The organism is Streptomyces sp. NBC_01190 (genome assembly GCF_045039895.1).
Lineage (GTDB): Bacteria > Actinomycetota > Actinomycetes > Streptomycetales > Streptomycetaceae > Actinacidiphila.
This window is the reverse complement of the sequence record NZ_CP108580.1, coordinates 4,695,261-4,752,931: the sequence shown is the minus strand read 5'-3', so window position 1 is coordinate 4,752,931 and position 57,671 is coordinate 4,695,261. Positions and strand designations below refer to the sequence as shown.

The window sequence follows — 57,671 nt, the reverse complement described above, 5'->3', positions numbered from 1 at the left end:
GGCCGTACAAGATCGGCAATCCGGCCGGTCCAAGTCGGGATTCCGCCAGAGGCGGGTGGAAGCTGGGGTTCCCCAAAGCTGCCTGTGATGCTCCTGTTGCCAGCAAAAAACGGATCCAACAGGAGGCCATTCCGTGCGTTTTGTTCGGCTGATCGGTACGACCGCGGCGGTTGTCGGTGCCCGGACCGCCGGTGCTTCGAGCGCCACAGCAGCGCCTGTTGCGACCTCTTCGTCCACACCCGGCCACCTGACAAAGCAAGCGGCTCCGGGGGCTGAGGAGCGGCCTTCGAAGAGCCACACCGTGATCACCACATACCGGGGAAAGACGATCAACCTCGCAGACGGCTGGCAGGGCGCCCAGGCGTGCACCGAGGTGCCCAGCGGAAAGATCTACTGCGACGCCGGCGCCCGACTCCAGTGGTCCACGTCCGGAACCAAGCAACTCGACGACTGGGACTTCCGAGACACCGCCAGCTCCGCCTGCGTCAACCGGGTGACCGGCGGCGCCGGGGTCTACGATGACCGGACCCTCCTGCCGGATCCCTCTTTGTCCCTGGGCAACCTCTTTTGCTACGACCTCGCCCAGGACGGCTATCCGACCGGCGGCAACTGGAACGACAAAGCGGACTACATAGAACTCTGACGCACCCTCGGGCCCGGCCTCAACGCGGGTGGTGATCCAGTGCTGTGCATCCCGGCCCGGCCTCCATGAGCTGAGTGCGTGCACGCAGCCGGGGCACCCAGTTGAACTCTCGGAATCGTTCGCGTTCCTTCCGCACGCGCGAGCCGGCGCGCCTTGATTCCGCCTGCCCTCCTGCCCGTCACCACCACCTGGCACCAGGTGACAGAAGCATGTCGCCGCGCGCGATGCCACGTGCGGCCGTCCTCTCAGTATCTCGACAGATCAGAGGAGAATCGGTTGATACCCGGGCGTAGAAAAGCTTCCGTGGCGGCGATTGCCGTGACAGCGGCGCTCGCGGGACTCATACAGACCTCACCAGCGAACGCGCGTCCCCAACCACCGGCCGCCACAGCCACCGGACGCGCCGGAAGCGCCGGGCAGCCCACGGGCGGGGTGACGGATCCGGACACCAGACTCGGCAAGGGGTGGCGGACGGCGGGCGACCGTGCCGTCACCTCCGCCGCCGACAGTGACGGCCTGCACCTGCTCGTCGCGGACAGCAAGAACGCCTACGCGTGGAAGACCGCCGCGGTGCTGGCCGAGCCGGGTATGCCGGCGGACACCTGGATCGGCAACAAGTGCGCCGTCGACGCCTCGCACGCGGCGGTCGTCTACGCGCCACGGACGTTCACCAACCAGCAGGACCTGATGCTGGGCGGCGCGTTCACCGCGATCGTCGACCTCGACACCGGCTCCGTCACCAAACTGCCGTTCACCGCCTCGCTCGCCTACTTCGACCCGACGTGCAACCCGGCCACACACACCGCCGCGTTCACGGCCTACCGGGACGACAAAACACACCTGGTCACCGTCGATACCTCCGGTCGCACCGTGGCCGACACCACGGCTGTCGGTCAGGTGACCTCGGCGGTGCCGGTCGCCGACGGTACGGTCGCCGCTCTCGGCCACCGCCTGGTGCACATCGACCGCAGCGGCACCGCAAAGTCCCTGACCACGACGGACAGCGTGCCGTACGAGATCCGCCCCGCTGGCAAGGACACAGCCGGCCGCGACACCTTCGCGTTCCTGGACCACCGGGACGACACCACCGCGCACGCCAAGGTCTGGGCGCCGGCCAGCGGCAACAGCACCGGCACCGGCACCGGCACCGGCACCGGCAAGGTCACAACCGTTGCCACCGCCCCGCTGACCGACATGTCCCTCCAACAGGCCGGCACCGGTGACGTGTTCCTGGCCGGACACCCGAAGAGGACGCCGAAGACCCGCGGCACCGCCATCACCCCCCTCAACGCCCCCGCCGACAGCGACATCTCCAGCCGCGGGCGCCTGGCCGTCGACCCCGTCGTCTCCCCCGGCGTCCGGGCCGGCATCGACAGCATCGCCGGCGCCGCCACCAGCGCCCCGGCCACCACCGAGCCCGCCCCCGTGAACCAGGCCGCCGCCGGATCACAGGCACTGACCGTCACCGCCACCGCGACCGCGAGCGGCGCGAGCACCACCCAGACGGTCGCCCCGCCGGACACCGCCGCCGGCGCCACACTGTCCCCCGCGCTCGCCGGCACCCCCAGCAGCAAGCCCCGGACCGCAACCGCGCTGACCGCCGACCACGACCCCGTGGACACCGACCGCTGGTGCTCCGTCCCCCGCAACGACACGGCCGAACAGGCCCTGCAGCCCACCCCCAACCAGGTCGAGTGGGCCGTCGACATGGCCGTGCGCGGCGACCTCACCTCCGGCTGGATCACCCAGGGCGGCTGGCGCGCCCAGACCGGCCTGGGCACCATCAACCCCCAGGGCCTCTTCCCCAAACCGACCCTGACCGGCGGCGGCAGCATCCCCGCACAGGTCGAACTCGGCATCCTCGCCCAGGAATCCAACCTCTGGCAGGCCGAATCCGGCGCGATCCCCGGCCAGATGGGCAACCCACTCGCCGCCACCGCCGGGTTCTACGGCCACACCGGAACCGCCCCCGCCGACTACTGGAAAATCGACTGGACCCACTCCGACTGCGGCTACGGCGTCGGCCAGATCACCGACGGCATGCGCCTGGCCGGACACGAGAAACCCGGCGAGACCAGCCTCTCCCCCACCATCCAGAAGGCCGTCGCACTCGACTACACCGTCAACGTGGCCGCCTCCCTGAAGATCCTCGCCGACAAGTGGACCGAGGTCCACACCACCGGCCAGACCGTCACCGTCAACAACGACGACGCCTCCAAGCCCGAGAACTGGTTCACCGCCGTGTGGAACTACAACCTCGGCTTCAACAAACCCGCCGGCGCCCCCGGCGTCTCCTGGGGCCTGGGCTGGTACAACAACCCCGCCAACCCCATCTACCCCGCCTCCCGACTGGCGTTCATGGACACCAGCCTCGACCCCGGCGCCAACCACGACGCCGCCCACCCCCAGGACTGGCCCTACGAGGAAAAGGTGATGGGCTGGGCCGCCTGGTCCATCGACACCGGCCACTCCTACGCCACCACCGGCCGCCAGGACTGGCCCGGCGAGTCCGGCTTCTCCTCCGCCGGATTCCAACCCTCCTGGTGGCTCACCACCCAGATGCGCAGCGACATCAAACCCCCGCTGAACACCTTCTGCAACACCCTCAATGCCTGCGACGTCAACAACCCGCCCCCCTGCGAAACCGACCACATCGACGGCTGCGACCAACTCCACTGGTGGAACGCCGAGAACACGTCCTGGAAGGTCAACTGCGCCGACTCCTGCGGCCACGAGAGCATCAAATACCTCACCCTGCGCGCCGAACCAGGCCGCGGCACCCGCCTCCAGTACGGCACCCCCGACTGCACCCCGGCGCCCTGGGCCTCGGCAGTCGTGGTGGACTCCGTTCCGGACGGCACCCAGACCTGGAGCGACTGCGGCACCTCCACCTCCCAAGGCACCTTCCAGTTCACCTTCAACCCCGACAGCAACGGCCAATACGAGGCCAAAGGCGACCTGCACCAGATCGGCGGCGGCTACCAGGGCCACTTCTGGTACGCCCACGACCGCAACGCCACCGCCCTCGGCGGCGACACCGGACCCATGACCATCCTCGGCGACTGGAAACTCGGCTCATCCGTGCCCAAGGGCCAGGCCATGGTCTACGCCCACATCCCCGACACCGGGGCACAGACCACCGAGGCCACTTACCAGATCGTCACTCCCTTCGGCTCGGTCAACAAGACGATCTCCCAGGGGGCCAACGAATCCGACAAGTGGGTGTCACTGGGCGCCTACCGCTTCAACAACCAGCCCCCCGAGGTGAAACTCTCCAACTCAAACAGCGTCGGGACCGGCGACAACGACATCGCGTGGGACGCTGTCGCCTTCGTACCCGGCGACTACAGCGGCATGCCTGAGGTGGACTTCCCGGCGGAGAACCCGGACGCGCCGGCCCCCGACATCATGGCCGCGCAGACCCCCGCAGCGGCTTCTCCGCCCACGAACGTCGGAGCGCTTGTCTCCGCCGCCGCGTCCGCGACCGCCACACGCAACAGCCGTACGGTCGCACCACGGCCGTAAGGCTGCTGGACAACGACGGCTGCTGCGTCAAAACCGGCTACGAGGGGTGTGACCCGGCGACCGTCTGCTCATTCTGAGCACCGGGCGGGCGGCCCGGCGGGATCCTCGCGGACCCGCCGGGCCGCCCCTTTTCACGTCCGCTCGGACACGGTCCACTGAAGCATCCGCTCCTCGTGCACGAAAGCGACCAGGTGCAGAGCGGTCACCGGAGAGCCGCTCTCCACCCCGTCGCACAGCTCCCGCACCATCGCTTCCTGGCTCGGCCAGAGCACCGAATACGCGGGGGCACCGAAGTTCGTCTCGCCGATCTCGCCGAAGTGCGGGCCGGGGCGGTGGTCGACGAACAGCATGTCCCCGGAGAAGGAGCCCGCAAACGGAACCCACATGTGATGGGCGATGACTCCGCTCACCGCCTCCCCGTCACCGGCATCGATGGCGCGCTGCTCCATCGCCGCGAGAATCAGCTGGTTCTCCAGGATGCCCGCAGTGTCAAGGAGGGAGTAGTTCAGCAGAAAACCCCCCGGCTCGGTGCTGGCGCGCTGGACGGCGACACCGTCGTGTCGCGATAGCAGACGCCTCAGATCCGGGTGCAGCGGAAACTCCAGATCCTGCTCCAGTCGGCGAATATCGGCCGCCGAAGCCCCCGCGCTCAGAGCGGTGTGGTCGCCCGGCGCATGTGCCGCCAACCAGGTCTCGAAACGCTGCCACAACTCCGAAAGATCGTTGCTGGTCACGAAAACGTCCGTCGCTCGAAGGTACCCCGGCCTCGACCCGCGGCATTTCGGCACACGGCAGGACTGCCAGCGGGCCAGTCGATCCTACGAGACGTGCCCCGTCGGCCCCGGTCAACGGACGAAGTCGGGCGGCGTGGTCACCTTCTTGATGCGCCACACCTGTTTGACCAGCTACGACGAGCCGGAGCGGGCGGCCGGCGCGTCGACCTCCGGTATCGCCGCGCGCGCTCCGGACCGCTCCGCGCAATCGGCCGCTACGGTGAGCACGGCGGAAAGGCCCTGGGGCGCTTCGCCGGTCAGCAGCGGCGCGACGGCCGCCGCGAAAACCGCCCACACCGTGCCGTACGCGCCGGTGCGCACCGTCTCCCGCAGCGCGGCCGCCACCGACAGCAGCTTCAGCCGGCGCAGCTCGGCGATTCCTGGCCGAGCCGCTTCGTATCGAGTTGCCCGCGAGCGGCCAGGCCGAGCAGCGCGTCCACGGCGGAGAGCTGGTCCTCGGAGCGCCGTGCGCCGAGTCCGTACGCCAGGAGGAGGTGGGTCGCCGGGCCGGCCGGGTTGCCGGGCTCGGCCAGGGCCGACAGCACGGGCGCGCCCTCGCCGGCCTGGTCGAACTCGGCCATCGCCGAGAAGGACGCCGGGATCCGCGCGGCGATGATCTGCCGCTGCCGGGGCAGCAGCGCCAAGGCGTGCGGTGAACACTCCCCGCCGCTTTGCACGTGCACGTCCGACCGATGGGGGCGTGGGCACCGCGGCCGGGTGGTGCGGCGCAGCAGCTCGGTACGCGCTCATCGGGACTCCACGGTGGTCGTGGCGGAGGCGTCCGCCGGAGTGCGGGGCGGGGCACCGCAGCGGTCAGCGCGAGGTCGAGCCGCTTGTCCATACGGATAACTGACCGACCCGGTCGTCACACAGCTACGACGGACGCCGGCTGCTCAGCCCGCCCATCTCCCCTGGGACCAGCCTGCTGGTCGAGCCCTGCTGATCCCCATCATGGCCAGGAAGCACTGGCCGTAGGGCTCGACGTCCTTCACCTGGGTGGCCCGACTGCGTTTGATCCCGGTCAGCTTCGCGTTCCTCTCGATCAGGCGGTTCTCACTCCGGATCGGCCGCGAGCCGCGTCCCCAACTCCCCAACGCTCAACCCGAAGGTGACACAGAAGTACCACTCCGAGTCAGCAAGCCATCTCACACCGCTGTCCATCGCCCTACCCTGCCTGATGGGTGTCCGCGCCTGCCCGACGTCCGAGCCAGGACCGCCCATGTCTGGTGGCCTCAACTACGAGTGTGTCCCGAGGTAGAAACCTCCCCGACCCTAGGTGGGCCAAGCGTCGCCGAACAGATGGGCCATCGCAAGCAATCACCCCGCCTACTCCACCCGGATCGCGCCCAGCAGCCATATGTTGCCGACCCGCGAGGCCGCATCGGCGACCCCATACAGGCCGACGCATTCCCAGCACCACGCGCGTTGGCACATCCCCACAACTCAGTAGGCCGTACAGACCGTCGTCGGCTCCCCCTTCAGGCACCCACCTGCACGCATGCTGCACTGATGGCCACCGCTCGGCCACCGGCACGACGAACGCACACCCCAGAGCTGAGGCCGAGACCGACAAAGAAGCAGGTCAAAGCACCTCTTGCACAAGATCCCTCACAGGACCGAAACCTTCGACCTCCGCACTGCGATGCGCAAACCACACGTGCCCGATTCGCCCGAATCCCAAGGTCACCCGAAACACAAAACCCCAGGTCAAAGGCTTGACCTAGGGTTGACCGTGGAGCCCCCTGTCGGATTCGAACCGACGACCCCCGCTTTACAAGCGCGACAGAGATCCTGATCCCGAGTGACGAGCCGTGCCGCGTGGTGCTGTCCCTGCTGGTCAGCGCTACGCGGCAGATTGCGGCGTCCGGCTCGGGATACCCCATCCGGGGCCGTCCGCTCACGCAATGCTCACGCGAACCCTTCCCGAAGCCGGCTCTACGGCATTCCGCCGGCAATCTCCTGTCCGGCGGAAACCGCAACGACGTCACGCACTCATGCACTGAGCAAGGCGTGGGTAGCCAAACGCGGAATGCGGCAGTTCGTGCGTCGCCGAACGAGCGTGGGGCTGCCAGAACCCTGGCGAATCATTCGGTGCGGAGGAGTGCCGGGTCGGGCCTGCGGTCGGTGACGGCCCAGGCAGGTGGGGTGGCTACAGCGATGCCGCACAGGGCGACCACGGCCATGACGGCGACCGCACCGATGTGGGCTCCGACATGACCCGTGGTGATCCGGTCGAAGGCGCTGTTGAGGAGGACATCGCTGACAGCGGCGAGGGCGCCGACCATGATCATGGGGATGGCGAGATACCAGAGTTGGGCCCGACGCAGGGTCGATGTATCCGCGCCCGCGACCACCAGTGCGGCCGTGACGCGTCGGCGGCTGACGGCGGCGTCGTATCCGGTGATGGCCAAAGTGGACAGCAGGAGGAGGGCCACGGCTGCGGCCGCCGCCCAGGTCACGGCCCGGTACGGGGCGATGTTGTCGGCGGATTGGGCGAGTTGAAGGGAGGTGCTGTCGATGACGGCGGCGGGATCGGCGGCCAGGACGCGTGAGCGGACGGCGGATTCGGTCGTGGCGGCACCGTCGGTGAACACGAGGAGTTCGGGTGGGGGTGGTGCGGCCGTCGCGGCGCCCACGAGGGTACCGGGAGGGATCAGCAGGTCCGCGTTGAAGGCGCCAGCTCCCGCGATCTCGGGAAGGCGCAGGACCGCGGAGGGCGCGGTGACCTGGATACGGGGTGCCCCTGGTGAGGGGTCGGTGGCATAGGAGAGTTCCACGTGCTGACCGGGCTGGACACGTGTGCCCGTACCGGGCCAGTCGATCCGCGCAGGCTGGCCGGACGGCGGGCAGGAAGTGAGGTCACGGCCCCAGATCGCCTGGAGTTCGGCGCAGTCGGCGACCAGCGCGGACACGAAGTCGGGGGCGGTCCCCGGAGCCGCGGGAGCGGCTTGGTAGAGCTGTAGGGCTACGGCTGCCCGTACCCCGGGGATGGCGGTGTAGTCGGCTGCCGTGACAGCGGCGGTGGGGTGGTCGATCACCACGGCGCGCCCGGCCGGCGTGGCTGACGCCTTGGCCAGGTAGTCGGTCGCCGAGTGGTCGAAGACGGAAAGGAGCAGGCCCGCGGTTGCCAGGGCCACCATGCCCAGGGCCAAGGAGGACGCCGCGCGCGTGGTGTCGTCCTGGCCTCGGTGCAGCCGGGTGGCGGCCAGTTGGACGGCCAGGCGCTCACTGCGTCCGGCAGCGCGTCCGGTCCAGGATCGAACGAGGGCGGGCAGCGCCAGGGGGACGCCGACCAGGCACAGAAGGACGGCCAGGTAGAGCAGCGCCAGCAGGAGGGTCTGATCCCCTCCCGCATGCGCCGGTTGGTGGATGATCAGCCCGACCAGTCCCAGGACACCGGCTGTCAGCGGAAGGACACGGCGCAGGCGTGCTGGCGGGCGATCCGCGGAGCGCCGCTCCACGTACGGGGAGTCGACGGCCCGCGAAGCGGCCCGCCGGGCCACCCACACGCCGAACGCCGGAAGCAGGACGGTGGCCGCCCACCCGAAGGGACCGGGCCAGGCGTCCGCGGTGAAGAACCGGTATCCGCCCACGGGCCAGCGGGCGGCCAGCGGCATCAGGGAGGCGAACAGAGCCCATCCCACGACGTCTCCCAGCAGGCAGATCAGCAACACCTCGCCCGCCAGGATGGCGGTGGCCTGTCGCCGGGACGCGCCGGACAACCGCATGGCGGCCAGACGCCGGTGGCGGCGTTGCGCGGAGACACGCACACAGGACGTCACGAGCAGAGAGAGCGGGATGAGGAGCAACGCGGTGATCGCCGCGGTGGCCTTGACGGCACCGGTGAGGGAGTGACCTGCCTCGATCCGTGCCACCGGGTCGGCACCGAAACCGTCCGCCCGGACCACTCCGGTTCGGCCCTGGAGGGAAGAGGTTCCGACCCAGGCCATCAGCTCGCCGGGGTCCAACAGCCCCGGGGCTGCGATCAGCGATGTCCGCCCCTGGCAGTAGCGCTGGCGCAGTGTGTCCGACCCCGGTTCGGCCAGCAGGTGGCGCAACGCGGGCGAGACCACGCACCGGCCCGCACCGGGAAGAGACGCCAGACCCGGGGGTGCCGTGCGGCGTGGAGACGGCACGGCGGAGTCGTCGACCAGGACACGGGTGATGACGTGGCCATCCCACAGATCGCTGTCCTGACGCAGGAGCAGGTGGGAACCGGCAGCACGGGTATCGAGCCTGGTGGGGGTCCGGTCGACCGACCGGTCTACCCTGGCTGCTACGACCTGCGAGGCAGCGCAGGCCGACAGGATCGCCAGCAGCGCGATCGCGACCCCCACCGTGGCAAGGGCGGCCCGCAATCGCCCTCCCCGCGTTTCTGTCGCCGCCAGGCGTAAACCGAACAGCACGTTCCTCATCGGGCCGCCTCCGGTGACACGACGCGTCCGTCGATCACCTGCACGACTCGGTCGGCCAGGTCCGCGACTCTGGAGTCGTGGGTGACCAGCACCACCGACGCGCCCCTGTTCCGCGCCAGCGAACCGAGCGCGGCGAGCACCGTCTCACCACTGTGCGTGTCCAGCGCCCCCGTCGGCTCGTCCGCGAACACCACCGAAGGCGAGTGCACCAACGCCCGTGCCACCGCGGCCCGCTGCGCCTGGCCCCCGGACACCTGGCCCGGAAGCCTGCCCGCCAACTCCCCGATGCCCAGTTCCACCAGGACCGCCTCGGATCGCCGGCGCGCCTCCCGACGGGAGACGCCGGCGAAACGCAGCGGCAGTGACACATTCTCCAGAAGGCTCAATTCGGGCACGAGTTCGCCGAATTGGAAGACAAACCCGAATCGGCTGCGGCGCAACTCGCTCAGTTCGTCGTCCGTAGCGGTATCGACCCGCATGTCGCCCAAAGTGATCCGACCCGCCGACGGGCGCGTTATACCGGCCAGACAGTGCAGGAGTGTCGACTTGCCCGAGCCGCTCCGCCCGACGACCGCGACGATCTCCCCGCTGCCAACAGACAGCGACGCGTCGTCGAGGGCGACGTGCTCGCCGTAAATGACACGCAGCGATTCCGCTTTGAGCAAGGCCGACCTCCATGTACGTGCTGAACCGCGCCGGTCGACGGAAAGTCCGCCCAGGCGGCACCGAACTGACCTCGAACGCCGCCATGAGAGACGCTACCCGCACCCCGCAAGAGGGTGCGGCACCCGCCTGAACGGGTACCGCACCCCTGGCTGCTTAGCCCTTGGTCGGCCAGACTACGGGATTACCCAGTGATACGTGGACGAGCAGTTGTCCGGCTCCAGTTGCACGTCGCGGCATACCTTGAAGTACAGGTCTCCGAACGAACCGTCGCCGTTCTGACGGGCGTCGACCACACTCTTGGTAGTGCCCGACCCGCCGCTGTTGCGCAGGGTCACGTGGCCGAAGCCGTCCTGCCACCATTCAACGTAGACCGAGTGGCTGTCCCCCGAAGTGTCGGACAGCGAGCAGTTGATCTGCGCGTGGTCGTCGTGGATGAGGACCGCCCACGTGGTGAAGTAGCAGCTCGCCGAAGCACCGGTGGTACTGCGCGTGACGGTCGATGATGTGGCCGCGCTGGCGCTGGTCGTCGACAACACAAGGGCGCCAGCGACGGCCCCCAGCGTTGTGACAATCTTCCCTAGCATGTGAACCCCCGGAAAAACACAGCGGGAAAACCCGCCGATCGATGAATCGAACATGAACGTCGAGCTCGAATATCCTTGCAAGCTCAAATCATATCCGGCAAGTAACATCCACGTGACAAAGACCACGCTATATTTTCGGCCATATCATCGACCCAACCCGCCGTGGCTCTGCCGCAATGCTATGTCGACACTCAGGACAATTCACCTATACAGCTACAAGCGAATCCATTCCGTACTCCAACTGGATTCCTCGCATCCGTTTTTCCTTCAATAAAGCAAATATCAATCACCAAACAGGGCGAACGTGCCGATAATCAGACACGGCAGCCTCCCGTGCCAGGACTGTCCGATCAACGGTTCGCCGCGGCGTCTGCAGTTCGTGATCAAGCGTCGGCGGGCATCTCCTGCACGGGTCCCGCTGACTACGAACCCGACATCGCGCCGCTGTGCGCCTCCGCCGCTGAAAAGAGATCACCGCTGCCGCATGACCCCGAGCTACAGCCGCCCTGTCGGAACGTGTCTGAGCTCAGCGTCCCAAACACCGCATGCGGTCCTCCGGACCGAACGGAAGCCTGGCCCGGGTCTACGCCGCCAGCCCCTTGCGGGTCGCGACCTCTCGGGCGCGGTGTTCGAGAGTGCGGACGGAGGGGGATTTGCGGTGGGGGCGGATGCGGGTGCGCATGGTGTCGAAGTGCTCTGAAGTGACCCCTCGGGTCCCGACACTTCCGTTTTATGCCGCGAGGTCCAGTCGTTGATGGCAGCGGAGCCTTGCCTGGTACGGCGTGATGTAGCCGATCGTCGAGTGGATCCGCTCCCTGTTGTAATGTTCCGCGATCCACCGGAAAACGTCCTGCCGAGCCATCGCCCTGCTCTCCCAGACTGTCGTGCCGATCTGCGCTTTCAGGACCGCGAAGAAGCTCTCCGCGGCGGCGTTGTCGAAACATGAGCCGGTCCGGCCGGTGCTCTGCCTCATGTCCAACTCCGTCAACAACTCACGGAATTGATGAGACGTGTATTGAGAGCCACGGTCCGAGTGGAAGATCCCGTTGCCGGCCGTATGCCCGCCCGCATGGGCCATCCGGATGGGCCATCCGGATGGCGTCCGCGACCAGCTCACTACGCATGTGATCGGCCATCGACCAGCCCACGACCTCCCGCGTGCACAGATCGATCACGGTCGCCAGATACAGCCAGCCCTCCGAAGTCGGCAGACAGGTGATGTCTCCGACGAATTTCAGGCCCGGCAGCGGCGCGGTGAAGTCCCGCTGGATGAGGTCCGGTGCTGGAGGCGCTGTGCGATCCTGCTTCGTCAGCGACCGCGATTTTCGTCGTGTTATCCCGGCGATCTCACGCTCGCGCATGATCCGCGCGACGCGTTTGCGGTTCACGACGCGCCCAAGACTGCGTAGCTTCTCGGTGATCCGCCGGGCGCCATAGGCACCCCGCGAATCAGTGTGGATCTCCCGGATGCGGCGGACCAGATCCTCTTCCTCGTCGGCCTTCTCCTGCCGCGCCTCCTTGTTCTGGTGCCATGTGTAGTAGCCGGAGCGGTCCCAGCCGAGGACATCGCACACCCGCTTCACCCTGTGGGCGTTCCGGTGCTCATCGACGAAACGGAAGCGGATCACCGTGTCGTCTCCCGCGCGAAATAGGCGGCGGCTTTCCGGAGGATCTCGTTGTCCTCCTTCAGCCGGGCGTTCTCCCGCCGCAAGCGCTTGAGCTCTTCCTTCTCATCAGGGGTCATGCCGGACTCATCCCCACCATCCGCCGCTCGGACCCGAGCTTTGTCATCGCGGACCCAGTTGCGCAGGGTCTCCAGATGGATACCCAAGCTGTGGGCGATGTCGGTGAGGGTCCGGTCCTTCGAGGAGCGCACCAGATCCACCGCGTCCCGCTTGAACTCTTCGGGGTAGTTCTTCCGCTTTGCCACCTTGGATCACTTCCCCTGGATGACCAATCATCCAGTGCCCAGGTGTCGGAATTTCGGGGGTCACTCCAGACTCCGCCAGCACCACCTGGCCGTAGTAGCCCTCGTACTCGGGCTTCAGCGATCCGCGCATCAGGCTCTCGACCCGCGCCACGAGCTTGTCGTACCGCCGCTTCGCCAACTCGTCCGTGCCCGCCATCCCAGCCGCCTCTCCTCCACCGCACCCACGCGATGTGTGCCGAATGGTGTGCCGGACACCTTGAGCCCGGCACACCATTACCCAGGAGACAGCTACTGACCTGCGCAAACGTGGAGCCCCCTGTCGGGTTCGAACCGACGACCTACGCTTTACAAGACCGTGAGCGATCGTCGGGCAGGGTAAGTGGCTGCGCTGCCTGATGATGTTTCGATTGATCAGAAGAACTGCGTCGGGTTGACCGGTGCCCTCCGTTCGTTCGGCAGGTCCCGAGCCGCGGGCCTCCCCCGATTGGCGATCCCAGTGGAGAAGCTGGTACTCCAGCCGGAGAACTGATCTTCGTGTGTGCCGGGCCGGCTCGTAGACGGTCATGGCGCTTCCCCGCGCCTACCCACTCCGCCAGCAACGTTCCGCGGTCCAGCGGCCGGCCGCCGTCCTGGGACCGATCATTCTTCATAGCGGGCACGGCGCGACGACTACGATGTAGCGTGTCCGCTCGCGGCACGCTGGGGGAAGAGGTCTGCGATGGCGCACGACGACGCAGTGGCGACAGCATGGCGATTACATGCCTCGCTCGCCGACTGGACCGGCCGGATCGACGCCAAGGCGTCATTCGCCCTGACCATCGAATCGGCTGTACTCGCGGGGGTGGGCGCCTCGGCCGGTACGGACCACGGTTTCGGAGGGATCTCCGGCTGGTGGGCACAGGGCGCCCTCTGGATCGGCGCGGGATTGCTGGTGCTTGCCGTGTTCGCGGCCGTCTCGGTGGTACTACCCAGGGAGGGAGTACGGCAGATCGGCCCCCCGGGGCTTGACGAGTACTTCTTCTACGGGCATTTACGCCTCTGGACGCCTCAGGACCTGGCCGATCGCCTGGCCCACGCGGATCCGCTGCCCGCGCTGACCGGCCAGCTCGTCGCCATGAGCGACATCGCCTGGATCAAACACCGCAGGATAAGGCAATCACTGGTCCTGGCAATGGTCGCTGTGGCCCTGCTCACTCTGACTGTCGTGACCGGCTGAACATGGCACCTTACGAAGATCGGGCTTCGCAGGACTTCCGGCGGCCCGCTGGAGAGACCTTCTGGTCCCTCCTGGACGACACCGCCCGGGATCGCCTCACCAAAGCGGGCCACACGCGCACGTATCCCGTGAGGACGCACCTGCTGAGGCAGGACGAACCCTCCGACCATGTCCTTGTCCTGCGCAGCGGCTGTGTGAAGGTATATGCGGAGACCGGCACCGGTTACCAGGTCGTGCTGGCGCTGCGCAACGACGGCGACCTGCTCGGCGAGCAGGCGGGCCTGGACCGGCGGCCGCGTTCGGCATCGATCTACGCGCTGATGGAGGTCGAGGCGCTGGTCGTCCCCGCCAGCCGATTCAGCGCCCTGCTGCGGTCCCTGCCCTCGCTGTCGTACGGAGTGCAGCAGGTACTGTCGCGGCGATTGCGCGAGGCCGACCTGCAGCGGGCCGCGATCGGCTCGGTGCCGGTCGAGGCGCGTCTGGCCGCCCTGGTACTCGATCTCGGCGAGCGCTACGGCAGGCGTACCGCCGAGGGCGGTGTGCGGATCGAGCTACCGTTGTCCCAGGACGACCTGGCCGGGCTGGTGGTCAGCTCGCGGCGTACGATCAGCCGGATCCTGGAGGAGTGGCGCCGGAAGAAGCTGCTCACCACCGGCCGCCAGGCTATGGAGCTGGCCGGGCTGCACGCGCTGCGCCACCGCGCCGACGCCCCCGGCTCGGTGCCGGGCCAGGTCGCGCGGCCGGGAGAGGCCGACCTGCCGGGCCAGAGCAGCCGACCTGCACCTCGCTCGTCACATCGGGATTAGCGTCGGCGCCTCACACATCGTTCCAAGAGTAACGAGCCAGTCCGTAACGGTCGGCGATGCCGTTCCACTCTCCGACAAACGTCTTCTTGGCCGCAGTGGCCCGGCCACTCGCATCGGCGGCGTCCTTGAACTCCGATGCGTCCCCAGTGCTGTCGGGTGAACAACCTCCCGCGCCCAGGTTCTCGGCCCACCGCTTGTAGGCGTCGTCGGCCGCACCCGACGCGGACCAAGCGGTCCGCAGATCGGCGACGGCCTGTTCGCCGCCGGTCAGGCTGCTGACGTCCAGGGTGTTCAGTCGGCCTAGCAGACCGCGGCGGGCGGTCGCGGCCTGGGAGAAGACGTCAGCGTCGTCCGCCAGCCCGTCGCACTGCTGTACGGACGCGACCGCGTCGCCGACTCCGCTGCGCGTGCCCACGTTCTCTTGCAACAGCGCGTCGACCGCGGCGGCTTGGTCCCGGGCCGTGGAGCCAGTGCCGTCCGACGGTGTCTGCCCGTCGCTGTCCGATCCACCCGTCCCGGCGGAAGCGGCCTCGCTGCGCGAGGTCAGCGAACCACTGTTGGAGCCGGAACCGGCGAGGTGCACGCCGAAGCCGACGAGGATCAGGAGGAGGAACAGCGCCACGATCCCGGCTCGTCCGGCACCCGAAGTCGAACGTGCCGCTTGCGGCGGCATGGGCCGCTGACCCATCCAGGGAGGTCCCACGACCTGCGGCATGTACTGCGTTCGCGGTGCGGGCAACACCTGGGACCGGTGCGGAGCCTGCGCGTAGGGCGGCGGTGTCCGCACAGCCGTGGCCGCCTGCGGCGCCCGCGCGGGGACGGTCGGCGCAGGGACGGTCGGCGCAGGCGTCGGCGCTTTGCGCGGCGGCCGACCCCGTTGCGGCTCGGCGATCGCCCGCTCCAGCGCCCCGACCCAGTCCCGCATGGTGGGCCGTTCCTTGAGGTCTGCCGAGAGGCCCCACCCGGCCAGCATCGCCAACTCGTTCGAAACAAGGTCCAGCTGTTCCGTGTCGGTGCCCTCCTGTTCGCCCAGGAACATCCGGATCGCCAGCAGCGTGAACTTGTACCGGTCGCTCTCCGAGGTCGCCTGCCGCTCGCCGTCCGGCACCCTCCAGCCGACTGTCTCCGCCTGGTCCAGCACACTGCGTCCCCGCAGCCGCATGGCGTCGCAGTCGATGAAGAAGCAGGCCGGGCGCGGGGTGAGGGTGAACAGCAGATTATTGGCGGACAGGTCGCCGACCGCCACGTCCAGCGCGTGCAGCCGGTCGAGCAGATCCGCCAAGTCCTTGAGCAGCAGCAGACGCTGCCGGTCGCTGATCGTGACGCCGATCCGCTCGACGTACTGCCGTTCGTTCAACAGGTACTGGAAACCGGCGACCCTCGGTTGGCCCGGAGCAATGGCGAGTTCCAGCATGAAGTCGTCCGGCACCTGGCGCATCAGGAATCCGCGCGGCCGTCCCGACTCTTCGACGATCGCCGCGGGCCACGCGCTGCGCTCGGCCAGCCAGCGGCCCACGGGCGGGTCGAGCGACGGGATGAAGTCGACCATCGCTTCCAGCACCGCGAAGTCCGCTTCCCGCAGCGAGGCGGCCGAGTACTCCTTGTAGGCGATCGGCCACTCCTTATTGATCTTCCGCTCCTTGATCGCCCACACCTCCCCCTGGCCGCCCTTGCCAAGGTGCCGCTCCTTGACCAGTAAACGCAGGTCGATGCGCGGGACTCGGCCGGTCACCGGCGAGGCTCCCGCAGCAGGTGCCTCGGCCAGATGGCGAGCAGCGTGCGGTCGTCGTCGAATGTCTCCCGGGAGAAGTCCAGCAGGTGGGCAAGGCCGCGGGAGGGCAGGGGGGCACGAAGGTGCCGGTGGAACAGCTCTCCGACGGCGCCTGTTCCGTCACCCAACGCGTCCCCGAAGCCGTCGGTGCCAACGAGGAGCACAGAGGCGGGCCCGAGCAGCGTCTGCTGGACCGGGAGGGGCGACGGCACCCGGGGCAGCGGGGTCACCGCCGAGGACAGCACATCGGTTCCGTACGAGTCCTTCGTCGCCAGCAGACGCTGGTAGCGGCCACTACTCCTGTCGAGTAACCAAGCTCCGGAGTCCCCCACTTGGACAAGGCTGACCTCGGGCACCCCGAGGGCGTCCACTCGGACGACGCCGGTCACCAGGGTCGTCGCGTACTTGCGCTCGGCCTCTTCGCTGTAGGCCCCTTCGGGTTCCCGCCCTGCGGCGGCCCGGGCGACGAGCTGCCAGGCAGCCGTCCGCACCACATGGGGCCAGTCCACGGCGGGGACGCCTGAATCGAGCTGCCGCAGCAGGTTGTTGACGGCGCCGCGGCACGCCAGCGCGGAACCGATCGAAGACTGCTCGGCCGAGGAGACGCCGTCGGCGACGGCGAACACTACGCTCTGGGTGGGCTGGTGCACCGCGACCGCCACGTCGTCCTCGCGCGGCCGGCCCTCGTAGCGGTGGGAGTAACCGCGGACGGACGCCAACCGTACCGTCACCATGTCGGTGGACCAGCCGTCATGGACGGTGTCCGGGCGGTACGACGGCGTCGCGGGCGGCTTCGGCTCGAAGTCGTATCCGGGCTCACCGACGGTGATCACCGACCAGTCCGGTCCCGGATACGGCTCCCGCCGCGGTGCGGCGGGGGAGGCGCGGGGCAGCCCCGCGGACGGCGATGACGCGGCCGGGTTTGCGTTCCCGGACTGTGCGCCGGGCGGCCTTGCGGACGGCGGGCGGAATATCGGCACACCGGGCTGTTCGAAGTCCCCGCGCCATCCGTCCGACCGCTCGTACTCGTCGATCCCGACGTCCTCGCCCGCCCGTCCGGCGGAGTGCGGACGGTCCATGTCAGACCTCATCGATCGCCATGTGGAAACCCTCGGGCTTCGTGACGATCAGCTCGGCGTTGCCGTTCGCCAGGCTGCGACCGGACTCCACCATGCTCTTGGTGAGGGCCATGAAGAAGGACGAGATGGCTTTGCCGAGGTCGGCGCCGGGCACCGACACCAGGGCGAACTCCTCCTCGGTTGCGACTTCCAGCATCATCGTGGGGTCGGCCTGGCCAATGCCGCAGGCGACGACGTTCGGCGCCGCGGGCGTCACGGCCCGATCGGTCAACTGCCGGTGCGGGGTCTTCCAGTCCTCATCGAGGTTAGGCTGGCCGTCGCTGAGAAAGAAGACGGCCGGGCGGTGCACCTTGTACCCCTCGGACTTCAGCCGGTTGATGTCGTGCGGCAGGCGGTTCAGCAGCGCGGTGAACGCCGCCTCGTAACTGGTGCTCCCCCGGGTAATCAGCTCGGGAAGCCGGTTCTCCAGGCGCAGGTCGGCCAGTTCCACCCGGATCACGACGTCGTCGGAGAAGCCCAGCACGGAAAAGCGCACCTTGGCCGCGGCCATCGGTTCGCCCAGCAGGGTGTTGTGCAACGACCGAAGGCCCTGGTTGAGCTCGCCGAGGTGTTCGGTCATCGATCCGGACTCGTCGGCGAGGACGTAGACGGGCAGCAGAGAGCCGCGGTTCTGGGACACTGCGATGATCCTTTTTGTTGGAGGCTGCTTGGCTGTGCGGTGGTCGGGCTGCTGTGGTTCAGTCCGCGGTGGCGGCGGGCAGCAACCCCTTCGGACATTCGGCGATCAGGTCCGGACGCCCGGCGAGCACGCCGCGGCCCAGATGCAGCACGGTGTTCTGCAGCAAGGCGGAGAACAGGGCCGCCTGGTCCGCGGCAGGCACGGCGGGTGCGGTGACGAAGGCGAGTTCCGGGCTGGAGGCGACGCGCAGCACGCCGCGCGCCTCGGCCGTGCCCAGACCGCAGACGACGACGGTGGGAGCGTAACGGTTCTCCGCGAGGCTCTGCCGGGCCTCCGGCCACCTCGCGTTGTCCTGTGGCGGGGCGGTGGTCACCAGAAACACCACGGGGCGGTGTACCCGGCCGCCATCGTGCTTGAGCCGGTCGACATCGCCCGGCAACAGGTCGAGCAGCCCGTCGAAGGCAGCGGACAGGTGCAGATCGCCGCCGGCCGAGAGATGGGGCACGTCGGTGCCCCAGTCGACCTGGGTCAGCGGCAGCCGCATGTCCGGGCGTTCGGCGAAGCCGATCACGGACAGCCGTAGCCCCGCGGCCACGTCGGGGCTTTGGGTCAACGCGGTGTGCAGCGACCGCAGCGCGTCGTTGAACCCCGCGGTGAAGGGCGCGGCTGACTGCGAGGCATCGAGCACTACGTAGACCGGCATCGTCGCTCCGGCAGCCCCCGAGGCCGCGCCCGCCGATGACCCTTGCGCCGGGCCCGCGGGCACGGTGGCGCCTCCCCACATCACCGGGGCGGTCGGTGCGGGCCTCACAGCGGCCGCCGGTGGCAGCCCGATCTGCGGGCCGTAGGACGGAAGCGCGCCGACCGCTTGGCCGCCGAGGGCCGACATCAGGTCCGGAGCGCGGAGCAAGTCCTTCTCGACCATGAACTTGAACATCTGGTCGCTGCGCTGGGTGCCCAGTTCCCAATGCGCGGCCTGAGTGGACTCCCACTCCAGGCGCAGCTGCAACGCGCGCTCGGTGTCCTCCGGATGCTTGACCAGGTGCTGCTGGATCAGCCCCTCGATGTCCCAGCGCATCCCGGCCAAGGCGGCACCGCGACGCTTGTCGCGCTCCAGTTCGCCAGCAAGCCTGAGATCCTCGATGGCCTCGTCCGACGAGACCTCCGCCACCCGCTTGTCGTGCTCCCGCTGCCCCAGAGCCCGGTCCCGGCGGGCCCGGGCCAGGGCCTTGATGTACTGCCTGGCGTCCTCGTCCGGCTCGATGTGCACCCGGCACAGGTAGATGGTCAGGCCCTCGGGGAGCCGGACCGGCTGCTGCAGCGCCTTGTTGACCTCCTCCTCGGCCCGGTCCGCTTCGTCGATCGCGAAGCGGCGAGCAGTGGTACGGATGAGGTGGATGACGTGTCCGTACACAATGGGCAGCGCGTCGGGGATGCTGCGGCGCACCACCTGCTCCGGATCGTGGACCCGGAAGCCGATGTCCACCGTGGCCTCAAAGCGGTGCGCCTGGTCGCTGCACGGCAGTGGGGTGCTGCGGACCGCCGCCTGACGCCGGTGGTCGCCGACATCAACCGCGAGCCGGGTACCGGCCTTGCCCAGGACCCTCGCCCAGAACGTTGGGGTGGCGCTCGTGCCGACGGTGAGCTTGCCGTCGGCAGCGATGTGAACGATCGCCACATTGCGGTGCCGCTCCCACCACTCCTTGTGCTGGTCGTTCGGCACCGAGTCCACGCTGGCGATCAGTGGCAGCGTCGGCGTCATGTCATTCCTTCTCTCGGTCGAGCAGTCTGTTCACGGCCCATGCGGTGAGGGGCAGCGGGGCGAGTTCGTGACGGTCGGTCCACTCGGCGACGTATCGACGGATGATGTGACCGGAGCGAGCGTCGCCGTGCGCGATGGCTCCCACCAGGTTCAGGAAGGTGTTCCGCAGCCGACTGTCCACTTCGGCGAGCGCCGCCCAGGTCCGCAGCGCCTGCTGAGCCTGCAGGTGGAAGAACGGTTGCCCCAGCGCCTCACGCCACAGCAGCGGCAGAAGATCACGCACCTCGGACTGGACCTCGCTCAGGAAGAGCAGCGCGGGCCATCCGTCGAAGCCCTCGGTTTCCGGCTGCGCACCGTCTACGACCAGGGCAGTCGCCACGATCAGAAAGGCCAGCAGGCAGGTGGGCCGGGTCTCCGGCGGCGTCAGGCCGGATCGCAGCGCGCCCAGCACCAGCGGCGCCAACGCGTAGTCATCCGCGAGCAGATCGGCGTAGCCGTCGCCGATCGCCACCGCGACCTTGACGCTGTCCACCGCCGACAGCCGGGCCAGCCGGGCGATATTCTGCCGAGGGTCCGCGGATACCGACGTCAGCCCGTACACCCGCGCGGCCGTGGCCTGTCCGAGCGGCCGGCGCCGGTCTGCGAACCATTCGGCGACCAACTCCTCTATGTGCGGACGTAGTTCGGGGTCGCGGCTGCCGGTCGCCAGCGCGTAGCCGACCGCTTCACGGAACCGCTGATCCTGGTGGAACGCCCAGCCGGCCAACGCCCGCCGGTTCAGGTACGGAAACGCCGCCGGCAGCAGCCCGCCGAGGGCCACTGCCGCGTACACACGTACTTCGTCCGAGCGGTCCGTCACCAACTCGCCCAGCCAGCCGAGCAGTAGATCCTGGATCGGGTATTCCGACCAGGCGTGCGCGATCACCTGCCGGGGGTAGTCCGGGTCCTGGTACTCCAGACAGGACCACGCACCGGGTGCGTCTACCCGGCGGGCGCGCAACCGGGCCAGCAGCTTCCGCATGGGCAGAGCCAGCGGGTCATGCGCGGGCAGTGGCTCGTAACGGCTCGCCGGCCCCGGTGGTCCGGTGGGGGCACGGCTGGCGTCCAGTCTGGACGCCAGCCGCCGCGCGGCCTCGGTGATGTCCTCCTGCGGCAGGCCATTGAGCACGGCCAGCGCCAGTGAGAAGCAGCGGACGAAAGGCTCGGTCAAGGCATCGGCCCAGATCTCGAAGGTCTCGACGCCCTTGCGGGCCATGCGTGCGCGGACCCGGTCCAGGTCGGGCTCGCCGGATCGGTACTCGTCGTGCAGTGCGGTGGCGAGGTCCGCGGCGCTCCTGCAGGTCGTGTCGGCATCCAGGTACTCGGTGAGCAGCGCCTCCACCTCGGTGCCGGCGAGGATTCGCTCCGCCTCCGGTACTCCGAACCGCCAGCGCAGATAGCGCCGCACGATGCCGCGCAGCAATGGCGGCTGAGCCAGGTCCACCACTCCGGAGAGCAACTCGCTGTCGGCCACGTCGGTGTCGGCGACCGTGACGACCATGACGGCGTGCGCATCCAGCAACGCGGTCTGCAGCCGGTCGTAGATCTCGCCGCGCAGGTTCGCCGCGTCTGCCGGTCGGTCCAGGAGGAAACCGGCGCCGGCTTCGATGCCCATGCCGGAGCCGTCGCCCGCCGGAGTGTCCAGTCGGTCGGCCAGCGACGCGAAGTCCACACCGCTGTCGAGGTGGTAAACCGGCCCACGGCACGGTAGCAACAGCCGCACGGCAGTGGCCGTCTTGCCCAGGCCGTCGGCTCCGCGCAGGACGACGATGCCCCGCTTGGCCAGCGCATCGCCGGCCTCTTCGTAGCCCGGCGCCTCCTCGTACGCGTTCTGGACATGTTCGCGCAGGACTGGGGACAACGGCCGTAGCCGCTCGCGTGCGCCACCCAGCAGGAGGACGTACTTGTCGCGGCCCACGACGTCGCCCTCCACGTTGGCGTACGCGTTGCGCAAGTGACCGTGGCGCTGGGAGCCCTCGCCGAGGCGACCGGCGGTGGCGGCATCATCCCCCGTAGCCATCCGGTCGTCATCGTGCGCGGCGGGGTCGGAGCCGTGACCGGGGCCGGATGATGCCTCCGAGGCGTTGCTGACGGGTGTGCCATCGGCCCCGCCCGCGGGCGGGGCCGATGGCACACCCGCCGGTGCCGGTTCGGGAGCTCCCCCCAGCGCTCCCGAACCGGCGGTACTTGCCCCCGGGCCCCCCGTCGGTATGGGCTGGTTCACCAGCGGGCCGGCCCCTGCTGGTGGACGAATTTGTCCCGGCCGACGACATCACCGTGGACCACGCCGACCTCTATGGCACTGCCGCCGATCGCGCCGTTTCCAGCCTCGGCGCTCTGCCCGCCGTCCGCCTGGGCGGCGCCCGGGATCGCGGAGCGGGGCGGTGGGGCCGGCTTCGGCTGCGGAGGCAGTCCCGGCGGCGCGCTGAACCCCGGCACGGTGATCCAGCTCTCCAGCACCTCGCCGTGCTTGGTGGCGAACCGCAGTGGGAGATAGGCAGCGGGGTCGATCCCGCGGTGGGCGTGCCGGACGACGCCGTCATACACCTGGTCCGAGACGATGAACGCGAGGTGAGCGGAGTCGGCGGCCCGCAGCGCGTCCCTCAACGGCTGCGCGTCCACCAGACGGCACGCGGTGTTCACGGCGTCGCCGGACCAGCCGTGCCGGTCCCGCACGGCCAGCCCCTGATGCAGCGCCAGCCGCATCCGCAGGGAGTGCGCCGCACTATAGACTTGTGCCTTCTCCCGGAGCCCGTCGTCGAGCGCGCGGATCAGCGGTCCCGCCAGCCGTATCGGCGAGATCGTCGTCGGCACGAGAATCAGGATGCCGTCTCCGCGGTCCTCGGTGACGACTTCCCGGCGGTCGATGCCCGCCTGCGCGAAGGCGCTCTCCACCACGTCGTACATGGCATCACGCAAGGACCGCTGGATGGGGTCGGACCTGGTACTGAAACTCTCCATATCCAGCACCAAGATCCAGTAGTGCAGCGCTTCGGATGTCATCGAGCCCCTCCCACGAACACCGGTCGATCCCCGGTTTCTCATGTCCTATGGCACCGCTCCACTTCCGTCTACGCCATATGGCGCAGACCGGCTTCGGGTGTGGGGCGGCAGCCGTCGGCGGCGGAGAGGAGACGGGGTTCCTCGGGGGAGTCGACGCCGGATTGGCGGTAGGGACCGCGGAAACCGCCCCCAGGCCGATACCCGACAGGCATGCTCCCTCCTTACGTTGAGCGCCGAGCATTTGATCAGTGAACTTGCGACAGAAGCGTTCACACATGGGCATATCGGCGGCGTCGGGGCTTGTTCGATCATTGCGGCCCACTGATCCCCGACGCCCCGCGGGTCGCACGCCGGCATGCGTCGTCCCCACCCATCCAGTGATCGTTCATCCCGGCCGTGGCTGCCCGTGCTCAGCCGACACTTCGCCGTCCCGGCGGAGGAGCTGGAAGTCAGGCTGCCGGTCGGCCGCATCGGCCGGTGCAGGGACGACCGGCCGCAGCCGCGGGATGTCTCACTGGAGGCGGAGAACGGGCGGGGCCTGCTCCTGGTCGAGACTCTGGCCGCCGTGTGGGGCAGTGCGCCGGACCCGGCGGGGAAGGTCGTCCGGTTCGAGGTGGGGCCACCCGACGCGCACACCCCGGCGCCGGACCGGCAGCCGGCGAACCAGGTCAGCGCCGGACCTCCGTTCAGATCGCCCGCTGACTGCTTGTCCCGCTCCGCGGTGGGAGTGCCGGCTGTAGTCGGGCAATGACCGGACCCCGCCCGGCAACCACACACCGAAACAGCAACGCCCGTACCCGTCCGACGAAGGAGGCCGACATGCAACGGCAGCACAGCGCCCTCTGCCTCGGCCTCAACCCCCAGGAACTCACCAACATCGCCACGAAGTTACGCGCCCAGGCTGACCGCCTCCACGACGAAGTCCTCCGCGCCCTCATCGCCGCCCGCCAGGACTGGACCACCGCCGCCCACTGACTCCCGGACATCCTCGCCGGAGACCACCGCGGCCGATGACTTCCGTGATCGGCCGCACCACGTCGCGAAGCGGTTCGCCACCACGGGGAATCGGCGGAGAAACCTCTACCCCCACACCCCTCCCCGACTGCCCGGCACACAGCCCCGCAGCCCGTCGACCGGGCAAAAAGAAGAGCCCCTGTCGGGTTTGAACCGACGACCTACGCTTTACAAGACCGAGAGAGTTCATGCTGCGTGATGCTGCGTCGTGCTGCCCAATGCCGTTCTGCCTGATCAGAGTATGCGCCCCTCATTATCCCGTGCTACCTCGTGATGCGCCGTCCAAAGGCGTCTGTCCACCGGCTGTCCACCGGCACACCCGGCCTCTCAGTACGTAGTGACCGTCTGCAGGCACATCGACGCCATGGACACTCAGCCAGCCTCTGGGCTCACTCGCTTGTGGAGATTCAACAACTCCCCGCTTCAGTGGACTCCTCTGCGAAGCGTAACCATGCGCTCAGAGCCGCCCGCAGTTCGATCACTGGTTGCCGATCGAGGGCATCCCCTGTCCTGCCGACACGTAGCCGCACTTCCTCAACCGTGACAGTCCAGCCGACCGGCAGTCGTCGCGGAGAGTTGATGGGGAGCCTGTGGGGTGCCAAAACTGGCGCATGGTCCCTGATCAGGCTCTTTGCAGTTCCAGGTGACCATGGCATGCTCGGATCGCATGGCGTTGTGCGTGCTCTACCTGATCTTCGTCCGGCTGCTCGGGCTGCTTCTGCTGCTGTCGCGGTCGTAGGACGCCAAGAACATGGAGCTCCTCGTGCTGCGCAACGAGGTCGCGGTGCTTCGTCGACAACTCGGCAGCCGGCCGCGTTTGATGTGGCCGGACCGCGCCATCCTCGCCGCTCTTGCCCGGCACCTGCCGAGCGGGCTGCGTCGCCACCGCCTCGTCACCTGGGCACCCTACTGTCCTGGCACCGCCGTCTGCTGCGGTGGAAGTGGAAGCAGAAGGCCTCCCTGACTGGACGCCCACCGATCTCCGAGGAACTCACCGCCCTGATCCTGCGCCTCGCGGAGGAGAACCCGAACTGGGGATACACCCGGATCCAGGGCGAACTGCGTCGCCTCGGCCACCGCGTCGCAGCGTCCACCATCCGACGTATCCTCCGCAGCGCCGGCCTCGGCCCCGCGCCCCGACGAAGCCGCGGGGTTCCGACGTGGCGGGAGTTCCTTCAGGCCCAGGCATACGGGCTGTTGGCTGCCGACTTCTTCCACATCGACACCGTGACCCTGCGGCGCCTCTACGTCTTCTACATGATGGAGGTCGGCACCCGCACCGTGCACATCTTCGGCGTCTCAGCCCACCCCAGCGCAGGCCTGGACAACACAAGTCGCCCGCAACCCACTGACCGATCTCGACCAACGAGCCGCCGGCTTCCGCTACCTGCTGCGCGACCGCGACAGCAAATACGCCCAGGCCTTCGACGCCGTCTTCACCACGGACGGCATCGAGATCCTGAAGAGCGCACCGCAAGCCCCACGAATGAACGCCCATGCCGAAAGGGTCATACGCAGTGCCCTGCAACTCCGCGCGCTCCCGCTGACGACCGCAACGTCATCCCCTTCCCGGCACGGCGCGTCCAGCGCCACAACGTGCTCGGGGGACTCATCCACGAGTACCGTCAGGCCACTTGACGAGGATCGCCGCTGCCGGGAAAAGACCAGGTCAGAGCGCATGCCGGACTTTTAACACCCTACAGGCCGGCGAGGACCTGGACGCCGCGCACGCTCAGAAGTGGTGACTCCGGGCGTCGCCCAATAGGACGTTCAGTTGTTTTTCCTGCTCGGCGGCTGGAGCTGGCTGGATGTTGCCGTGATCGATCGCGTATGCCTTGAGGACGGCATCCATCTGGTTATCGAGCAGGGTCCAGGTCGTGTTGTTCACCGCCTGCAAAGAGGTGGCGTCGGCATCCCAGTCATCGCGCATCTTCTGCACCGTGGCATGGGAGGCCGCGGCCGTCCCGGCCTGGTCTTGAGCGATCGCCGTCTGCGCGAGCTTCTCGTACTTCACCACCGCTGCTTTTGCCTGACTGCCGGTCATGGCCGCTTTCGGGCAGGCCGGCATCGTCTCGCTCTGGCCGGTGGGGTCGCAGGTGACGTGCGGCTGGTTGTGTGCCCAGATCATCAGCGCGACGGTGGCGGCGGCGATCGCGCCGAAGGCTCCCAGGGCGGTGCGCTCCTTGCGCGAGTTGGTGATCACCGACGGCTCGTGGGTGATCTCGTGAGTCTCGGCGACGTCGCTGCGGCTGATCGCGAGGTAGATGACCGTTGCCAGGATGGCGCTGAGGAAGATCAGACTCGTGGCGAAAGTGCCCAGGCCCAGCCCTACGGGCTCGCCGGCGCTGGCCGGGGTCTTCGGTGAGGCGAGCCAGTCGCCGATGTTGGCGCCGAGCGGACGGGTGAGGATGTAGGCCAGCCAGAACGACAGGACCGGGTTGGCGCCGAACCTCCACAAGGCGGCGATCGACGCGATGAGGGCCAAGGGCAGGAACACCGACTTGGCGGGCGTCCAGTTGGTCAGCTCCAGCGTCCAGTCACCGGTGGCGGTGCCCAGCGCGAACGTCACCAGGACGGTCAGCCAGTAGAACGCCTCCCGCGGAAAAGTCGTGATGCTGTGGATCGACAGGGTCCGCTCACGCATCCACCAGACCCCGAAGACGATCGCCAGCAGGACCGAGAACACCGTCGTGCTGACCCACAGCGGGACGTGCAGTTGGTCGGTGAGCATGTCGGTGTACAGGGTGCCGGTGACACTGACCACGACGACGGTGAGCCAGTACGGGAACGGGCTGTAGCGCTTGGTGCGGAACTGCCAGGTCAGCACGACCGCGAATACCGCGGTGAACAACAGCATGGTGTTGGTCAGGCCGAAGCCCAGCGTGGTGTTGATGTAGTCGGCGAAACTCTCGCCGACGGTCGTGCAGAGGATCTTGATGATCCAGAACCAGATCGTGACCTCGGGCACCTTGTTCAGCAGCCGGCTTCCCGGTGCACCTTGCAGGCTCGCGGTAGTCGTGGGAGTTGTCATGCCGCGACTCTAGCGTCTACATGACTGTAGACAATAGCGCCGCGGCACGGCACCCGGCCCACGCGCACCGGTGGCGGACTTCCGGACATCGGCAGTCGCAACCGGGTGCGCCATTTTTGGGGTCCGCGTGAGAGGCTGCGATGGTGCACATACGTGGAGGAATCGATCAAATCGCCGAGAAACGGGAAATTGGCACCCCGGAGGCCAGGACGGTGGCCAAAGCCCTGCCGGGTGACCGAGGCGACCGAGAAGCGGAGGGCCGTGGTCGTGAAGCCACGCGTGCGCCGGAACCGGTCGGCGCGCTGGGGGGCGGCATGGCTCAGTCGCGTGTCGGCGGCGCACGCCGGCAGTAAGTCCGTGCACAGCAGAGTGCTCTTCTCGATCGTCGCGGTGACCGGGTGTGCGGTCCTGTTGTTCACCGTGCCGCTGGCCGTCGCGGCGGACCACATCTACCGCGAGGATGCGGTCGCCCGGGTGCAGCGGGATGCCATCTGGGTCGCGGCCGGGCTGAGGGGAGAGCCCTTCCGCTCGCCCGCGCTGGCCGGACTCCATATGCCGTCGCGCGGAACTGGTCTCGGGGTCTACGGGTCATCGGGCCGGCTCGTCTACGGGTCCGGTCCCAGCGTCTCCGCGGTGGCGGGTCAGGCGCGCGACGGCGAGATCCACCAGAACGTCGAAAGGGGCCATCTGGCCGTTGCCGCACCGGTGTTCGAGGGTGGTCGAGTGCGGGCGGTGGTGCGGGCCTGGACGCCGTGGGATCCGGTCGCCGACAGCACCGCGTTCGCCTGGCTGCTGCTGGCGGCTCTCGGCCTGGTCGTCGTGGCCCTGTCCGTGGTCCTCGCCTGGCGTCTTGCCCGCCGGGTGGCGACCCCCCTGGAGCGGCTGACGGCGACCGCCCGGGCGCTGGGATCGGGGGACTTCAGTGTCGAGCCGGAGTGCACCGGTATCCGAGAAGCCGACGCGGCCTGGCAGGCGCTGGCGGCTACGGCGAGGAGGCTGGGCGATCTCCTGGAGCGCCAGAGCCGTTTCAGCACTGACGTTTCCCATCAACTGCGGACACCGCTGACCTCACTCATGCTCGGGCTGGAAGCGGCGCAGTGGCTCGATGACGCCGACTGCCGGCGGGCGCTTGCCACCGCACGGCGCCGGGCCGAGCACCTCGGTGACACCATCGACGATCTACTGCGGCTGGCTCGCGAGACCCATGGCCGCGACACATGTACCGACGTCGGAGCCTTGCTCGACCGGATCGTGGAACGGAACGGGGAGGCCGTCCGTGAAGCCGGGCGCGTCCTGGCCGTCCGGTGCCAGGACGCGCTTCCGGCGGTGCGGGCGTCGGAGGCGGCGGTGGTGCAGATCATGGACACACTGGTGGACAACGCCCTGGTCCACGGGCGCGGTGAGATCAGTCTGACGGCGACGGACGTGGGCGTGGGCGTGGCGCTGGAGGTGGGCGACGAGGGCCCCGGTCCCGTCGTCGCGGGCGACGGTGTCTTGGGCTCGACGCAGCATGACGGTTGCCGGCACGGCATCGGGCTGCCGTTGGCTCGTTCGCTCGCCGAGGCGGAAGGGGGTCGGCTGCTGCTGCGCCGGGCCGGTCCCCGGCCGGTGTTCAGCCTGATGCTCCCGGCTTACGAACCAATGTCCGATGCCGGAGTCGGGCCGACCGGGGCGGACCGGAGCCGGTGAACCTTTGCGGTCACAGCGCTAGCTAGGGATGCGCCTCATAGCGGTACCCCTTGCCGCGAACGGTGGTGATGCGGTTCTGACCGTCGTCGGCATCGGCCAGTTTGCGTCGCAGGGCGGAGACGTGCACGTCCAAGGTTTTGCTGGTTTCGAGCCATTCGTCGTCCCAGACCTCGGCCATCAGCCGGCTGCGGCCGACGACAGCCCCCGCGGATCCGGCGAGGGTGGCCAGCAGGTCGAACTCCTTCGGGCGCAGGCGCACTTCTGTGTCGCCGATGTGTACGCGGCGGGTGTGCGTGTCGACGGTGGTGGCGCCGACCCGGATGACGGGCGGGCCCGCGGTGGTGGCCCTGCGGCGCAGGTGCGCGCGCAGCCTGGCCAGCAGTTCGGTGAGCCGGAACGGCTTGGTGAGGTAGTCGTCGGCGCCGGCGTCGAGGGCGACCACCACCTCGAACTCCCGGGTGCGCGCGGTAAGGACGACGATGACCGTCTCCACCGGAAGGAGCGCCCGCAGCCTGCGGCACAAGTCCACTCCGTCGATGTCCGGCAGTCCGAGGTCCAGCAGGACCAGGTCGGGCGGACGGTGCTGGGCTCGCTCAGCCGCCTGTCGGCCATTTCCGGCCCGGACGACCTGGTATCCGTGACTGGCCAGGGCCTGGCTGAGTTCGTCCGCGATCTCCGCGTCGTCCTCCACGACCAACAACTCCGCGAGTGCCATGCGCACATTACACCGCACTCCAGGTAAACCATTTTTTAGTTTTCTCGGTGATTCCCAGGAGATTGGCCTGCTTACGGTGGATCACCGCCACGTTCGATATAGCGAAGCGAAAGGGTCTTTATCAGATGAGCGACTCCATCCCGGGTTCCAAGGGTCCGCTCGACGGCCGGCTGGTGATCGATCTGTCGCATGCCCTGGCCGGCCCGCACGCCGCGATGATGCTCGGCGACCTGGGCGCGCGGGTGATCAAGGTGGAGACGCCGGACTGCGGCGACGAAACCCGCGGCTGGGGGCCGCCGTTCGTCGGCCCGTCGCAGGCGCCGGAGTCCACCTATTTCCTGTCCTGCAATCGCAACAAGGAATCCGTCACCGCCGATCTCGCGAGCGAGGAGGGTCGTGATCTGCTGCGCCGGCTGGTCCGCCGCGCGGACGTACTGGTGGAGAATTTCCGTCCGGGCTCGCTGGACCGGCTCGGTCTTTCGACGAAGCAGTTGCGCGAGTGGAATCCCCGGCTGGTCGTACTGTCGATCAGCGGGTTCGGCCACGACGGTCCGCACGGCGACCGGCCCGGCTACGACCAGATCGCCCAGGGCGAAGCCGGGCTGATGAGTCTGACCGGCCCGCCGGGGACCCCGACCAAGGTGGGCACACCGATCGCGGACCTGCTGGCCGGGATCTTCGGCGTCGTCGGCGTGCTGGCCGCGCTGCTGGAGCGCGGTGCGACCGGACGCGGACAGGTCGTGCGCACCTCGCTCCTGTCCTCCGTCATCGGCATTCACAGTTTCCAGGGAACTCGGTGGACCGTCGCCGGGCAACTGCCGGAAGGCAGCGGCAACCAGCACCCCTCCATCGCTCCCTACGGCCTGTTCCACTGCTCGGACGGCGACATCCAGGTGGCTGCCGGCAGCGAGCAGCTGTGGCGCTCGGTCGCCGCTGTCACCGGGCTGGAGCCGTCCGATCCGCGCTACGCCACCAATGCCGACCGCGTCCGGAACCGCGCCGCGCTGACCGCCGAGCTGGAAACGGCGTTCGCCGGCGACACCTCCGAGGCCTGGATCACCCGGCTGGACGAGGCGGGCGTCCCCGTCGGCCGCGTGCGCGCCCTCGACGAGGTCTACGCCTGGGAACAGACCCGTCAGCAGGGACTGGTCATCGAGGTCGGCCATCCCAGCCTCGGACCCATTAGTCTGCCGGGACCGCCGTGGAGGTTCGAGGACGGCGACAGGGGCCGTGACCGGCACACCGCGCCACCGACGCTGGGCCAGCACGACGCCGCCGTACGCGCCTGGCTGGCACAGGCCGAGGCACACGACGCCGAAGCGGACACCGGCCGCGTCGCACCACGGTACGGGGCTGCCCATGATCCCGGACGATGACCGTTCCGGCCGCGGGCGAGCGGACTCAGCCGTGCCCCCACCGGATCGTCGGCCGAGCCCACCTGCCGCCCCCGCGAACCGTTCCCGAGGACGGTCCCGCATTCCGGTCGACCCGTACATCGCCGCTCTGGCTGGCACTGTCGTGCTGGCCGCGCTTCTGCCGGCCACCGGAGCCGCCGCCGCACCGGTCGGTTCCGCCGCGAACGCCGCGGTCGCCCTGCTGTTCTTCCTCTACGGAGCGAGGCTGTCCACCCGCCAGGCATGGGACGGGTTGAGGCATTGGCGCCTCCACCTCACCATTCTCACGAGCACTTTCGTCCTCTTCCCGCTACTCGGTCTGGCCGCGCGCGGGCTGGTCCCGTACCTGGTCGCGCCACAGCTCTACCCCGGGCTGCTCTACCTGTGTGTACTGCCCACCACCGTGCAGTCCGCCATCGCCTTCACCGCCATCGCCCGCGGCAACGTGCCCGCGGCCATCTGCGCGGGAACGTATTCGAGCCTGCTGGGACTGGTCATCACCCCGCTTCTCGCCGTGGCGCTGCTCGGCTCGGCCGCCGTCTTCTCCGCCGACCGGCTGATCGCCGTGGCCACCCAATTGCTCCTGCCGTTCCTGGCCGGGCATCTCCTGCGGCGGTGGATCGGTCCGTTCGTCGACCGCCGGCCGAGAACCATGGGCCTGGTCGACCGCGGCTCGGTTCTCCTGGTGGTGTACACCGCCTTCAGCCAGGGGATGGCCCAAGGGATCTGGCATCGGGTGACGCTGCCGCGGCTGATCGCGCTGCTGGTGGTCGAAGCGGCCCTGCTGGCGCTGGTGCTGGCCACAACCGGAGCGAGCGCTGCCGCCTTGGGGTTCGCGCGGGACGACCGGATCGCCATCGTCTTTTCCGGGTCGAAGAAGAGCTTGGTCAACGGGCTGCCCATGGCCGCCGTCCTGTTCGGCGCGAAGGCCGGCCTGACGGTCCTGCCGCTCATGCTCTTCCACCAGATGCAGTTGATCGTGTGCGCGGTTATCGCCAAACACTGGTCATCGCGGCATCCCGGCGATTCACCGCACCAGGGAACCGACGCTGCCGCCCTCGTTCCATGACCAGGACAGCGGCCGGCATGGACCGGTAGGAGACGTCACCGCTTTCCTGGACAGGACAGCTCTCGTACGGCCCCTCCGCCCCCGCCCCATGGTGCCTACGGGCCCCGCGCTGCGGTCCACAGCGGAACATCGTGCGCGCAAAAAGCCAGCATGGCTTGTTAGGTAAGCCTAAGTTCAACTAGGGTCTGCTCCGCTTTGCTGTTCCCACGTTGCCCTCTGCCCGGAGCACTCCCATGTCGTCGTCTCAGATCGCCCTGCTCGGTGCCATCGCCGGCTTCACCATCTACCTCGGCCTGCCCATAGGCAGGCTCCGAAACCCTGCACCACGGCTGAGAGCCGGCCTCAACGCGGTCGCCATCGGCATCCTGATCTTCCTGATCTGGGATGTCCTCAGCGCGGCATGGGAGCCCACCGACGCCGCGCTCAGCGACCACCACTGGGGCACTGCGATCAGCGGCGGCGCAGTCCTGGCTGCGGGCCTGGCGCTCGGCCTGGTCGGACTCGTCTACTGGGACCGTTTCATAGCCCGCCGCAAAAGCCCTGCCCTTTCCGAGGGCCCCGGTGCTGCTGCGGTCAGCGAGGTGGTCCAGCCGATGCGCTCCACAGCCGGCAGCCTCGCGCTGATGATCGCCACCGGTATCGGCCTGCACAATTTCGCTGAGGGCCTGGCCATCGGCAACTCCGCCGCCACTGGTGAGATCTCGCTGGCCGTGCTGTTGATCATCGGGTTCGGCCTGCACAACGCCACCGAAGGCTTCGGCATCGTCGCGCCGCTCGCAGCCGAAGGCGAACGCCCGTCCTGGGGCACCCTGGCCCTGCTCGGCCTCATCGGCGGCGGCCCCACCTTCGCCGGCACCCTGGTCGGCCAGCACCTGGTCAACGACACCCTGTCCATCGCCTTCCTGGGACTGGCCGCGGGCTCCATCCTCTACGTCGTCATCGAACTGCTCGCAGTCGCCCGCCGCGCCGCCCTCAAGGAACTCACCACCTGGATGATCCTCCTCGGCCTGCTGCTCGGCTTCGCCACCGACGCGGTGGTCACCGCCGCCGGCGTGTGACCTTCGCCGGTGCTGGCGCTTTTGGGTGAGCGCGGGCTGCGATCCGCCGTACTGGGGTCACGCGGCCGACCAAGCGGCTGGCCAACCGCCAGGTCCGCAGCGCGAGCCCCGCCGAAGCGTCGATCGAGCCGCTGAACGGCATTGGCGTGGCAGCCGACCGATCGCACAGGAGATCCTCATGCCACGCCTGGTGCCGCGCCGCATGCCGCCGTCCTCGGAGCCCATTGAGCGGGCTTTCGCCACCTCCTGGCCGAGTAGGGGTGGTGGAGCCGCCGTCGCCGCCTGCGCGGAAGCTGGCCACAGTTGGGGTTCCCCGTGCTGCGGCTGGCCCAGGACACCATCCGGCTCGCCCGCCGACAACTCCGCCCGGCGGCCGGTCGCGCCCTGTTGGGCCAGATTCAGGGAGTAGCCCCTAGCCTCGGTGTTTGTGCCGAGGCGCGCCAGGTGGCGGCTTCCTCGCGCGCCTGGAGTCCAGCCCGCTGACGAGTTCGAAGCGAATTTTGTTGTGCCCTCGTCGCAAGGAGGCTGTCAGCCGTGCCCCCTCCCTCTCCGCCCGACGCCGCCGCTCCGGCCGGCGCGCCGGCCGATATGATCCTTTCCTCGTCGGCCCGCGGGCCGATCGTCATCTTCTCGGCGAGCATGGGTGCAGGGCACGACGGCGCCGCCGACGAACTCGGCCGCCGGCTCTCCGCGGATGGCTTCGCGGTGGACCGGAGCGACTTCCTCGACGTACTCCCAAGTCGAATCGGCCCCTTGCTGGCCGGCGCATACCACCAGTTGCTGACCCGCGCGCCGAGCGGCTACCAGCGGATCTATCGGGCAACTGAGCATCGTCGCGGCACGGGTCCCGTGGTGCGGGCAGTGCTGCGTAGTGCCGAGGCGGGCGTGTTGCAGGCCATCCCGGCGGACACCGCCGCCGTCGTCTCGACCTATCCAGGCGCGAGTCAGGTCCTGGGGGCACTTCGCCACCGCGGTCTGCTGACCATTCCGGTGGTCACCTACCTCACCGATTTCTCGGTGCACGGGCTGTGGGTCGCCGCGGGTGTCGACATGCACCTGGCCGCCCATCCCGTACCGGCCGCGCAGGCGACGGCACAGGGCGCGGCGGGGGTGCGAACGTGCGGACCAGTGGTCGGCGCCGACTTCCGCCCGCCGACCGGCGGGCAGCGGCAGGCAGCACGGGTGCGTTTCGGCACGACGCTGTTCCGGCCGCCGTACGGCGTGATGACCACGGGAACGCATCTGGCCTGCCGGCGGCTGGGCCTGACTCCGGTGCTGTGGACCGCGTGGGGCGAGGACTGGCGGGCCAGGGCCACCCCGCGCAGCATCCGGGACACCGTGATGCGCGACCTGCGATCGGGGGGCACCGTCCTGCTGCACGATTCCGACTGCACCTCGGCGACCGGCTCCTGGCGCCACACTCTCGCCGCCCTCCCGCTCTTGCTGGAGGCGTGGGATGCCCGCGGCTGGCGGACCGGCCCGCTGCGCGATCACCGACAGGCCTGACTCTACGTCTTGTAGTACGTTGTTTCCGAACCGGCAAACCGGACAGCCCCCACAGGTCAAGGAGCCCGCGCATGCCCCAGGAGACCGGACCCGCCAGCCGCAGAGCACCCGGTGAGCTGGAGAACGAGGTCCTCAGCGCCCTGTGGGCGGTCGGTGCCCCGGTGACCGCCGCCACCGTCCGCGGCAGCCTGACCGGTGACCCCGCGCTCACCACGGTCCTCACCATCCTGTCGCGACTGCACGACAAGGGCCTGGTCATCCGGGAGCCCGTCCGCCGCGGCTACCTCTACTCACCGGCGCGGGACGAGGCCGGGCACGTCGCGGCCGGCATGCGCGCCCTGCTGGAGAAGGGCACCGACCGGGCGGCCGTACTGGCCCGGTTCGTCGCGGAGCTGCCGGTGGAGGACGAGCAGTTGCTGGAGCAGTTGCTGCACGAGCACCTGGAGGACTGAGCGGTGTCCATCAGTTTGTTCGTCCCGTTCGCGGTCAGCGGGGTGCTGGCCCTGGCGGCGCCCTGGGCGGGACTCCGCCTGCCGCCGCGACTGGCGTCGTGGCTGCTGATGGTCGCCTCACTCGTGGCCGCCGGTGGCTGGGCCGCCGCTCTGGCCATGCTGGCCTTCACCCTGATCGGGCGGATTCCCGTGGTCGCCGCCGAAGGGCGCTGGTCGCCGGGCTTCCTCGCCGCCCACACCCCCGTCGCCCCCTATGTCGCCGCGGTGTGCGGGATCGTGCTGGCCGGTTGCCTGGTGACGGGATCGGTGGCCGCCTGGCGGCGAGTGGGCGTCCTGCTCGCCGCCAGGCGGGAAAGCCGCGGTCTGGCCGCGTTCGACGGGATGGCCGTCATCGACGACCCGGCGCCCATCGCCTTCGCGCTGCCCGGCTCACCGGGGAGGGTCGTCGTCTCCTCCGGCATGCTGCGGGCGCTCACCGCCGACGAGCGCCGGGCCCTGCTGGCGCACGAGCGGGCGCATCTGCGCCACCGCCACCACCTGTTCATCCTCTTGTTGCAGGTGACGGCCGCCGTCGACCCGTTGCTGCGCCGGGTGTCCACCGCCGGCGCCTACGCGCTGGAGCGCTGGGCCGACGAGGACGCCGCCACCGCCGTCGCCGACCGACGGCTGGTGGCCCGCGCGGTCGCCCGGGCGGCACTGGCCGGCAAGCAGGTCCCCAGCCCGGCTCTCGGCGTCACCGGCGGCCCGGTGCCGCAGCGCGTCCAAGCGCTGCTTACCCCGCCGCCACCGGTGCCCCGGGGCCTGGTGATCGCGCACGCACTGCTCATGGTCATCTGCTGCGTGAGCCTGGCGCTGTCGGCCCACGACATGGACCGACTGTTCGACGCAGCCGCCCCCCTCCACGCCTCCGTCACAGCGCACTACCGATGACCGGGCCAGCGACACGCCGCCAATCCCCCGCGCCACCAGGTCGGCCGGCAGCATCCTGCGGCCGGGCGGGACCCGACCGGCCGCCGCGGCGGACCGACCGGCGCGCAGATCACCCGGAAGCCGTCGCCGGCTCCGTACACCGCGGGTCGTACCGCGGATCAGCCTGACGGCGCAGCAGGACGGACTCGGGTCCGCCCGCAGACTGTCGCGCGGCGAGGACGCCGCGAGCACGATAAACGCACACCCTCCCACCTGTCCCCACCCTGCCGAGGAATCCTGATGATCGAAGCACATGCCCTGACCAAACGCTACGGCGAGCGCACCGCCGTGGCCGACCTCAGCTTTACTGTGCGGCCGGGCATCGTCACCGGGTTCCTCGGCCCCAACGGCGCGGGCAAATCGACGACGATGCGGATGATTCTCGGCCTGGACGCGCCCACCGCGGGCAGCGTCACGGTCAACGGCAAGCCGTACGCCGAGCACCCCGCGCCGCTGCACGAGGTGGGGGCGATGCTGGAGGCCCGCGCCATCCACACCGGCCGCAGCGCGTTCAACCACCTGCTGGCGCTCGCCGCCACCACAGGTATCCCGCGCCGCCGGGTGGACGAGGTGGTCGACATCGTCGGCCTGCGCGAGGTCGCCCGCAAGCGGGTGGGCGGCTTCTCCCTCGGCATGGGCCAGCGGCTCGGCATCGCCAGCGCGCTGCTGGGCGACCCGGCCACCCTGGTGCTGGACGAGCCGGTCAACGGCCTCGACCCGGAGGGGATCCTCTGGATCCGCAACCTGCTCAAGGACCTGGCCGCCGAAGGCCGCACGGTGCTGCTGTCCTCCCACCTGATGTCCGAGATGGCGCTCACCGCCGAGCACCTGATCGTGATCGGGCGCGGCCGGCTGATCGCCGACACCTCGGTGGCGGAGTTCGTCCGGGACGCCGCCGGCGGCTCAGTGCGGGTCCGCACCGACGACGCCGACGGCCTAATGCGGGAACTCACCGGCCCGGACGTCACCGTGGCATCGCTCGGCGGCGGCGTGCTGGAGGTGACCGGGCTCAGCAGCGACCGGATCGGGCGGATCGCCGCCGACCACGCGATCGCGCTGGCCGAACTCACCCCGCAGCAGGCCTCGCTGGAGGAGGCGTTCATGGAACTCACCAGGGAAGCGGTGGAGTTCCAGGCGCCCACCCGGGACAAGGAAGGACAGCCGGCATGAGCACCCTCACCCCCACCGCCCCGGCCGCCGGGTCCGCCGCGAGCCCCGATGTCCCGCGGGGCCGTGTCACCCAGGCCCGGGTGCTGTACTCGGAGTGGATCAAGCTGCGCACGCTGCGGTCCACCTTCTACACACTGATCGCGGCCGTCGTCGCGCTGGTCGGCTTCGGCGCGCTGTTCTGCGCGGTCACCGCGAACCGCTGGCCGCACATGCACGCCGGCGAGCGGGCGCACTTCGACCCGGCCCTCACCAGCCTGCGCGGCTACTTCCTCGCGCAACTGGCGATCGGCGTGCTCGGCGTCCTGGTCGTCACCGGCGAGTACGCGACCGGCATGATCCGCGCCACCATGTCCGCGGTGCCGCGCCGCCTGCCGGTGCTGTGGGCCAAAGCGGCGCTGTACTCGGCCGTCACCTGGGTACTGATGACCGCCGGCGCCCTGATCGCCTTCCTCGTCGGGCAGGCGCTGCTGTCCTCCCAGCACATCGACACCACGCTGAGCCCACCCGGGGCGACCCGCATGGTGCTCGGGGTCGGCCTCTACCTGACCGTGGTCGGCCTGCTCGGTGTCGCCATCGGCGCGCTGATCCGCAACACCGCCGGCGGCATCGCCACCGTCTTCGGACTGCTGCTCGTCCTGCCGGCGCTGGCCGAGGCGCTGCCCCAGTCGTGGAACAACGCCATCGGCCCCTACCTGCCGAGCAACGCCGGGCAGGCGCTGATCTCGCTGCACCGCGAGGCCCACACGCTGGCACCCTGGACCGGCTTCGGTGTCTTCTGCCTCTACGCGCTGGCCGCGCTGGCCGGCGCCGCCGCGCTGCTCAAGCGCCGCGACGCGTAACTACCGCGCACCGCTCCGCCCTTGGGCGGGAACCCTCCCCGCCCGGGGAGCGTGCCTGCCCAGTCATCACCGGAAGGGGCCCACGGCGCGTACCCGCGGGCACCGTTCGGCTATGCCCCGGGAGTGTCCGTCACCCCGCCCGACGCCACGGCGCCGTCGGCGCCACCGCCGGTGGCACCCTCGAAGTCGAGCAGCCGCCGCAGCATGACCTCGTCGCCCCTTGAGAGGCGGGAGACGAACCGGGCCAGCACGGCGTAGCGGTCAGGACCGCGTTTGTCCAGTTCGTCATGCATGCGGGCGGCGGCCAGCCCGGCGGCGTCGTGCTTCGGGGTGTACGAGTACGCCCGGCCGGCGCGCCCGCGCACCACGCTGCCCTTGCCGTGCAGCCGGGCCAGCACAGTGGCGACCGTGCTGCGGGCCAGGTCGGTGCCGACGGCGCGTTGCACGTCGGCCGGAGTCATCGAAGCGCCGGCCGCCCAGAGGACTTTCAGCACAGCGGCTTCCAGCTCCCCGGAGTGACGGCGCGGGGCGGCTCCGGGCTCAGCCATGTCGGCGTTCTCCTCGTCTATCGTCTACAGTCATGTAGAAGGTCTACATGACTGTAGACGGTCGCGGGTGCGTAGCGGTCCACGCCCTGCCCCATGCCTGCGGAGGTGCTGCTCGCCATGGTTCTCCCGTCCCCCGAACCGGACTCCGGGCCGGGCATGCCGGCGCCGTATCCCGCTACGGCAGACGTCGATCAGCGCGCACCGGGAGCCGGATCGTGATGAGCAGCGCGCCACTGGCGTTCGACGGGAGCCATATCGACGGGGGCCTCTACACCGACACTGTCGATGTCGCCCGGCACTCCCCGCAGGCCCTCGGTCAGGTTGTCGAAGCGTGGTCCACCTACGGTCTGGGCGTCTTCGCGGTCCTTATGCTGATGGCCTGGTGGGGCGCCCGGCGGGGCGACCCAGCGGTGATGGCCCGGGCGCTGGCGGCGCCGCTCATCGTCGCCCTGGTCCTCGCCCTCGACACGGTCCTCAAGTCGCAGGTCCAGGAGGTCCGTCCGTGCCGGACGATTCCCGGCAGTTTCACCCTTGAGGCGTGTCCCGCTGCGGGCGACTGGTCCTTCCCGAGCAACCACACGATCGTCGCCTTCACCGCCGCGGCAGCCCTCTGGGCGACCGACCGCCGGCTGGGCCGGATCGGGGCCGTCGCAGCGGTGGCGATGGGCCTGTCCCGGATATTCGTCGGCGTCCACTATCCGCACGATGTGCTGGCGGCAGCCGTTCTCGGCGTCGCGCTGGGCATCCCGCTGACCCGGCTGTCCGGGCGGGCCGCCCCGCTTATCACCTCGGCGAGGACCGGGCCGCTCCGCCCGCTGGTGGAGGCCCGGTGACGCCGCCTTTGGGGCGTATGGGCCTTCGGGCGATCACCCTGGTTGCCGGTCCAGCGCTTGTCTTCCTGCTGCTCCTGTTCGTGGTCTGGATACGTCATGGCGCCCCCATCGGGGCGGATCTGGCCATCCATCACTGGGTGTTGCGTCACAGGTCGTCCGATCTCACCACGCTTGCCGGTCAGCTGACCTCCACCGGCACCGGTCCGATCCCGTACGTGGCGGCGATGATCGCCGGATGGACCGCCTGCCCCCGCTCGGCCAGGCCCAGGCAGGAGATGCTGGCCGCTGCCGCCGCCGTCGCCGTCCTGCTCACCGGCCAAGGCGTACGGGCGGCCGTGATGTCGGCCCTCGCCCGCCCCCGGCCAGCCGTCGCGGACTGGGCAGCGAACGCCGGCGGTTACGCCTTCCCGTCCGGCCACACCACAACAACGGCTCTCACCGCGGGACTCGTCGCGTGGTCCGCCCTGCGCAGCGGCGCGCCCCAGTTCGCCGTACGGACCTTCCTGGTGATGTGCGCCCTGTGGGCCGTCCTGATCGGCAGCACCCGGGTCTACCTCGGCGTGCACTGGCCCACGGACGTACTCGGCGGCTGGCTGCTCGCCGCCACCTGGCTGGCGCTGACCCTGCCGCTCCTCACCCGGCTCGTCGACCGCATGAGCCCTCACCAGTCTCGGCAGTTCGTCTCGGACGGCCCTGCCCGGCCCGGTTAGATCCAGGCCGCAGGTTGCGGCTACGGTGAAATCTGGTCCGTTCGACTTGCCGCGATGCTCTGCGCCGGCCACGAGCGAACTGCGCGTTCGTCCAACCGCCCTGCCGCATGGTTGCCGCATGGTCCACTGCGGGGGAAGGTAGAAAACCGAAGCGTCCCTCCTGGCTTGGATTGAAAAGGGACGCTGCCGTGCCACACGGGGGGTGGGCCTACGGTTGAGGTGACCCCCGGAGTGTGGACACAGGAGTTCATGCTGCGAGTGAGAGTTTAGCTGTCTTGTGGTGCTGCTGTTCGAACTCTGCCGGGGAGAGGTAGCCCAGCTCGCTGTGGCGCCGTCGGGCGTTGTAGTAGGTGAGCCACTGGAAGATCTCCAGCCTTGCCTGTCGCATCGTCATGAACAGTCTCCCGTACGTCGTTTCTCGCTTCAGTCCCTGCCAGAAACTCTCGACCAGGGCGTTGTCATAGCTCGAGCCGACCTTGCCCATGCTCCTGCGGACGCCGTGCCGGTGGCAGACCTGGGCGAACGCGGCCGATGTGTACTGGGATCCGCGGTCCGCGTGGAAGATCACCCCGGTGACGTCGCCGCCGCGGGCGTCGACGGCGGCCTGGAGTGCGTCGATGACGAGTTCGGCGCGCATGTGTGAGGCCATCGAGTAGCCGAGCACCCGGCGCGAGCGGATATCGATGACGCAGGCGAGGTAGAGCCACGCGGCTCCGACCTGTACGTATGTGATGTCGCCGCACCACTTCTCGTCCTGGGCACCAGCGGTGAAGTCCCGCTGCACCAGGTCCGGCGCCGGTGGCGAGAGCCGGTCCGGGACCGTGGTGCGCTTCTTCTTCCGCAGGTGGCGGCCGACGATGCCGTGCTTGCGCATCAGCCTGGCGACCCGCTTGCGGTTCACCGTGTGGCCGAACCCGCGCAGCTCGGCGTGGACTCGCAGGGCGCCGTAGGTCTCGCGGTGTTCGGTGTAGATCTCGCGGATCTCGTCGACCAGGGCGTCCTCCTGCGCCTGACGCCCGGCCCGCGCGTCGGCGCCGGCGATCCACCGGTAGTAGCCCGAGCGGGAGACTTCCAGCACCCGGCATATCCGCTTGACGCCGAAGATCCCGGCATGGCCGGAGATGAAGTCCCAAGCGGCGGTCTTCACTTCATCTCCCGGGCAAAATAGGCGGCGGCGGATTCAACTGGTCGTCGCAACGCCGCGAGCACGGAGGTGTTGGATGGGACGACCCAGGAAGCTGATGTGGCAGGTGCCGGCCGGGGCGCGACGGCAGTGGGCTGCGGATCGGGCGATGCGGGCGCCGATGCGCTCACCGGGCCGCCCAGAGCCGTCGCGCGCTGTGCAACGGAAGTTCTGGCGTCTGATCGCGTCGGGGGTCACAACGGTCCAGGCCGCCGAGAGGATCGGCGTGTCGGCACCGGTCGGGATCCGGTGGTTTCGACACGCTGGCGGGATGACGCCGCTGAGCCTGGAAGAGCCCACGGGCCGGTACCTTTCGTTCGCTGAGCGTGAGGAGATCGCGCTGCTGCGCGCCCAGGAGCTTGGCGTGCGCGAGATCGCCCGCAGGATCGGACGCGACGCGGGCACGATCTCACGTGAACTGCGCCGAAACGCTGCGACCAGGGGCGGCAAGCCGGTCTACCGGGCCCTGGTGGCGCAGTGGAAAGCGCAGCAGGCCGCGAAGCGTCCGAAGACTGTGAAGCTCGCAGGCAACGACAGGTTGCGCGAGTACGTGCAGGATCGGCTCGCCGGCGGTATCCGTCGACCCGACGGCACGATCGTCACCGGGCCCGGGACGCGCGCCTGTCCTGAACAGATCTCGCACCGGCTTCGTGCCGACTTCCCCGATGATGAGTCCATGCGCATCAGCCACGAAGCGATCTACCAGGCGCTGTTCATCGAAGGCCGTGGCGCGCTCAGGCGGGAACTCGTCGCATGAGATGACCCCCGCGGCGTGGACACACCTGACAATGGATCTTGTTGATCCTGGAAGGTGTAGATCTCTGTGGCACGGCCCTCGAAGTACAGTGCGGAGTTCCGGTCCGACGCGATCGCGTTGTGGCGGGCCTCGGCCGGCAGGCGGACGTTCAAGGACGTCGCGGACGATCTGAACGTCAACCCGGAGACGCTGCGGACCTGGGTGCGCGATGCGGACGCACCGTCGGCCGCCGCTGGCGCGTCCGGCGACGCGGAGGGTGAGCTGGCCCGGCTGCGGGCGGAGAACGCCCGGCTGCTGAAGAACGAGAAGGAATGGCAGCTGGAGCGGGAGATCCTGCGCCGGGCAGCGGTGGACTCAACCCGTCAGCGCAACATCCCAGGTCATGGAGGATGTCGCGTATGGCAAGGTTGGGTCGTCCGGGCATGTCGGACACGCAGAGGCGAGAGTTGTGGGACCGCTGGAAGGCTGGCGAGTCGATCAGCGAGATCTCGCGGGCACTGGGGAGGCCGCCCGGATCGATCTTCACGATCGTCAAGTCCAACGGCGGATATGTTCCACCGGTCCGGCAACGGAGGGCGCTTCAACTGACCCTCCACGAGCGGGAGTCAATCTCGCGTGGTCTCGCTCGTGGCGACTCGATCCGCGAGATAGCCCGCACCCTGGGACGTGCCGCCTCGACCGTCAGCCGAGAGATTGCCCGCAATAAGGGACCCGCCCGCTACCGGGCCGTGGATGCCGAGGACCGCGCCTGGGACCGCGCGCGCCGCCGGCAGCCGTGCTTGCTCGCCTCCAACCGGCCGCTTCGGGACTTCGTGGCTGAGAAGCTTGCCGAAGACTGGTCACCGGAGCAGATCTCCGGCCATCTGGCCAGGGCCTTCGGTGCCGGATCGGGGATGCGGGTGAGCCACGAGACGATCTACAAGTCCTTGTTCATTCAGGCCCGCGGGGTGCTCGCCAAGGAGCTCCAGAAGCATCTGAGGTCCGGCCGGCCGACGCGCCGCAATGTCCACAACACCGTTACCGGGCAGTGGCGTTCGCAGATCAAGGAAGCAGTCTCGATCAGCGAGCGGCCAGCCGAGGCAGACGATCGCGCGATTCCCGGCCACTGGGAGGGTGACCTTCTCCTGGGCCGCGGGCTGACCCAGATTGCCACAGTCGTCGAACGCTCCACCCGCTTCACTGTCCTCGTCCAGCTCGACGGGCGGGACATGGCCACCGTCACCGCGCGGCTGTCCGCCAAGATGCTCGACCTCCCCGTCGACCTCAGGAAGTCGCTGACCTGGGACCGAGGCATGGAGCTGGCCGGACACAAGGACGTCGCCGCCGCGACCGGCCTGAATGTGTACTTCGCCGACCCGCGAAGCCCCTGGCAGCGCGGCACGAACGAGAACACCAACCGCCTGCTGCGTCAGTACATGCCCAAGGGCACCAGCATGGAACACCTGACCCAGGGCGACCTCGACGGGATTGCCTTGAAGCTGAACACACGGCCCCGGAAGACCCTCGACTTCGACACGCCCGCCAATAGGCTGGAGCCCCTGTTGCGCTGACGGGTTGAGTCCACCGCGGCTTTCCGGAGGATCTCGTTGTCCTCCTTCAGCCGGGCGTTCTCCCGCCGCAAGCGCTTGAGCTCTTCCTTCTCATCAGGGGTCATGCCGGACTCATCCCCACCATCCGCCGCTCGGACCCGAGCTTTGTCATCGCGGACCCAGTTGCGCAGGGTCTCCAGATGGATACCCAAGCTGTGGGCGATGTCGGTGAGGGTCCGGTCCTTCGAGGAGCGCACCAGATCCACCGCGTCCCGCTTGAACTCTTCGGGGTAGTTCTTCCGCTTTGCCACCTTGGATCACTTCCCCTGGATGACCAATCATCCAGTGCCCAGGTGTCGGAATTTCGGGGGTCACTCCAGAGTCCCCTCTACCCCCGCCCGCAGATAAGCGGTCGACGAGCCCGCCGGCCGGACCCCGTTGAGCGGATTCCTCCCCCGAGCCGCGTCACTTCCCGCGCCACTCCCCAACGTGCCGGGGGCGGCCAGCCCTTGTCGCGTCATCCCGTAACTCCCGTCATCCCGATGCCGGAGGCATACTGTACGACCACCCTCGCATCCACATCCACGATTCTCTATCGAAAACGCCGCTTCAATAACAAATAGAAGCCACGTCGACACTGGGTCCTTTGTTAATCCATTCTAGACCGAACCTCGGATTTATAGAAATCCAGCCTATCCTCATCGAAATCGATGAATTCCAGAATATCGATAGCGTTCTGCGTATCCCCTGACATCGCCTCCCGGTAAAGTAGCCAGAGCCCCTCCCGCGCAGAATCAATGCACTCTTCTTGCAGATCTCCGTTTCCCGCCTCCACTTCACTTGAGTGAGATTCTCCAGACACAATCCTAAGGAGGGTAACCAGGAAATGTGCGCGAACGAATGCGGGCAGATCCTCCATCAGGGCCGCCATGATCAGGGAAGTCGCCGGGAGTGCGACCTCAAAGAGCATCGACTGAATTTCGACGTGACCATCCAAGCCGTAGTCAACTACGTCTTCAGGAACTTCTGCGTACAGCAGTCGCTTAAAGGTCTCAACCAGGTGGTCCGCAGTATCTCCACATCCGCAACGGTACCCACCCCAGTCGCGACGCTTCAATTCGATTGACACCGCCGACAGAGGCATCAAAGCTCCTAAAATGTTAGCGATCCATGAGAACGCCCGGGACAAAATTTCCCGGATTGAAAATTCTTTGACAAGTGAGACAAATTGGCATTTCTTGCCAAACCTTACCCGAGCCGTCGCCGATGTCGGTTAGAGCCATTGCGCGCGTGAAGAGGATATCAGCCGGATCCCAACCCGTCATCTCTACGACGTTGACTTCAGCACAGTTGCCCGCGCCAGAACAGGAAACGGCTATGTCTCCTGTCGGCACATGTATACCAGCGGTGAATGTGCGAAACTTAGCGGCTCCGCTGGCCGAGTTCCCCACAAGATCGCGGTACTCGTTTGCCTCGGACACTCGGGATTCGAGGTTACTATCCCCTGCCGATTTGTAAAGCTTCAACGTCGGCCGGAATTTTCCCTTGGCCCCGCGGCTTCCCTGCGGTGCCGACCCACTTTTAGGGGCCGCAGTCGCGTTACGCGTCGCGGAGGAAGCTGATCCGGAGTCGGCGGTGTCCTTCGCGGCCGCCGCTGCCGAATCGGCGCCGGCTGAGACCGCTCCGTCCTCCTTCGCCGCTGTTGCGGCGGCTTCGGTGACCACGCCGGCGGCTGCGCTCGCGGTGGCGACTTCGCCGGCGATGATCGCTCCGCCGGCTTCGGCTATGGCACTTGTGGCGCCGCTGATAATCGCGGCGGCCGCGCCGAATTCAGCTGCGCTCCCGACGCCTTCCGCTCCCGCGAGGATGACAGCTCCGCAGACTCCCCATGTGGCAACCGTGCAGGCGACCGCGGAAGCCACGACGGCCGTCGCCACCACCGCCGCGATGACCGGGTGTTCCTTCACGACCGTGGCGACCTTGTGGTAGGCACTCTTCGCCTGGCAGCTCAGGTTCCAGTCAGAGCAGTGGTGATGGTGGTGATGACTACCGCCGCCCCCACCGCTGTTGCCGTTGCTATCGGTGGACGGGGCGGTGGAAGGGTCATTCGCGCCGCAGGAGGCGTCGCAGTCCTCGCTGCCACCGCCGCCAACGGCCGGAGCGAGCATCAGGCCCGAGGGGTCGGCGCCGGTGACGGGGTTGTTCGCGGCGTAGCTGTAGCCGTTGATCTGTTGCGGGTCGGTGAGTTCGAGGACGGGGTCGAGGGAGACGAAGCGGCCGGTGGTGGGGTCGTAGTCGCGGGCGCCGAGGTGGGTCAGGCCGGTGGTGTCGTCCTGGACGCCGCCGACGAAGCCGTGGTCGCCGGACCACGTGGTGTCGGGGTCCTGGCCGCGGGTGTTGCCGAAGGCGTCGGTGCGGCGGAAGACGACGGCCTGGGTGGTGGCGTCGATCTCGGTGGTGGCGGTGTTGTGGGCGTCGTCGAGAGTCCACTGGAGGGGGCCGTCACTGGTGCGTACCGCGATGGTCTGGCCGGCCCAGGTGTAGTAGCGGGTCCCGGTCAGGTCGGTGGTGCTGGTGTCGCCCTTGGGCAGGCGGATCTCGCTGTCGCCTAGGTAGAGGGTGGTGCCACCGTCGTCGCGGGACAGCAGGCGGTCGCCGTCCGCGTCATACAGGTACGACACCGAACTGCCGTCGGCGTTCGACGCCTGGCTGAGATGGCCCTCGTCGTCCCAGGCCAGGGATTGTGAGCCGCCGTCCAACGACCGCGCGGTGCTGTTGCCCGCGGTGTCGTAGCCGTAGGCGTTGTTCTTGTCCGGGCTGCCGGGCTGCTTGGTGGTGGAGCTGGTCAGGGTGTGCGGCTGGGAACCGTCCTGGGCGCCGTACTGGTACGTGGTGGTGGTGTCGGGCGCACTGGCGGTGGTGCCGTGCTGGACGAGGGTCTTGCGGTTGCCGAGCACGTCGTACGTGTAGGTCTGCCAGTACGGCGCCGGGCCGCTGCCCAACGTGGCCGTGGCTGGGCCGGTGCCGCAGGCGTTCGCGGTCGCGTAGGTGTCGGCGGACGTCCAGGCGTCGGTGAGCCGGTCGTGCCCGTCGTAGCGGTAGCACTGGGTGTCGTCGACACCGTCGGCGCGGGCGTCCACCAGTGTGGGGTTGCCGGCGTTGTCGTAGCCGTAGTGGGTGTCCTGGACCACGCCGGCGCCGGTGTCGTCGGTGACCAGTTGGCGGGTGAGGCGTCCGGTGCCGGCTTCGAAGGTGTTGGTCTGCTGGACCCATTTGGCGCTGTCGGAGGACGAGACACCGAGGGTTATCTGCTGGAGTTGGCTGATCGGCGTGTAGGTGGTGTTCTGGACGTAGCCGGTGGCGCCGTTGAGGGTCTTCGGCATGCCCAGCTCGTTGTAGCCGATGATCTGGGACTCCGCCGGCAGACCACCGACGGCGGGGTCGGTGGTGCCCTGGACGGTGCCGTCGAGGTTGTAGGTCGTGGCGGAGGAGTAGGTGCCGGCCAGCGCTGTCTCGCCCGGGGCGTTGGGAATGATGGTGCGGTTCAACGTGGGCCGGTAGAGGCTGTCATAGGCCGCGACCTGGGTGACGTAGGCCAGACCGCCGTTCGCGGTGTTGGAGCCGTTCACGTAGCGGATCGACGAGGTCGGCTGGCCCTTGGCCACCGAGTCGTAGGTCCAGCCCTCTATCTGGTTGGCCTGGGTCTGGTGCTGGGCGTCCGCGTCGTACGCGCCGGTTGCACGGCCGAGCACGTCGTAGGTGTAGCTGATCGTCTTGCCGCGGCTGTCGGTGGTGGACACGGCCTGGTCGAGGTCGTTGTACGCGGTGTCGGTCTCGCCGGCGTCGGGGTCGGTGGTACTGGTCTTGCGGCCCATCAGGTCGTATCCGTACGACCAGACGCTGTTGCCCGCGTCGGTGACCTTGCTCAGGCGGCTCTTGGCGTCATAGGTGTACGTGATCGAGGTGTAGCTGCCACTGGCCGTGCCGTTGTCGTACTGGCGGGTCTCGGTGGTCCGGCCGAGGGTGTCGGTCAGCGTGGTGGTGACCACTCCGCCGTTCGGTGGAATGGTGGTGGTCCGGTCACCGCCGTAGTCGTTGCTGCTAGACCACTCGAACTGGCCCTGGGCGTAGAAGTCCGCCTTGGTGGGGCGGCCGGCGCCGTCGTACGTGGTCAGCGTCTGTGACGGCTCCGCGGACGTGATGTTGGCCAGGGTGCCCGAGGCGGTGGAGGTGTCGAAGTAGTCCGTGTCGGCCTCGACCGCCAGGCCCCGGGAGTCGTACTTGGTCTCGGTGAGAACGCGGCCACCGCCGGGCGCCGCGACCTGGGTCTGGCGCGGCCGCAGCATCGCGTCGTAGATGGCGTAGGTGTAGTCGTAGCTGGTGCCGTCGTTGCGGAGCTTGCCGGTGCGTACGTAGGACGCGGCGGTCTTGAACAGGGCGTAGGTGTAGACGAGGTTGGCCGGCTGGTTCGCCGACTTCGACCGGTTGGCCAGCCAGATTCCGGTGGTGCGGCCCAGCGCGTCGTAGCCGTAGTCGGTGCGCTTGGTGTTGGGGTCGACGACGGAGGTGGGTGTTCCACGGCCGGGGTCGAAGGTCGTGGTGGTGGCGTAGAGTTTCGCGTCTTTGGTGAGCGTCGAGGTGAGTGGTCCGCCGGTGGCGGGCGTGTAGTCGGTACGGGTCGTGTTTCCGGCGGCGTCCGCGACCGTCTGCACCCGGCCCTGTGTGTCGTAAGTGCTGCTGGAGACCGTCTGGTAGACCGGCGTGCTACCGCTGTAGGAGGACAGGCGTTGGCTGGAGGTCTCCTCGCCGATGGTGGGAGTCGCGCCGTAGGCCAGGTAGTCGTACAGGGTGCGGACGTCGGATATGACGTCGTCGGGACGTTTGGTGGTCGCTCCGCAGGCGACGTCGACGGTCTCGACCCGGATGGGCATGGCCCGCAGCCACGTCGTGGTGTTGTCGGCGTAGGTGGTGCGGGTGCACTGCTCGTCGCCGCTGACCGCGTCGTCACCTCCGTCGTCGACCTGGGTGGGCTCGCCGGTGGTCGAGTCGTAGGTCGTGCTCACCGTGGTGGTCCGGGGCAGCCCGGTGGATCGGTCGGTACGGCTGTGCACGGCGGCCGGACGGACGAAGTCGGCGATCGGCGTGGTACCGGTGGTGGTCGGGTGCACCCAGAAGTCCGTGATCGTGCCGGAAACCTCGGCGGAGCCGTTGTAGGTGATCGATTCGCGCACCTGGCCGGCCAGCGCGTCGGTGTCGGCCACCGCGGTGCCGGTGGAGTCGGTGACGGTGGCACTGCGCGGCGTACCACTGGTCTGCTTGTCGCCGTCCATGCCGCGGAAAAACGTACTGACCGTCTTGGTCCGGGTGGACTGATCGTCCCCGGTGGTCACCGTGACGCTGCCGTAACCGCGCCACTCCGACCAGGTCTTGCGCGAGGCCGGCGTGGTCGAGTCATCGCTGTCGTAGTGCCAGGCCGCCGGACCGTTGTAGGTGTAGTCGGTCTCCTTCAGCGGAGCGCCGCCGGTCGGGTCCGACTCGGTGATCTGCTTGACGACGTACTTGTGGAAGTAGTCGGTCTGCGGGCCCGCCGCCAGCGGCGGAGTCCAGATCACCGGGTAGCAGCGCAGCGTGTTGCTGTCCGGGGCGCTGGGCATCGTGGTACCGGCCACGCACTGCGCGTCGGCGTAGATGACCGTGATGGCCGAACCGGTCTCCGTGGTGATCTTGCTGACCCGCCACCTGACCAGCGCGGCGATGTCATCGTGCGAGGTATCCACCCGGTTGTCCTTCTGAACCCCCTCAAAGGTCACCGGAGGCATGGGCAGCATGGTTCCGTCGGCGTTGTAGCCGGTGCGGGTGATCGACTTCAGCCACAGGCTCTCCGATGTGCCGTCGCCGGGATCCACGAAGCTCTGGTCGAGGGCCCAGGAGTCGACGTTGCGGTACCCAGGCGTAGCGAGGCCGGTGTCCCATATCCGGGTGGTGATCCCGGTGAGGCGCCGACGGGAGAAGAAGGTCGGCGAGGGGTTGTTCTTGCAGACGGTTCCCGTGGCGCAGATCTGGTCGAAGGGGACATCGGGCCAGTCCTTGGCCGTCGTGGACGTCAAAGACGCGCAGGTCTCGCCGGTGACGACCAGGCAGCGCTCCGCGGTGGTGAAGCTGACCTGGTCGGGCGCGGTGCCGAAGACCGTGGAGTCGGTGATGCCGTAGTCGATCCGGGTCAGGTAGCCGCCACGGACATAGGACGTGCCGTTGGCGGTCGTCGTGCCGTTCTGGCCGTAGGCGTTGGTCTCCTTGGTGTACCAGTACGACATCGCGTTCTTGTGGGTGTCCACCACATAGTCAAGGTTCCAGCGCCAGGCCTGGGTCAACGCCCGGGACGCGAAGGCGGTGCCGTTGGAGAAGCCAGGCTCACCGCTGTCGTCGCCGTAGACCGGCACCGTCCAGGTGGAATTGGTCTCCGCCTTGCCCGTGGTCCAGCCCGGCAGGCGGTTCTCGCCGAACACGTACTGCGTACCGTTGGGTTCGGTGACGGTCCAGTACTCGCCGTTGTCGTCTCCGTTGGTGGCACCCGTGGAAAGCACCACGCGCTCACCGTTGTCGTCCTTGGGCCGGAAGGTGGTGTTGACGCCGACCGCGCCGACCAGGACCAGCGGTGTCGACTGACCGTTCAGCACCAGGGTGGCGTTGTAACCCGCCCAGCACTCGTCGTACTTCTTCGTCTGCCCGTCGTCGTCACACGAGTCGTAGGAACGCTCGATGTACGAGGTCGGCAGGTCGAAGCCCTCACCGACCATGGATGCCTGGTTGTTGGTCGACGGCAGCCGGCCGTCCACGCTCTGCGAGTCGTAGGCGACGCCCAGTTCAGGTGCGGGGCCACCCGATGCCGGCGGTGCTGACATCGGGTAGGACCAGGAGAAGCCACCGCTGGACCCGCCGGCGCTCCAGGTACCGGACGGCGACAACGACGTTGCCTGGTATGAACCCGCCCCGGACTTGGCGGCCCCCAGCGCGCCCAGCACCGTCACGGCGGTACCGCCCCGCGCCGCCTGCGCCTTCGTGACGGCGGGCAGCGTCGCCGACAAGGTCTGCCGGCTGACGTTGTTGTCCGTGACGAGCGGTGTACGGGTACGGCAGGCCGCCTTGTCCGGAGTGGTCAGCGCGCACGCCGGCAACTCGACCAGAGTCAGCCGGGAGCCGAAGTCGCCGCCGTAGGCGTCGGCGAAACCCGAGTAGTCCAGCGTCACCTTCGCCGGGTCGGCTGCCGTGGCGCCGGTCGGCCGGGTGACGGTCAGCAGCGCCCCATCCACACCGGCGGCGGTCGAGACACCGTGCGTAGCAACCGTGACGGTCGCACCGCCCGTCGGGGCCGCGCCCTTCCCACTGGATGGGGTGAGGGTGGCGTTGGCGGAGGCGGGCCACACCACCGGCTTCTTCAGACGGGCCGCCGCCCGCCGCGCGGCGTCATTCGCCGCGTTGGCGGCATCGACCGGGGCGGCGTGGAAAGGAACCGCCGTTCCCGGTGCGGTCTCCCGCACCTTCACGCTGTGGTGGCCCTGATGGTCGCTCGCCCAAGTCGTCGGCGCCGTACCGAGACCCGTCGCGGTCACCGCCCCCGCTACAACCGCCACGATCCACAGCCTGCGCAGATGCCTACGCCTCTGCCTGGCCGTCCCCGCCCCGAAGCCGCGCATCACTGAACTCCGCATCCTCTAATCGGTACGCGCAATTGGACCTAGCGGTGGTGCTGTCATGCCGGCGAGTGCCCGCTGCAGCCTCAGAGGACCACGGGGGCCTCGTTCACCCACATCTGCGAGACGTCGGTAATCGAGGTCACTCCGGTCCAAATACGGACCTTGGCCACCTGACCCACGGTGGCATCACCGGTCGCACCCGCCGGCGTATGGCCCCTGCCGATCAGCAGAGGTCCGGTCGCCTGCCAGGGCGAAAGCGGGATCTCATGCTCGTTGGGGACGTCACTGCCGGTGCCGTCCTGGAGGTCCCCATTGATATAAAGGAGCACCTGATCGGCGGCGCTGTCGTAGACGCCGGTGAGCAACGTCCAATCACCGGGTTCGACCAGTGCGGCCGCGACGACGTTCTTCGGTGCGGTCACCGTTGTTGCGCTCGTGGTGTCGGCATTTGTGCGGCCGAACACCCAGGCGCCCTGTGACTGTCCGGCGGCCTTCTGGTACCAAAGTCCCCACGTGTCCCGGCTTGTGCCGGCTTGGCTGACAATGCGCATGGTGCGCGGCGAGGCGTCGGTGAAAACCGTGGGGTCAAGTCGGACCCACGCGGAAACGGTGAAGCTGCCGGTGGAGTCGATGATCGGACCACTCGCGGAGGCATATCCGTTTGCGGTGCCGTCCAGGGACAGCACCGGACCCATGCCCATGTCTTCGGTGAAGGTCGCACCCGAGCCGACAGTAGCGACGTGCCCGTACAAGGAGGAATCGGCAGCGGTCGCACTGCCCGTGGAATCGGTCATGCCCCAGGACGCGGCCAGCGCTGGGCGGGCCCTGTTCGTGGCGGGATCCGTCATCGCCTGCAAATCCGCGACCTCCTGAGGTGCCAGGATGCGGTTCCAGATCTGCACTTCATCCACGTTTCCCCGGACGTACTCGCCGAAGGCGCCCTGATAGAGACGGCGGCCGAAGTCGACCGGTCCGGTCGCCTTCCAGGGAGTGGTGAACGACACGTCCTCGGTCGGATCGTTGACTCCATTGACGTAGAGCTTGAGAACCTGAGCCTGCGCGTCGTAAACCCCCAGTAGATGGGTCCAGACGTTGGCGGTCGCAGGTACGCACGTCCGAATGACGACGGGGGCGGCCACGTCGGCGGAGTGCCGGTTGAACGCCCATCCGCATTCGGTGGAGTAGTACAACTGGAACCCGTCTGCGGCAGTTCCGCGTTCCGCCACAAACGTGCTGTTGGCCGCGAGCGAGGTCAGGCGTACCCAGGCCGATACCGAAAAGCTCTTCGAGGTGTCGACGGCCGACGAGGTGGACTGGGCGTCTGCGGTGGTGCCATTGCCCTGGAATGATGTACCCAGACGGGCCGTGTTCGACCAGCCCGCACCACCGGCGAGCGTGGCGTTGTTCCCCCCTACCGTGTCGGCAGCGACAGCTCCGGCCCCTTCATCGAACGACCAGGCATCGACCGCGGGCGCGCCTGGGGCAACCTTGAAGGCGTAGTGGCCGGTCTGTGACGGGGGAGTGGTGTTACCCGCCGCGTCGAAGGTTCCGACGTCGAGTATGTTCAGCCCGCGCTCATTGGGCGCCAGGTTGACGGTGAGGGACGGCGTCCCAGTGGTGAAGGTCTTGGTGAAGGTGGTGCCGTTGAGGATGTAGACGTACTTGACGACATCCGCTGCCCCAGCGGTGATCGTGAAAGAGCCGGGCACTCCGACACCGCCGTAGGGGGTACACGTGTCCTGGTGGTCCTCATCCGCGCACGGCGGATAGGAGGCCGACGTGATCGTGGGCATCGGCGGCGCGGTGGTGTCTATCTTGAAGTAGCAGTAGTGAGTGCTGGTCCAGGCGGAGTAGGTCGAACCGGTGACACCGTTCCAGTTGTAACGGTATTCCGTGCGGGCAACAAATGCATACACCTTTCCGACCGCCAGGGCAGCAGGTGTCCAGGTTCCCGCAGTGCCTGATGTCGTAAAGGCCGATGGACTTCCCGACGTTACAACGCTGTCGGGCGTAGTTGCGATATCGATGACCTCGAAGTTCGGTCGCACGGTGGACTGCGAGCCGTCCGCGGACTCGGGGACAGCCGACAAGGTCGGTGTCGTGTCGCGGATGATCGCAGGATTCTGCAAGGACGTCGCACAGCCGACGTTCGGGCTCGACATCCTCATGCTGACCGGCACACTCGGCTTCGAGACGAAGGTGATCGACAGAGTCGGCACGGTGTCCGCCGGGGAAGCGAACTGCTTCCACGCGATCGGATCGCCCTCGTCCGCCCTCAGCCCCAGCGTCGTGGTCGGCAGCGAAGCGCCGGCGGTGGAGCGGACAGCGGGGGTGGCGTCGAATCCCACGTTGCCGCCTGGGCACGAGGCGGAGTACCCCTTCGCGGCGGGAACGGAGTCCACCTGCGCCTGCCACTTCGGAGGCTTGGACCATGTCGTGGTCGAAGAGATCGCGCTTGTCCGCCAGAGGTCAACATTTTTCTGCGTGCAGTTGGCGGACCAGATCTCCTCCGCGGTGAACGTCGCGCCGAGGATGGTCTTACCGGCGAGGGCGTGGGTGTCGAACTGGTAGAGCGACTCCACCTTCTTGTTGTCGATATACGCGTCGTAGCCGACGCCCAGCGCGTGGGTGGTCTTCCAGAACGATGTCGTGCTCTCGTTCGACCACAGAGCCGTCCACCCGGTCAGCGAGTAGTTGTTCGTGGGAGGGTCGAGCACGACCGGGTACACGGTTGCCGGGTCCGAGAGGAAGTCCTGGTCCGGTGTGATCGTCATGACCGAACCATCGACGGACACCCCCATCGCCGTGGTCTTCGAACCGGGCGCCGGCACCTGCTTGGCATCCACCGGCGCCGTCGGCTCATCCGCGGATGAAGCGGCCGGCACCCGCTGTCCCGCCTCAGGAACGACCGGGGCCGGAGCACTGTCCCACTGAACCGCCGAACCACTGGAGAAGACCGCCCGTCCAGTGCCGTCCACCAACGCGACTCCCCCGGTCGGCAGTTCCCGCACCGCCAGCCCCTGCACCGCGATGGGAAAGCGCAGGGTGGCCAGTTGCGGATTCTGGGCCGCGGAACGGGACTTGACCACGACGTTCTCGGTGAATCCGTCCGGCACCGCAGAGACCACCAGGTCCACGCCCGGCAGCACTGACGCGTAGGTCGCAGTCGAACCCGACAGGGTCGGTATCGGCAGCGTCCACGGAGCCGAAATGCTGTAGGACTTCCCGTCACGGGTCACCGACGCCAGCGGTGTCGTCGCGCCACCATCGGAGAAGGCGACATCCACCGCAGCTGCCTTCGGGCGGAGCAGGTTCTCCGACGCAGATTGGAGAGTGGTGTCCAGCGGTACCCATCCGCTGCCCTGCCGCGCACGCACCGGTGTGGTGTCAGCGTCGAGCGTGAACGTCCCGTCCGGCTGTGCGACGACCCGCTCGGTCGGCGTCGTGTCCGCCGTCACCTCGACCGGACTGTCCGAATCGGCTGCCATCTTGGACGCGGCGGCTTCAGGCGACAGGTCGGCAGCCGAACTGCTGCTGGTCTGGCTGTTCGAGCTGCTCGAACTGTCCGCCACGGCGACATGCGCCCCCACCCCCAGCATGGGCTGCGCCAGCAACACGGCAGCGGCGAGCCACGCCACATGCGCAGGCAAACGCCCGCCCCCCACGATCCGCATCTCTACGTCCCCACCCCAGATATGACTCACGGTGATCGGAGGTCACCGCGATGCATGCGAGGACGATCATGGCAGCCCGTTCACCAAGAATGAGTCATCAAATAACCATGAGATGTTCAACCAGTGTCATTTTAAATCAAGGATTGCCGACAAATTGTCCGACTATGAGAGATTTATACAACAAAACAATACCGGTCTCATACATGAACATATATGGACCGATGCCTAGTCACCCACCGATAGGCTGCCCATGCCGAAAATCGCCCTCCGCACACGTGAGCGCGGGGCAGCTGCCAATCGGGAAGATTCCCGAGCTATCCAGAAGTGACGGGTCCTGCCGACGGAGGCGAGCCGATCGGCACACCCCTCCTGCCAGCGGAGATGGACGCAACAAACCTGCCGTTGCCGACAGTGTGCGGATCTACGGCTTCGATCCGCTGAATGGCCATCGCTGGACGCATGGAAGGATTTTCCGCATGCGTCACACCCGCCTAGAAGATATCTGACTTCTCGTCAGCTCTTCGATCTAAGCGAGCACTCCAGGCCCCAAGACCAGACAGTGCGGCCGCCATGATCGGGAGACCTTGGCACTCATTCCGACATCAGGCTCCCTGTGCCGGAATCCCGCTGCCTACCGTCCGGCACCGCAAGCGCCCATGACTCCATGCCTGGTGCGAAACCTTCAGCAGCCGACCCCTCAAGCCAGCACATCGCCAAGACCGGCCTTTGGCACATCCCCACAAGTCCATAGGCCATAAAGACCGCCGTCCGCTTCCCCTCAGGCAGTCATCTGCACGCTCGCTGCACGGATGGCCACCGCTCGGCCACCGGAACAACGACCGCACACCCCAGAGCCAAGGCCGGCACCGGTAGAGACCCAGGTCAGAAGACCTCTTGCGCACGATCCGTCGCAGAACCGAAACCTCCGACCTACGCACTGCGATACACAGACCACAGGTGCCCGATTCGCCCGAATCCCAAGGTCATCCGAAACACAAAACCCCAGGTCAAAGGCTTGACCTGGGGTTGACCATGGAGCCCCCTGTCGGGTTCGAACCGACGACCCCCGCTTTACAAGAGCGGTGCTCTGGCCAACTGAGCTAAGGAGGCGCAGGGGAAGTGTACCGAAGGCGGGGGTGGGGGTGGATGGAAAAGGGGGGGCATGGGCTGGTGACAAGGGAGCACCGGGGCGGTAACGTCGCGGGAAGTCTTGGTCCAATCGGACCGGATCGAACAAGAACGCGCACAAACGTTCGTTCTTCCTTTACTCGGATCGTCCGGCACGTTCCTGCCGGTGAAGGGACCGCAACAGTCATGGCTACTGTCACGTTCGACAAGGCGACCCGGATCTACCCGGGTGGCGACAAGCCCGCGGTGGACGGGTTGGAGATCGAGGTCGGGGACGGCGAGTTCCTGGTGCTCGTGGGGCCCTCCGGCTGCGGCAAGTCGACCTCGCTCCGGATGCTCGCGGGGCTCGAGGACGTCAACGCCGGCGCCATCCGGATCGGTGACCGCGACGTCACCCACCTGCCGCCGAAGGACCGGGACATCGCGATGGTGTTCCAGAACTACGCGCTGTACCCGCACATGACCGTCGCGGACAACATGGGCTTCGCCCTGAAGATCGCCGGCGTCAACAAGGCCGAGATCCGCAAGCGGGTCGAGGAAGCCGCCAAGATCCTGGACCTCACCGACTACCTGGCCCGTAAGCCGAAGGCGCTCTCCGGTGGTCAGCGTCAGCGTGTCGCGATGGGCCGCGCCATCGTCCGTGAGCCGCAGGTCTTCCTCATGGACGAGCCGCTGTCGAACCTCGACGCCAAGCTCCGTGTGCAGACCCGCACCCAGATCGCCAGCCTCCAGCGGCGCCTCGGCGTCACCACCGTCTACGTCACCCACGACCAGGTCGAGGCCATGACGATGGGCGACCGGGTGGCGGTGCTCAAGGACGGCCTGCTCCAGCAGGTCGACAGCCCGCGCAACATGTACGACAAGCCGGCCAACCTCTTCGTCGCGGGCTTCATCGGCTCCCCGGCGATGAACCTGGTCGAGGTCCCGATCACCGACGGCGGCGTGGAGTTCGGCAACGCGGTCGTCAACGTGGCGCGCGACGCGGTGAAGGCCGCCGCCGACAAGGGTGACCGTACGGTCTTCGTCGGCGTCCGCCCCGAGCACTTCGACATCGCCACCGGCGAGGGCGGCGGCCTGTCGAAGGACGCGCCGGCCGGCCTGGCCGTCACCGTCAACGTGGTCGAGGAGCTCGGCGCCGACGGCTTCGTCTACGGCTCCGCGAACGTCAACGGCGAGCACAAGGACATCGTCATCCGCGTCGGCGGCCGTGACATCCCGGAGAAGGGCTCCGTGCTCCACGTGGTGCCGCGGGCCGGCGAGACCCACGTCTTCGCCTCCTCCACCGGCGAGCGGCTGACGGACTGACCTCTTCTCGGGCCGGGCGTGAGCCGGGTTTGATGCAGGCGGCGGTGGGCCGGTACGTGTTCCGCGTACCGGGCCACCGCCGTTTCGCGTCGCCGGTGGGCATTGCGCCTCAGTATCTATGAAAACCCCTCATACCGGCCCCTTTCGAGCCACCGCTCACCCCGTACGTCAACATCCGAACGGACCCGGCGGCGACTTCACTCCCCCGGGAGAGTGACGGAATGTCGCCACACCATCACCAGTCGCTACGATCCGACGTGTGAACCAGGTAGCTCGCCGTCTCGGCAAGACATTCGCGCTCGTACTCCCGGTCGTTCTCGTCCTGTCGGGAACGCTCGCCGTCACCCGCGTCCCGTGGTCGGCCGCCTCCTCCGACGGCCGGGTGCTCACCGCGGCCTCGACGAAGGACGCCACGACGCCCCAGGAGGCCCTGCGGCAGCGGCTGCTGGCCGAACTCCAGGAGAAGGACCCGGGCGTGGCCCTCACCGACCTCCAGGTCGCCATGGCCAAGCA

At 68.3% G+C, this 57,671-nt stretch carries 42 protein-coding genes, 1 tRNA gene and 4 pseudogenes (1 of these 47 only partly in view); 22 read left to right on the top strand and 25 right to left on the bottom strand.

Going from position 1 to position 57,671, the window contains the following annotated elements:
• Positions 1-301 precede the first annotated feature (301 nt).
• Positions 302-643, top strand: coding sequence for a hypothetical protein (locus tag OG519_RS19805; RefSeq protein WP_405585581.1), 342 nt, complete (start codon positions 302-304; stop codon positions 641-643).
• Between the two features lie 432 nt (positions 644-1,075).
• Positions 1,076-4,168 carry a hypothetical protein gene (locus OG519_RS19800; protein WP_405585578.1) on the top strand — a complete coding sequence of 1,031 codons (3,093 nt, stop codon included), beginning with the start codon at positions 1,076-1,078 and terminating at the stop codon, positions 4,166-4,168.
• A gap of 131 nt (positions 4,169-4,299) precedes the next feature.
• On the opposite strand, the gene OG519_RS19795 is transcribed toward OG519_RS19800, so the two are convergent.
• The 9 genes from OG519_RS19795 to OG519_RS19755 all read right to left on the bottom strand — a co-directional run bounded on the left by OG519_RS19795 (position 4,300) and on the right by OG519_RS19755 (position 12,536).
• A complete protein-coding gene (locus tag OG519_RS19795; RefSeq protein WP_405585575.1) occupies positions 4,300-4,902 on the bottom strand; it encodes an SMI1/KNR4 family protein in 603 nt (200 codons plus the stop codon).
• A gap of 171 nt (positions 4,903-5,073) precedes the next feature.
• Positions 5,074-5,286: a hypothetical protein gene (locus tag OG519_RS19790; protein WP_405585573.1), complete on the bottom strand. Its 213-nt coding sequence runs from the start codon at positions 5,284-5,286 to the stop codon at positions 5,074-5,076.
• 11 nt (positions 5,287-5,297) lie between these two features.
• On the bottom strand, positions 5,298-5,624 hold the full coding sequence (locus OG519_RS19785; RefSeq protein WP_405585570.1) for a hypothetical protein: 327 nt from the start codon (positions 5,622-5,624) through the stop codon (positions 5,298-5,300).
• Between the two features lie 1,401 nt (positions 5,625-7,025).
• Complete coding sequence (locus tag OG519_RS19780; protein WP_405585567.1) at positions 7,026-9,299, bottom strand: FtsX-like permease family protein; 2,274 nt, start codon at positions 9,297-9,299, stop codon at positions 7,026-7,028.
• 53 nt (positions 9,300-9,352) lie between these two features.
• Positions 9,353-10,021: an ABC transporter ATP-binding protein gene (locus OG519_RS19775; protein ID WP_405585564.1), complete on the bottom strand. Its 669-nt coding sequence runs from the start codon at positions 10,019-10,021 to the stop codon at positions 9,353-9,355.
• 174 nt (positions 10,022-10,195) lie between these two features.
• Positions 10,196-10,732, bottom strand: a complete 537-nt coding sequence (locus OG519_RS19770; RefSeq protein ID WP_405585561.1) for a hypothetical protein — start codon at positions 10,730-10,732, stop codon at positions 10,196-10,198.
• Between the two features lie 604 nt (positions 10,733-11,336).
• The gene (locus OG519_RS19765; protein ID WP_405585558.1) at positions 11,337-11,684 is read right to left on the bottom strand and encodes an integrase core domain-containing protein; all 348 of its coding nucleotides are present in this window, start codon (positions 11,682-11,684) and stop codon (positions 11,337-11,339) included.
• Positions 11,599-12,234 (bottom strand): IS3 family transposase, encoded by a 636-nt coding sequence (locus OG519_RS19760; RefSeq protein ID WP_405585555.1) that lies wholly within the window; start codon positions 12,232-12,234, stop codon positions 11,599-11,601. Before OG519_RS19760 ends, OG519_RS19765 begins: the two co-directional genes overlap by 86 nt.
• Positions 12,231-12,536, bottom strand: a complete 306-nt coding sequence (locus OG519_RS19755) for a transposase (RefSeq protein ID WP_405585552.1) — start codon at positions 12,534-12,536, stop codon at positions 12,231-12,233. The genes OG519_RS19760 and OG519_RS19755 overlap by 4 nt, the downstream gene beginning before the upstream one ends.
• A 718-nt stretch (positions 12,537-13,254) precedes the next feature.
• On the opposite strand from OG519_RS19755, the gene OG519_RS19750 reads away from it, so the two are divergent.
• Positions 13,255-13,752: a Pycsar system effector family protein gene (locus OG519_RS19750; protein WP_405585549.1), complete on the top strand. Its 498-nt coding sequence runs from the start codon at positions 13,255-13,257 to the stop codon at positions 13,750-13,752.
• Between the two features lie 2 nt (positions 13,753-13,754).
• Positions 13,755-14,558: a Crp/Fnr family transcriptional regulator gene (locus OG519_RS19745; protein WP_405585546.1), complete on the top strand. Its 804-nt coding sequence runs from the start codon at positions 13,755-13,757 to the stop codon at positions 14,556-14,558.
• Positions 14,559-14,568: 10 nt separating this feature from the next.
• On the opposite strand, the gene OG519_RS19740 is transcribed toward OG519_RS19745, so the two are convergent.
• The 7 genes from OG519_RS19740 to OG519_RS19710 form a co-directional block, all read right to left on the bottom strand.
• Positions 14,569-16,290 (bottom strand): hypothetical protein, encoded by a 1,722-nt coding sequence (locus OG519_RS19740; RefSeq protein ID WP_405585544.1) that lies wholly within the window; start codon positions 16,288-16,290, stop codon positions 14,569-14,571.
• A complete protein-coding gene (locus tag OG519_RS19735; RefSeq protein ID WP_405585541.1) occupies positions 16,287-17,408 on the bottom strand; it encodes a protein phosphatase 2C domain-containing protein in 1,122 nt (373 codons plus the stop codon). The genes OG519_RS19740 and OG519_RS19735 overlap by 4 nt, the downstream gene beginning before the upstream one ends.
• 1 nt (position 17,409) lies before the next feature.
• Positions 17,410-18,087, bottom strand: a complete 678-nt coding sequence (locus OG519_RS19730; protein ID WP_405585539.1) for a vWA domain-containing protein — start codon at positions 18,085-18,087, stop codon at positions 17,410-17,412.
• Positions 18,088-18,145: 58 nt separating this feature from the next.
• Positions 18,146-19,849, bottom strand: a complete 1,704-nt coding sequence (locus OG519_RS19725) for a vWA domain-containing protein (protein WP_405585536.1) — start codon at positions 19,847-19,849, stop codon at positions 18,146-18,148.
• A gap of 1 nt (position 19,850) precedes the next feature.
• Positions 19,851-21,842: a hypothetical protein gene (locus tag OG519_RS19720; RefSeq protein ID WP_405585533.1), complete on the bottom strand. Its 1,992-nt coding sequence runs from the start codon at positions 21,840-21,842 to the stop codon at positions 19,851-19,853.
• A gap of 266 nt (positions 21,843-22,108) precedes the next feature.
• On the bottom strand, positions 22,109-22,891 hold the full coding sequence (locus OG519_RS19715; RefSeq protein WP_405585530.1) for a hypothetical protein: 783 nt from the start codon (positions 22,889-22,891) through the stop codon (positions 22,109-22,111).
• A 68-nt stretch (positions 22,892-22,959) separates the two neighbouring features.
• Entirely contained in the window at positions 22,960-23,103 is a 144-nt protein-coding gene (locus tag OG519_RS19710) for a hypothetical protein (RefSeq protein ID WP_405585527.1), read from the bottom strand.
• A 607-nt stretch (positions 23,104-23,710) separates the two neighbouring features.
• Between OG519_RS19710 and OG519_RS19705 the strand changes: the two genes are divergently transcribed.
• Positions 23,711-23,866 (top strand): hypothetical protein, encoded by a 156-nt coding sequence (locus OG519_RS19705; RefSeq protein WP_405585524.1) that lies wholly within the window; start codon positions 23,711-23,713, stop codon positions 23,864-23,866.
• An 861-nt stretch (positions 23,867-24,727) separates the two neighbouring features.
• Positions 24,728-25,543, top strand: coding sequence for an IS3 family transposase (locus OG519_RS19700; RefSeq protein ID WP_405585521.1), 816 nt, complete (start codon positions 24,728-24,730; stop codon positions 25,541-25,543).
• A 94-nt stretch (positions 25,544-25,637) separates the two neighbouring features.
• On the opposite strand, the gene OG519_RS19695 is transcribed toward OG519_RS19700, so the two are convergent.
• Positions 25,638-26,936: a hypothetical protein gene (locus OG519_RS19695; protein ID WP_405585518.1), complete on the bottom strand. Its 1,299-nt coding sequence runs from the start codon at positions 26,934-26,936 to the stop codon at positions 25,638-25,640.
• Between the two features lie 357 nt (positions 26,937-27,293).
• Between OG519_RS19695 and OG519_RS19690 the strand changes: the two genes are divergently transcribed.
• Positions 27,294-28,625 (top strand): histidine kinase dimerization/phospho-acceptor domain-containing protein, encoded by a 1,332-nt coding sequence (locus OG519_RS19690; RefSeq protein ID WP_405585515.1) that lies wholly within the window; start codon positions 27,294-27,296, stop codon positions 28,623-28,625.
• Positions 28,626-28,647: 22 nt separating this feature from the next.
• Here the strand turns inward: OG519_RS19690 and OG519_RS19685 are convergent, their stop codons facing one another.
• Positions 28,648-29,340 (bottom strand): response regulator transcription factor, encoded by a 693-nt coding sequence (locus OG519_RS19685; protein ID WP_405585512.1) that lies wholly within the window; start codon positions 29,338-29,340, stop codon positions 28,648-28,650.
• A gap of 125 nt (positions 29,341-29,465) precedes the next feature.
• Between OG519_RS19685 and OG519_RS19680 the strand changes: the two genes are divergently transcribed.
• The 8 genes from OG519_RS19680 (at position 29,466) to OG519_RS19645 (ending at position 37,797) form a co-directional block, all read left to right on the top strand.
• Positions 29,466-30,716 carry a CaiB/BaiF CoA transferase family protein gene (locus OG519_RS19680; RefSeq protein ID WP_405585509.1) on the top strand — a complete coding sequence of 417 codons (1,251 nt, stop codon included), beginning with the start codon at positions 29,466-29,468 and terminating at the stop codon, positions 30,714-30,716.
• Positions 30,700-31,803: a bile acid:sodium symporter family protein gene (locus OG519_RS19675; RefSeq protein WP_405585506.1), complete on the top strand. Its 1,104-nt coding sequence runs from the start codon at positions 30,700-30,702 to the stop codon at positions 31,801-31,803. Before OG519_RS19680 ends, OG519_RS19675 begins: the two co-directional genes overlap by 17 nt.
• A 233-nt stretch (positions 31,804-32,036) precedes the next feature.
• Positions 32,037-32,861, top strand: a complete 825-nt coding sequence (locus tag OG519_RS19670; RefSeq protein ID WP_405585503.1) for a ZIP family metal transporter — start codon at positions 32,037-32,039, stop codon at positions 32,859-32,861.
• A 534-nt stretch (positions 32,862-33,395) separates the two neighbouring features.
• Positions 33,396-34,367 (top strand): MGDG synthase family glycosyltransferase, encoded by a 972-nt coding sequence (locus tag OG519_RS19665; protein WP_405585500.1) that lies wholly within the window; start codon positions 33,396-33,398, stop codon positions 34,365-34,367.
• Positions 34,368-34,438: 71 nt separating this feature from the next.
• The gene (locus OG519_RS19660; RefSeq protein WP_405585497.1) at positions 34,439-34,819 is read left to right on the top strand and encodes a BlaI/MecI/CopY family transcriptional regulator; all 381 of its coding nucleotides are present in this window, start codon (positions 34,439-34,441) and stop codon (positions 34,817-34,819) included.
• 3 nt (positions 34,820-34,822) lie between these two features.
• Entirely contained in the window at positions 34,823-35,749 is a 927-nt protein-coding gene (locus OG519_RS19655; protein WP_405585494.1) for a M56 family metallopeptidase, read from the top strand.
• 279 nt (positions 35,750-36,028) lie between these two features.
• Positions 36,029-36,958, top strand: coding sequence for an ATP-binding cassette domain-containing protein (locus tag OG519_RS19650; RefSeq protein ID WP_405585491.1), 930 nt, complete (start codon positions 36,029-36,031; stop codon positions 36,956-36,958).
• The gene (locus OG519_RS19645; protein WP_405585488.1) at positions 36,955-37,797 is read left to right on the top strand and encodes an ABC transporter permease; all 843 of its coding nucleotides are present in this window, start codon (positions 36,955-36,957) and stop codon (positions 37,795-37,797) included. Before OG519_RS19650 ends, OG519_RS19645 begins: the two co-directional genes overlap by 4 nt.
• A 110-nt stretch (positions 37,798-37,907) precedes the next feature.
• Here the strand turns inward: OG519_RS19645 and OG519_RS19640 are convergent, their stop codons facing one another.
• Entirely contained in the window at positions 37,908-38,345 is a 438-nt protein-coding gene (locus OG519_RS19640; protein WP_405585485.1) for a BlaI/MecI/CopY family transcriptional regulator, read from the bottom strand.
• A gap of 218 nt (positions 38,346-38,563) precedes the next feature.
• Between OG519_RS19640 and OG519_RS19635 the strand changes: the two genes are divergently transcribed.
• Both OG519_RS19635 and OG519_RS19630 read left to right on the top strand, forming a co-directional pair.
• Positions 38,564-39,178, top strand: coding sequence for a phosphatase PAP2 family protein (locus OG519_RS19635; protein ID WP_405585482.1), 615 nt, complete (start codon positions 38,564-38,566; stop codon positions 39,176-39,178).
• Positions 39,175-39,888: a phosphatase PAP2 family protein gene (locus OG519_RS19630; RefSeq protein WP_405585479.1), complete on the top strand. Its 714-nt coding sequence runs from the start codon at positions 39,175-39,177 to the stop codon at positions 39,886-39,888. The genes OG519_RS19635 and OG519_RS19630 overlap by 4 nt, the downstream gene beginning before the upstream one ends.
• 247 nt (positions 39,889-40,135) lie before the next feature.
• Here the strand turns inward: OG519_RS19630 and OG519_RS19625 are convergent.
• Positions 40,136-41,059 (bottom strand): annotated as a pseudogene (locus tag OG519_RS19625) (IS3 family transposase); the annotation flags it as partial.
• A 283-nt stretch (positions 41,060-41,342) separates the two neighbouring features.
• On the opposite strand from OG519_RS19625, the pseudogene OG519_RS19620 reads away from it, so the two are divergent.
• The 3 genes and pseudogenes from OG519_RS19620 to OG519_RS19610 all read left to right on the top strand — a co-directional run.
• Positions 41,343-41,825: pseudogene (locus tag OG519_RS19620) on the top strand (transposase); the annotation flags it as partial.
• A 69-nt stretch (positions 41,826-41,894) separates the two neighbouring features.
• A pseudogene (locus OG519_RS19615) lies at positions 41,895-42,110 on the top strand (transposase); the annotation flags it as partial.
• Positions 42,111-42,226: 116 nt separating this feature from the next.
• A complete protein-coding gene (locus tag OG519_RS19610; RefSeq protein WP_405585476.1) occupies positions 42,227-43,378 on the top strand; it encodes an IS30 family transposase in 1,152 nt (383 codons plus the stop codon).
• A gap of 53 nt (positions 43,379-43,431) precedes the next feature.
• On the opposite strand, the pseudogene OG519_RS19605 reads toward OG519_RS19610, so the two are convergent.
• From OG519_RS19605 to OG519_RS19585, 5 genes and pseudogenes are all read right to left on the bottom strand, one after another.
• A pseudogene (locus tag OG519_RS19605) lies at positions 43,432-43,668 on the bottom strand (transposase); the annotation flags it as partial.
• A gap of 338 nt (positions 43,669-44,006) precedes the next feature.
• Positions 44,007-44,501, bottom strand: coding sequence for a hypothetical protein (locus tag OG519_RS19600; RefSeq protein ID WP_405585474.1), 495 nt, complete (start codon positions 44,499-44,501; stop codon positions 44,007-44,009).
• Between the two features lie 16 nt (positions 44,502-44,517).
• Entirely contained in the window at positions 44,518-50,988 is a 6,471-nt protein-coding gene (locus OG519_RS19595; RefSeq protein ID WP_405585472.1) for an RHS repeat-associated core domain-containing protein, read from the bottom strand.
• 146 nt (positions 50,989-51,134) lie between these two features.
• The gene (locus tag OG519_RS19590; RefSeq protein ID WP_405585469.1) at positions 51,135-54,725 is read right to left on the bottom strand and encodes a LamG-like jellyroll fold domain-containing protein; all 3,591 of its coding nucleotides are present in this window, start codon (positions 54,723-54,725) and stop codon (positions 51,135-51,137) included.
• Positions 54,726-55,758: 1,033 nt separating this feature from the next.
• A tRNA-Thr gene (locus tag OG519_RS19585) sits at positions 55,759-55,835 on the bottom strand.
• A 204-nt stretch (positions 55,836-56,039) separates the two neighbouring features.
• Between OG519_RS19585 and OG519_RS19580 the strand changes: the two genes are divergently transcribed.
• Entirely contained in the window at positions 56,040-57,158 is a 1,119-nt protein-coding gene (locus OG519_RS19580) for an ABC transporter ATP-binding protein (RefSeq protein WP_405585466.1), read from the top strand.
• 259 nt (positions 57,159-57,417) lie between these two features.
• Positions 57,418-57,671: the 5' portion of a hypothetical protein gene (locus OG519_RS19575; RefSeq protein WP_405585462.1), read on the top strand. 151 nt of this gene lie beyond the right edge of the window; only the first 254 of its 405 coding nucleotides appear in the window; its start codon is at positions 57,418-57,420; its stop codon lies off the right edge, out of view.

Excerpts from the sequence above, each read along its gene's own strand:
- OG519_RS19745 (WP_405585546.1), top strand. The coding sequence starts at position 13,755 with ATGGCACCTTACGAAGATCGGGCTTCGCAGGACTTCCGGCGGCCCGCT.
- OG519_RS19685 (WP_405585512.1), bottom strand. The coding sequence starts at position 29,340 with ATGGCACTCGCGGAGTTGTTGGTCGTGGAGGACGACGCGGAGATCGCG.
- OG519_RS19680 (WP_405585509.1), top strand. The coding sequence starts at position 29,466 with ATGAGCGACTCCATCCCGGGTTCCAAGGGTCCGCTCGACGGCCGGCTG.
- OG519_RS19600 (WP_405585474.1), bottom strand. The coding sequence starts at position 44,501 with ATGCCTCTGTCGGCGGTGTCAATCGAATTGAAGCGTCGCGACTGGGGT.
- OG519_RS19610 (WP_405585476.1), top strand. The coding sequence starts at position 42,227 with ATGGCAAGGTTGGGTCGTCCGGGCATGTCGGACACGCAGAGGCGAGAG.
- OG519_RS19580 (WP_405585466.1), top strand. The coding sequence starts at position 56,040 with ATGGCTACTGTCACGTTCGACAAGGCGACCCGGATCTACCCGGGTGGC.
- OG519_RS19750 (WP_405585549.1), top strand. The coding sequence starts at position 13,255 with ATGGCGCACGACGACGCAGTGGCGACAGCATGGCGATTACATGCCTCG.
- OG519_RS19715 (WP_405585530.1), bottom strand. The coding sequence starts at position 22,891 with ATGACATCCGAAGCGCTGCACTACTGGATCTTGGTGCTGGATATGGAG.
- OG519_RS19725 (WP_405585536.1), bottom strand. The coding sequence starts at position 19,849 with ATGACGCCGACGCTGCCACTGATCGCCAGCGTGGACTCGGTGCCGAAC.
- OG519_RS19710 (WP_405585527.1), bottom strand. The coding sequence starts at position 23,103 with ATGCCTGTCGGGTATCGGCCTGGGGGCGGTTTCCGCGGTCCCTACCGC.
- OG519_RS19640 (WP_405585485.1), bottom strand. The coding sequence starts at position 38,345 with ATGGCTGAGCCCGGAGCCGCCCCGCGCCGTCACTCCGGGGAGCTGGAA.
- OG519_RS19695 (WP_405585518.1), bottom strand. The coding sequence starts at position 26,936 with ATGACAACTCCCACGACTACCGCGAGCCTGCAAGGTGCACCGGGAAGC.
- OG519_RS19650 (WP_405585491.1), top strand. The coding sequence starts at position 36,029 with ATGATCGAAGCACATGCCCTGACCAAACGCTACGGCGAGCGCACCGCC.
- OG519_RS19735 (WP_405585541.1), bottom strand. The coding sequence starts at position 17,408 with ATGGACCGTCCGCACTCCGCCGGACGGGCGGGCGAGGACGTCGGGATC.
- OG519_RS19660 (WP_405585497.1), top strand. The coding sequence starts at position 34,439 with ATGCCCCAGGAGACCGGACCCGCCAGCCGCAGAGCACCCGGTGAGCTG.
- OG519_RS19590 (WP_405585469.1), bottom strand. The coding sequence starts at position 54,725 with ATGCGGATCGTGGGGGGCGGGCGTTTGCCTGCGCATGTGGCGTGGCTC.
- OG519_RS19675 (WP_405585506.1), top strand. The coding sequence starts at position 30,700 with ATGATCCCGGACGATGACCGTTCCGGCCGCGGGCGAGCGGACTCAGCC.
- OG519_RS19645 (WP_405585488.1), top strand. The coding sequence starts at position 36,955 with ATGAGCACCCTCACCCCCACCGCCCCGGCCGCCGGGTCCGCCGCGAGC.
- OG519_RS19670 (WP_405585503.1), top strand. The coding sequence starts at position 32,037 with ATGTCGTCGTCTCAGATCGCCCTGCTCGGTGCCATCGCCGGCTTCACC.
- OG519_RS19765 (WP_405585558.1), bottom strand. The coding sequence starts at position 11,684 with ATGGCCCATGCGGGCGGGCATACGGCCGGCAACGGGATCTTCCACTCG.
- OG519_RS19705 (WP_405585524.1), top strand. The coding sequence starts at position 23,711 with ATGCAACGGCAGCACAGCGCCCTCTGCCTCGGCCTCAACCCCCAGGAA.
- OG519_RS19635 (WP_405585482.1), top strand. The coding sequence starts at position 38,564 with ATGAGCAGCGCGCCACTGGCGTTCGACGGGAGCCATATCGACGGGGGC.